This window comes from Vibrio sp. PNB23_22_6, from assembly GCF_052877535.1.
On record NZ_JBNFXP010000001.1, the window covers coordinates 173,015 to 230,685 of the forward strand.

The following is a 57,671-nucleotide window of genomic DNA, read 5'->3' on the forward strand; positions in this document are numbered from 1 at the left end:
CAATCGAAGCGGCGAAAGCTGTCGTTAAATTTGCCCGCGATGGAATGAATATAGAAAACCTTGTTGCTATCACCAAAAATGACAATATTCGTAGTATCAGTTTGCTTAAAAAGCTCGGCTTTCAGTATCAGCGTGTGGAACAGCAGTACGATAATGGACGGACGTTACAACTTTACTCGATGAAACTGTGAATCTAGGTTAGTTAATGAGCGAGATTTTATTAGGCAAACTTGCCACAGAATTGAAAACGGTAAAAGCCATGATTGAGGTGTATTGCCACGATCATCATGGCACAAAAGGCGAGCTGTGCTCAGCGTGTCGTAAATTGTTGGATTATGCAGAGGTTCGCTTAGATCGCTGTCCTTATGGTGAAGATAAGCCTGCGTGCAATAAATGTCCGATTCATTGTTACAAGCCGGAGCCGAAAGAGCTGATGCGTTTGGTGATGCGTTACTCCGGACCGCGGATGCTAATACACCATCCCATTTTAGCGATTAGGCATTTGGTGCATGAAAAGCGGAGCGTTCCTGAAAAACCTATTGCCAATGCATCGAATCGCCACAGAAGAGCAGCACAAAAAAAACGAGAGCATTGAGCCCTCGTTTTTCGTTTGAATTAAGATTATAGGCCTGCAGCCATTTGATGTTTTGATTTCGTCGCTGCCAATAACATGTAGATACAGGTCGCAAGCAGAGCAGCGAATAGGTAACCCAATAAGCCGTGCATTTGCCCCATAAATTTATCTGCAACCACAGGGCCAGCGACAGAACCAACGCTGTAGCTAAATAACATCACCTGAGCGGCTGATACGATAAAGCGCTCATCCAAACCCTCACAACCTAAGTTAATCGCAATCGGGTAAAGTGCAAATGTTGCCATACCCAATAAGAATAGTGATGCCGCAAGCACTACCGCTGACGATGAGATGAATGTCAGGCCGATAGAGAAAATACCAAGAATACAGAAAAACGCCATTAGCACGGTACGGCTCATGTATTTGTTTAACGCTGTCACCATAGGTTGAACTAACATGCCGCCTAGGATCACGAGCGCCATCAAAGTGCCAATGTCTTGGTGGCTAATTTTACGGTTTGCAAGCTCTACAGGCATTAGGCCATAAATAGCACCAAGTGTTAGGCCGGAAACCACACAACCAATGATCGCCGCATGGTTTAGTTTAGAGATTTGCTTAAGTGATAGCGCTGTTGATTCTTGGCTATTTGGTTGTTCACAATCGATGAACATCAATACCAAGATTGCCATTAGGATCAGTGTGATGATCGCAATAAAAGGCACACCGCCGCTAACGCCAAGAATCCCAATGCCAAACTGACCTAGTGCTGAGCCTCCGTACAGTGACAGCATGTATAGGCTTAATCGTTTTGCACGTGATGATTCATCACCGGCCATCAACCAAGATTCAACAATAACAAATACACCAGCGACGGCAATACCAGCAACAAAACGTGCAAAAAGCCAAACTACACCGTTAGGTACAATAGGCAATACAACGATAGTTAGTGAGAATGCCGCTAAGCAACCTACAAACGCTTTGCGGTGACCAACACTGTGCACGATGCGTTCAAAGAACATTGCACCGATCAGTAGACCGCCATAAAACACACTCGCCAACCAACTCGCATAATCAGCAGAGATGTTGTATTCACCAAGCATAAGAGGGATCAAGCTCATCAAATAGCCTGACGCCACTGCATAAAGAGACAGTGCTACGACAGGAACTGTGACTCGTGGCGATGCAGCAGGAATGGCTGTGTTTTCCAATGTTTTGCGCCTATAAGTTAAGTAAAATTTAGGGGTTAATTGGCGCGAATATGAGTCTAATTAATAGGCAAGTAAAACGATAATTTTCTTTCGTGTCGACAAAAGAAATTTATCGATATTCTATAAAGAATTACTGTATAAAAACGCCAGCCCGTAAACAGACTGGCGAATGGGGTTATTTACTAAGTGCTTGATTTAACCACTGTTCAAATTGAGATTTTGGCAATGCGCCATTGATCATATCGACGCGTTGACCATTTTTATAAACCATAATTGTTGGGATACTACGAATGCCAAATTGTGCAGCGAGTTGTTGCTCTGATTCTGTATCAATCTTGACAAAACGGACGTTTCCGGCTCGATCTTGAGCGACATCAGAGAAAACAGGGGCAAAGCCGACGCATGGATTACACCAAGGGGCCCAAAAATCGACCACGACTGGTGTGCGACTTTGTAACAGCGCAGAAAAGTTTTCGAGCGTTCCCTCAATTGGCGCGCCATCGAACAGCGCAGCCTTACACTTACCGCAGTTTGCTGACTCTGCGACTCGCTCATTGGGAACACGATTTAAACCGCCACAAGACGGACAACGAGTTTTAAACGATGACATGACTTCTTCCTTTATGACAACTTGATGAAAACATGACTTATCAGCCAGCCTCATTATTTGTATACTTATTATGTTATATCCGAATTACTGAGAAATTGTGCTCAGAAAAGCGACTTAGTTCGACGCCCTTGGGTATAGTTTGCCGAAAAATGGAACGGCAAGTTTGTATTGGGACCTGATTAGGTTCTAAGAAATTTCATTTAAATACAACAATAAATAGGTCTGTGATGACAAATTACTATGCTGAAATCACTGGTTGGGGAAAGTGTCTCCCACCAGCCACGCTCTCTAACGATGACCTCAGTACTTTTCTCGATACATCAGATGAATGGATTCGTACCCGCACTGGCATTGAAAATCGTCGCATTAGCCATGTAAATACGTCGGATATGGCCACCGTGGCAGCACAGCATGCAATGGCCTGTGCAGGTGTAGAGGCGAGCGATATTGACTTGATCATTGTTGCGACATGCTCACCCGATTCTCTTATTCCAAATATTGCTTCTAAAGTGCAGCAAAACCTAGGCATTCGTTCAGCTGCCGCATTTGATTTAAACGCAGCGTGCACTGGGTTTGTATACGGTCTTGAAACGGGCACGCGTCTGATTCAATCAGGTAACTACCGTAATGCCATCATCATTGGTGCAGAGCGTCTTTCTTTCTATATCGACTGGGCAATGCGTGATACCGCAGTATTGTTCGGGGATGGTGCTGGCGCTGTGGTTCTAACGCGCACTGAGCAAGAAGTAGGTCTACTGCAATCGCAAATTGGCTGTGATGCAAAAGGTCGTGACATTCTCTCTGTACCTAAGTTTGGTACTTGTATGGATCGTTTCGCAGAAGATAATGGTTACTGGGATTTTAACTTTGTTGGACAAGAGATATTTAAGCGCGCAGTGAAAGGTATGGGCTTAGCGGCGAAAACTGTATTGAAAGCATCGCAGCTAACCACTGATCAAATTGATGTGGTTATTCCTCATCAAGCGAATATTCGTATTATTCAAACATTGTGTGATTTATCTGGCATTCCGCAAGACAAAGCGTTTGTGAATATTCAAAACTATGGCAACACTTCTGCTGCGACCGTGCCAATTGCGTTGTGTGAGGCTGTAGAGCAAGGCAGGGTGAAACCGGGCGACAACATGTTACTCGCGGCGTTCGGCGCTGGTTTAACATGGGGTGCTACGGTACTGAAGTGGGGAGACAGCGTAACGCCTGTCGCGGAAAGTGATGCCGCTCTGCCAGAATGCGATAAATCTGCACTGGAGCTTTTAGAGCGTGCAATCAAGTTATGTAATGAGCGTCCTCGTGGCGATGAAGCATAATCAATACTGTGGGTAATCAAAAGGGAGCATAACGCTCCCTTTTTTGTTCGTTGATTCACGGATTATTTTCTTGCTAGTTTATGGTGAGCTCGTGAGAAGTGATCCGCACAGAATGCACCAACGATAGAGAGTTCTCCCGCTAAACAAAGCGCAGCAGCCACTTCCGCTAAGGCTTTGGCTTTACCGTTTCCATGTAACCCCAAAATATCAAGACATGCTTTTTGTGTAGGTAGTCCCGTCCCGCCACCTACGGTGCCGACCATGATGTTGGGCAATGTTACCGATGCATACAGGTCACCTTGTTGGTCTATGTCCATGCGAGTAATTCCGATGGCAGACTCAGCCACGCATGCGGCATCTTGGCCACAAGCGATATAAAGGGCAGTTAGGGCATTTGCATAGTGCGCATTGATTCCGATGGTACCACTAAGCAATCCTCCAACCATGCTCATTTTTCCAAACTTAACCATGTTTTCTGGCGTGGTGTGGAGATACTTTTTCACTAATTCCGCAGGGATAGTCACTTCTGCAGAGACTTTTTTCCCCCGAACCGAGCGCAGCGTATGCGCATTCGCTTTTTTATCACCAGATAAGTTACCGTCTAAGAATGCATCGACGGGGGCGATAGGGCAGTGTTGCAAAATATAGTGAAATACTTTGTGCGTTGCGATGGTCACCATATTTTGGCCAGAGGCATCACCTGTTACATATTCAAACACGAGGTAAACATGGTTACCTTCTATGTTGACATTAATGTCTTTGAGTTTGCCGTGCGTCGTCGTAGATTCCGCTTCTTTGCGCAATATGTCGTATTGTGTCACGACCCAACTGACAAATTGAGCCGCTTCCGCTATTGACACAAAGGCGAAGACCGGAGTTCGAGTCACTCCCTCGCTGATCAACAGTGTACTCGCGCCGCCAGCAGCGGTAATGAGATTGGCACCACGGTTGTAAGATGCCACCAACGCCGCTTCTGTTGTCGCTAACGGAACCAAGTAGTCGTCATTGGCAAACAATCCGTTAATACGAAGAGGGCCTGCAACTCCGACAGGAACGTTCACGGTACCGATAAAGTGCTCAATATTATTTGCATAGTCGTCGTAATGAGATTGTGTGAAAGGATCGAGCAGGAGATCTTTGTCCGTTATGGACGCCAGAACGTTCCAGCGACGGTTAACCAGTTTGTCAGACAGTCCAGCACTCAAGCACAGTTTTCTTATTACTTTATGGTATTTCGGTTCTAATGCCGATTGTACTTTTTCGCAGGTTTCAATATTAGAGAGTGTGGAATGACTCCTTTTACTGTCTAAATTCAATTTCGGCATATCAGTATTCCATTCTTTGTTTGGCTTGGAATAATAGTGATACAACACTATGTATTCGTCATGCAACCAAAGGGCTTTAGGGACTTGAGGCGTTGTGCTTAAACTTGACTAAAATATTACAATTGTTGCTGAAATTGGAAAGCAATAAGCGGTCAGAAATCTGGTCATAACTTATTGACCCGGTGTGAAAGTCGCACGATTTTCTATTTGGTTTCAATTCTTACAAGGTCAGTTATGAAAGCAAGCTTCAGATAATGTAAAAGTTGTGCAAATTACTTTCGTTGCATTCATTCAGCCCACAAATTTATGAGTTGAACCCTGATAAGGACGGTATATTCTTAAGTTGTTCTATCTACTTTATGACAAGGGGATGATATGTCCGAGAACGAACAAGAAAAACAGCCAATGGAAGTCGCGGCGAACCAGAATAAAAATAAGAAAGATAAAGTGAAAATGGTGACTAATTGTTTCCTCTTGTTTATCGTTGCGATGCTCATGTTTAGCATTGTTTCTGACCGTATTATCCCTATCACCGATAACGCGCGTGTGAAAGGGTATATCGTGCCTATCAAACCTCAAGTCTCTGGAAATGTATTAGATATTAGAGTGAGACCAAATCAATTGGTAGAAGAGGGGGATGAGCTTGCAATACTTGATAAATCAGATTACGAGATTGCGGTCAAACAAGCGGAAGAGAATTTAGAAATCGCAGGTCAAAATGTAGGAGCCCAAACCGCTTCTATTGCTTCGGCTCAAGCGCGACTCACCTCTGCAATCGTCGAGCGCCAAAATACGGAAGCGCAGGCAAATCGTATTTTGGCGATGGCCGAGAAAGGGGTCGTTTCAAAAGCTGATGCAGACAAAGCGAGAGCAGCATTGGCAACAGCACGTGCAAATGTGGTGAATGCAGAAGCGGATCTTGAAAAATCGAAACAGCAATTGGGCGCGGAAGGAGAAGAGAATAGTCAAGTGAAAGCGGCATTGCTCGCCCTTGAACAAGCACAACTGAATTTAGAACGTACAGTCATTCGTGCACCAACACAAGGCGGGGTATCGAATTTTAGTTTAACCGAAGGCTTCTACGCATCGGCAGGTCAACCGATAATGACGTTTGTTTCTACAGAGGATATTTGGATCGAAGCCTATTTTCGTGAGAATAGCTTAGGCAACGTAAGTATCGGTGATGAGGTTGAGATCGCCTTAGATTTCGCTCCGGGTAAGGTCTTCAAGGGAAAAGTGAGTAGCATCGATTGGGGGGTTGATTGGGGGCAAAACCAGCAAGCCGGCAAACTCGCTCAAGCGAACCAACAAACTGGTTGGCTCCGTCAAACACAAATGTTACCCATTGCGATAGAGTTCGATAGAGAAGAAGTACAAGGTATGCTTCGGGTTGGTGGTCAAGCCGATGTCATCGTCTATAGTGGAGATAATGTCGTATTCAATACGATAGGCAAGTTATGGATTCGACTGCTAAGTGTGCTTTCTTATGTCCGATAATTTGCGCTTAGATACCGCGATACAACGCCGGATTTTACGCTTTACCGTTGGTGTTGGTTTAGCGGTGTTTCTCGCCGCTTGGCTTAACTGGGCTCTGGCGTTTGTCGCGCCGGTGTTTACCGCAAAGTTTCTGATAGATAAGCCAAATCTTCATAAAGAAACCGTGTATGAGCTATTGTTGGCTTTAATTGCCACGATGGGATTAGGTTTGCTCTTATCAGGGGGGATCACACACTACCCCATCGTGTTGCTAATGGCGGTCGGATGGATGATGCTGTGGGGATATTACTTGTTTACAAACCCCAAATGGAATTTGTTTGCGACCATACTCATGATAGCGGTATTAATGTTGCCATTTATGGCGATAAATAATCCTGCGGTTTCAGTTTTTCTTGCTGGGGGCTTGGCAACATCAGGTGCAGTATCGGTGCTTATTTTTGCTCTGGTGCATATTTATTTACCGGAGCCGAGCAGTGAATTCGCGGGCTATGCAGAGCCACCAATGTCTAAACAACAACGCTGGTATGCGGCATTTCGAGCGATGCTGATTTCATTTCCTTTGGTGTGCTTTTTCTTTATCTTTCAAATATCAGAAGCGTTGCTAACAATGATGTTTGTTGCGCTGCTGTCACTGATGATTACATCAGAAAAATCCGTAAAATTAAGTGTATTCTTGGTTATCAGCAATGGGATAGGTGGTCTATTGGCGATACTGGCATTTACGATACTCGCCATCGTTCCAAACCTATTTTTTTACACCGCTTTTATTGCTTTATTGGCGGTGTTAATTGGAACCAAAATTTACACTGTCCCGGAAAAGGCACCAATCTTTGCCACCGCATTCAGCACGTTATTGGTATTGATCGGTAGCACGTTGATGAGCTCTGGTGATATCGACAGCAATACATTTGTCCGAATCTTTCAACTTGTGGTGGTCAGCTGCTATATGATTTTTGCCTCTCTGTTGTTAGAAACTCGGCAGTGGAAATTTTTGCAAACATAGTACTTACCCAAATTGGTATAACGCTTAATTTCCTAGTAAAGCGATAAATGCTCTAACTACAGCCGCGATAAATGACACTTACACTTGTAAATTTTCTACGTGATGAGGATGTTCGCACGCATGCCTAATACTGATATCCCATTAGTTCATTCGGAAGAAGTAAAACTGTTTGCTATCATGCTTAAAGAAATTGATGGCGACATTCACGCTTTGCTTGAGTCCGCGCGAATGCCGCAAGATATTCTTATCAATAAGGCACTAAATGCATTTGTTCCTGAAAGCGCATTGAAATCTGTTTTTCAAACATTAGGGGAAAACGCGCCTCCCGAGAAGTTCGCTTTGCTGATGTGGACGTTGTGTCATGATATCTATGTGCCTCGATTTGCAAATCGAGTGACTCAAGTACATTCGCTAAAAGCGGCATTACAAGAGATTGCTGAATTATTGGCTCAGGTTTCAGACAGTGTAAAGCTGACTACCCAAGAAAGAGCAGGCCGGTGGTGGTTAGTGAGAGAAAAAGAGCAGGCTGATCGAGAATGGTTTCGTTATGCAGAAATGTTCTCAGTAATGTTCATGAATGAGCTTTTGAAAAAATTGACAGGGTCGAATTGGCGGCTGACAGATGTCGGCATTCAAGATGAAGATGCAACACCGTTTCATCAATTACCGGGTATGAAGTGCGCTCAGTTCTATACGGAAAGACCAGTTACCGCAATCCACATTTCAGCTTCTATAATCGATCAGCCTATTGCTTTTACCCCTTTCAAAACGGGCGTTAGCACTGATTCCATAGAGCAAGCTGATAAGTTTAGCCTCGCGCTTGCTCGTGCACTTACGCCTTATTTATCGATGGGCAAAATTTCTATTCAGTTTGCTGGAGAACTTATAGACATGAATGTAAGAACGATTCAAAGGCGGTTAGCAAATGAGAACACGACTTACAGAGAAGTTATCGAAAGCTTAGTGTTAAAGCAAACGCTGGAGTTACTCGCAGATAGAGAACTGAGCATCACACATATTGCGCTTAAAACGGGGTATTCGGACTCGGCACACTTTACTCGTGCTTTTAAACGAATGATGAATACCACCCCGAAAGCTTATCGCCAATCCTTGTCATAATTCAAAGTCTCTGTTTTCGTAGAGGCTTTCACTGTCTACATTTAAAAGCTGATTCAACACGTTGTCGCCTAAAGGCAATTTGGCTGCTTGAAGTTTTTTATTATTACTTCTACGTTTTGATTATGAGCCTGCTATTTCATATGCGTTTGGTATTTTGTGTTGAATGGGTTGGCTTCATAACACCTCATTTCTTTTCAAGGAAGTTATGGGAAATGGACTTCACAAATCATAAGTACGTAGGTGTAATAATGAAAGTCTCTATGACGAAGATCTGTTTAGTTGCGTTATCGTGTTCGGTTGCGTTAAACGTGAATGCAGCATCAACACTGTTTACAAATGTTAATGTTTTCAATGGTACGGATGACAAGATTCATAAGAATCAGAATGTGCTTGTCGTTGACAACCTTATCAAAGAAATATCAGCAAAACCGATTAAAACGGACAAACAAACCATAACGATCAATGGAGAGGGAATGACAATGATTCCCGGCCTGATCGATATGCACTCTCATATGTGTATTCAAGAGGGGATGTTAGTTGGCCGCGATAGCTATGATCAAATGGCAATGGGTGCGCGTGCGCACGTATCAATGATGCAGTATCTCGATCAAGGTTTTACTACTGCCCGAGATGCAGGGTGTAACATCCTGGGGATGGCAAAAGCGATCAACAATGGTTTGATTGATGGGCCACGATTATTCCCTGCTGGTGGTTTTTTAAGTCAAACTGGTGGTCATGCTGATACCGGTAGCTTTAACGATGTACCAGGGCGTGTTGATGATCTAGAGCGTCATGGATTTGGTTACATCGTTGATGGCGTTACAGAGGCACGTCGTGCGGCTCGCCAAAATCTTCGATCTGGTGCTACACAAATTAAAATCATGGCAGGTGGTGGTGTCGCAAGTGAATTTGATCCGATCCACATGACTCAGTTCTCGAAAGAAGAGATGGAAGCCATCGTGGGGGTTGCAGAAGATTATGGCACTTACGTAATGGCCCATGCCTATCATGATCGTTCCGTAAACCGAGCGATTGATGCAGGCGTTAAAGTGATTGAGCATAATTTCTTGGTTTCTGAAGATACGATCAAACGAATGAAAGAAGAGGGCGTTGCGCTTTCTGCTCAAGCGGTAATGTCTTTAGAAGCGTTTGCTGAACCAGAAAAAATTACGTTCTTTAGCCCTGATCAAAAATCCAAAGCAGCTAAGGTTAATGCGGGCGCTAAACAGATGTTTGAATGGGCTCGTAAGCATGATGTACTTATTGTAACGGGCGGAGATATGTTTGGTCCGGCGTACAATACGCGCCAAGCAGACAACATGGTTTGGATGGAAAAAGTGGGCTTTACCCCATATCAAATTATGAAAATGGGTACGTCAAATGCGGCGGAGGTATTAAGTTGGTCTGGCGATATGAATCCATACAAATACGGTAAACTCGGCGTTGTAGAACCAGGGGCTTATGCCGATGTAGTGCTCGTGGATGGCAATCCTCTGGAAGATATCACTATTCTTAATGATTACGAAGATAAGTTCAAAGTCATCATGAAAGACGGCAAGATTCATAAAAATACCCTGTAATAAATAATGGGGGGCCAAAAAGCTCTCCCAACTTTTAAATTTTCATTGTTTAGTATTTGGGTAAAGTATGAAGAAGTATGTATTAGCAGGTCTGTTATTCGCGGCCTCATCGACTGCAGTGGCAGAGCAAATCAGCTGGGAACAATTACGCCCAGCGATCCCACCAATTGAAGACCCGTTTCTTGCGTTAAGTGATGAGCAATTATTTGAGTTAGGTACACTCGCCAAGTATCGTCAATCCAAAGCGTTGAATGAATCGCAGCTTCAAACGAAAAAAGAGATTGAAGCAAAACTTCGTGAAGAAGGGGTTGATGTTGATTGGCTGTTTTCGAAAAGGCAAGAGATCACCGATTATCGCCGCAAGATTGCGACACAACCTAATACCGATCTCACTGCCGAAAGTTATGAAATTCCTGGCTTTATTACGCCCGTAGAATTTAATGGTGACATTGTCACAAAATTCTTTCTTGTCCCTACCTCCGGGGCTTGTGTCCATACGCCACCGCCACCTGCCAATCAAATAGTGTTAGTCAGCTACCCGAAAGGCTTGAAGCTCACGTCTCTATATGAGCCTGTTTGGGTGAAAGGCGAATTTGAAATTGAAAAAGTGAAAGCCGACGTTACCTACGTCGACGGGGCTATGGATGTTGAGACGGTATACCAAATGGATGCCGATTCTATTCGAGCTTATCAGTAATCCGCTTAATCAATTCATGACAGTTAAAATGATAGAAATGTGCAATTGTTGCTTAATGGCAATTATCAGCTTCGTGAATCGTTAAGATTGTTACCTATCAACTTAATGAGGCCATTTAATGAACGCATCAATCCCTAGGCTTAGTTTACTTGCGCTGTCCGTTGTCGCATCGTCTTCTTTGTATGCAGCCAATTTTGGTAGTCCCAATACGGTTGGTAATACTCTGGCAGAGACAAAACACGAAAATGAAAGCTGGCGAGAGGCATTGGAAGAAGAGCATAACCTTACTTTTGGCCTCGATTATCAAGCATTAGGTCTATCTGCTACAGATCCTGTGACAGGGGGAGACGACACCGCAAGTTCTGGCGTCGCTCGATTTTACGGTACTTGGAACTTGGTCGGTTTAGAGTCGGGCAATGTAGGGGGATTAGTTTGGAAAGTTGAACATCGTCATTCATACAGCGATTTGGCCCCAAAAGAGTTTGCTTTTATTGGTGATGGCTTAGGTTATGTGGGAATGATTGGTTCAGCGTACAGTGATCAAGGGATGCGTTTAACTAACTTGTATTGGAAGCAGAGCCTCAACGGTGGTAAGACATCATTTATTGCAGGTTTTTTAGATACGTCGGATTATGTGGATGCGTATGCACTAGCAAGCCCTTGGACGGGGTTTACAAATTTGGTATTCAGTACGGGTGGTGGAGCCATTGGTTTGCCGGATGATGGTATTTTAGGATTGGCTGTTGGCCATATGCTAACGGACAACATCTACATGATTGCGGGTGTCGCCGATGGTAAGGGACGCTCTGATAAGCCATTTGATGGTTTTGATACTTTGTTTAATGATCATAATCTATTTACTTCTTTTGAGCTTGGTTGGGCGGCATCACAGGAACAGATTTATACCGACAATGTGCATATTACCGCATGGCACCTTGACGGTGGAACTCAACACAACTTAACCAACCAAGAAAGCGGACAAGGGATTAATTTCTCAGCAAGTTATTTTGCGACAGAGCAATTGATGCCATTCGTACGTGGTGGTTTCTCAGAAGGTGATGTGGCACTTTATGATCGTTCTCTAACGGTTGGCGTTGGTTACTTTGGATTGGGGAAACCGACCAATAACCTAGGTTTTGCGGTGAACTGGAGTCATGTAAACGACAACCTAGAACAAGCCTATGGCGTTGGGGACTCTGAACAGTTTACAGCTGAACTTTATTACATCATGCAGTTGAATGACTATATTCAGATCACTCCGGATATTCAGTACATTAAAGACCCGGCATTCTCCAATAAAGGCAGTACTTGGGTATTAGGGCTTCGCGCACGAATATTCATCTAGATGATTATGTTTATTTGCCTTACCAATAATGCCTGTATATTAATACAGTGCTTGTGTTTTTGGTTAATTTTACAACAAGTAAGATAATGAACATTGAGTTGAAAAACAAAATCATCAAGGAGTGTAGGAAGAAGATTGAACAGAAAGGCGAGAATATAGGCGTATCATTTTACTTTTTCTTCGCCAACAAGAATGATAACCCGGCGCTATTGATGGACGCGGCGACTTGGTGGATTAAAACTCATTAACTCGACTACTTTGAAAAAGCAAACAAGATTATTGCTTTGGTTGAATCTGAGGAATAAAAGAAAAGGGGCATTGAATACCCCTTTGTTATTCTTAACTTTAGCAATTACGCTTTTGCAAACTTGTAAGTTCGATAACCTCCAAGCAAATTACGTGCTTTAAAGCCAGAGTTAACCAGTTGGCGATATGCCACGTTACCGCGTAACCCAACCTGGCAGTAAATGACAATCTCTTTGTCTTTAGGCAATTCATCCATACGTTGACGGAGTTGATCGACAGGAATGTTGAGCGCGCCTTCAATAAAGCCTACCGATTCCAGCTCACCCGGATTACGCACATCAAGTAGCACCTGATCGCTTGTTAGGCTATCAATTTCATCAAAATGAATCGCGGTAGCGTCGCCTTTGATGATGTTGTTTGCGACAAAGGCTGCTTGGTTAATTACGTCTTTAGCACTGCCATACGGTGGCGCATAAGTCAGTTCAAGGTGCTGAAGTTGCTCTACTGTCATTCCTGCACGTTGAGCCACCGCCATTATGTCAATACGTTTGTCGACACCATCTTTACCAACGGCTTGTGCACCAAGGATTTTGCCCGTTGTTGGGTCAAACAGCATTTTGAATGAAACAATTTCTGCACCAGGGTAGTAGCTCGCGTGGCTTGCAGTGTGTACATAGACTTTTTCATAAATGATGTTGTCACGTTTTAATTGTTTCTCATTTTTACCTGTCGATGCTACGGCTAAATCAAAGATCTTACAGATAGCTGTACCTTGCGTACCTTGGTAAGTTTCTTGACGACCTAGCATGTTGTCTGCCGCCATGCGACCTTGACGGTTAGCAGGACCTGCTAATGGAACAAGTGTTTGTTCGCCTGTAACAAAGTCTTTTTCCTCAACAGCATCACCAACAGCGTAAATATATGGATCGCTGGTTTGCATGTATTCGTTGGTGAAAATCCCGCCGAGAGCACCAATTTTAAGACCTGCCGCTTGCGCTAATTTGGTTTCAGGGCGGACACCAATCGCCATGATCAAGATATCCGTTGTTAGCTCTTTGCCATTATTAAGCTTGAGTTTTAATTTCCCATCAATATGCTGGTGGGCTTCACTTTCACCTGCTTCAACGTTTGCCACGTGTTTGTTCGGGATAAATTCAACCGCTTCGAGAGCGACACCAAGTTGCAGGTCAATGCCTTTTTGACGAATTTCGGCATGCGCGAAACCTGCCATTTCACGGTCGACAGGTGTCATCACCTGATCGGCCATTTCGACAAGTGTGGTTTTGATGCCAAGCTGGTGGAACGCTTCCATCATCTCTAGGCCGATAAAACCACCACCAACGACAGTCGCACGCTCCACTTTGTTCATCTGAACAGTTTGGATGATGCGATCCATATCAGGAATATTGCGCAAAGAGTGGGTTAATGGGTTATCAATGCCAGGAATCGGAGGAACAATGGGGCCCGCACCTGGACTCAGTAGAAGAAAATCGTAAGCTTCTTCGTACTCAGAACCGTCGAGTAGGTTTTTAACCGTTACAGTTTTGTCATGACGGTTAATGGATACAACTTCATTCATGACTCGAACATCGACATTAAAACGAGCTAAAAAGCTTTCTGGTGTTTGAAGAAGTAGCTTGCTTCGCTCTTTAATATCGCCACCAATATGGTAAGGCAAACCACAGTTAGCAAATGAAACAAATGGACCGCGCTCAAACATAATGATTTCAGCGTCTTCGCTTAAGCGGCGAGCACGTGCAGCAGCGGATGCACCACCAGCGACACCACCAATGATTAAGATCTTAGTCATTTTATTCTCCACATTCGAGATGTTGACCCTATTGGCGCCGTTAGCTAGCCGAATAGGTCAATTTCCTTGTTTATTTAAAACCAAATTTCTTTAAAAAATAAGCGGCAGGGCAAATACCAGTGTACGCACTTTGAATGAGATTGATGCCAATGAAGACCGTAAACCAAATGAAGTTGCTATGGACGAACACGGTTAATAAGACCGAAAGCAAAATCATGATACCTGCAAATACTCTTACTGCATTGTCTAATGTCATAACTGTTCTCCTTGGTACGCTTTGAGTGAGCACCTTACTCTCGTATGTTCACCACTATAACTACTAATATTAGATGTGTCTAATGTTTATTTGTCTAAATTCGCCATCCCTAAATTAGGGTTGACTAAATATGTTGATTTAGTAATATCTAATGTAGCTTTTAATGTTGAGGTGAATCATGAGCTATACAGAAACAGACGTAGCGAAAATGAAAGGCAGCGCGATAGAAGCAGCGGATCTTCTTAAAGTGATGGCACACCCAGAGCGATTGATGGTGCTGTGTCAGCTTACTCAAGGTGAAGTCGGCGTAGGCGAGCTACAAAAAAGTTCTTGCTTGAGTCAGTCAGCCTTTTCACAGCATCTGAGCGTACTGAGAAAGCACAACTTAATCAGTGCGCGTAAATCATCACAACAGGTCTTTTACTCATTGTCTGAACCGAGAGTTGAGTCATTAATCAAAGCGCTACACAGTGTATTTTGTAACTAGGAAGTATTGAGGTTAATAATGTTAGACGTTATTCCATGGGAATCTTTTTTTGGTGGCATTTTATTGGGTATCTCCGCCACTATATTGTTGTTGATGAACGGAAAAATTGCCGGCATTAGTGGAATCATGAGTGGCATTATGACACCGAAGAAAGGGGATTACTCGTGGCGATTACTGTTTGTCGCGGGCATGATCGGTGGTGGTTTGGTGAGCGTGTTACTTCTTGGTGTCGTTGTCCCAAGTACCACCACAATATCGACAGGCCTCATTATCGCAGCTGGACTGTTAGTGGGATTCGGCACTAAGTTGGGTAATGGGTGCACCAGTGGCCATGGTATTTGTGGTATTGGTCGTTTATCTAAACGTTCAATTGTTGCGACATGTGTTTTTATGTTGGTGGCTGGACTCACCGTCTTTGTACGACTACACCTGGTTTAAGAGAGAACCCATGAACAAGATTATTTTTCGTTTATCCGCGCTCTTCAGTGGTGTGCTATTTGGTATTGGCATGGCGATTTCTGGCATGATCGATCCCAATAAAGTCATTGGATTTCTAGATATTGCAGGCACATGGGATCCGAGTTTAGCTTTTGTGATGGGCGGCGCACTTGCTGTGTTTATGCCAAGCTATTTTTTGATCATCAAACCGAGAAAACAGGCGGTTACTGGTGAAGCGTTTTGTACGCCTACCAATATTAGTATTGATGCAAGGTTGATTTCCGGTGCCGCGATATTTGGTATCGGTTGGGGATTGGTCGGCATATGTCCGGGCCCAGCGGTGGCGAGCCTCGCTATGGGCAATATCGGTATTGTGATTTTTGTCGCCGCCATGTTAATCGGTTCAATGTGTGCAACATTTGCTCTCGATAAGTTAAACAGTAATAAGCTGAAAGACGTGCAAATATAAACGAAGAGAGCACAAATTGGAGGGAAAAGGATGCCCAAAACAGTAAAGCGAAGTTTTGTTCGCTCAGTGATGAACAGCTATTTCCCTCCGATTATGATTTTGTTAGCGCTCTCCATTGGTGTTGCCTCATTGTGGTTAACACCAAAAGAAGAAGACCCTCAGATTGTCGTCCCTATGGCCGATGTTCTGATTTCGGCTCCTGGGCTTAGTGCTTCTCAAATTGAGAACCAAATTACCGAACCTTTAGAAAAGCTAGTTAGCCAAATAGACGGCGTGGAATATGTTTATTCTTCTTCAATGGAGGGATTTGCTCAGGTTATCGTGCGCTTTTATGTTGGAGAGAACCGAGAAGACGCACTCGTAAAACTCTACAACAAACTCTATTCCAACCAAGATAAAGTTCCTCCAACAGTGGCAAGTTGGGTAGTCAAACCCGTTGAAATTGATGATGTACCTATCGTCGTTGCCGCGATTTATTCAACCGATCCTTCTATTCTCAATCGGCATCAACTCAGACGAATTGCGGACCAAGCAACCTTAGGGATTAAATCTCTTGATGCCACCAACAAAGTCGAGGTTATTGGCGGAGAACCGAGAAAGGTTCAAATCGAGCTAGACTCCGTCGCAATGGCGAACTTCAATGTCACTATAGATGATCTTGAACAAGCCATCCGGTTGAGTAACAGCAAAGTTCAAGGCAAAAACCTTCAAATCGATGGAAGTAACTACACGCTGGAATCGGGGCAGTTTTTAAAAAATGCTCAAGAGGTCGGTGATTTGGTGATTGCTGTGTTGAATGGCAAACCAGTGTATCTGAAGGATGTGGCAAATATCTATGATGGTGCGAGTGAAGCCACTTCGGACACTTGGTATCGAAGCAAGAGTGATAACAAGGCTTATCCTGCCGTATTCCTATCGGTCGCCAAGCAGAAAGGGTCTAATGCGGTCAATGTGGCTCAATCGGTACGAGACAGCCTGAAGCAACTTAAAGCGGACCAATTTCCTCCTCAAGTACAAGTTGAAATTATCCGTGATTATGGTGAAACAGCAAACGAAAAAGTGACCAATTTAGTATCAAGCCTCGGCATCGCAATTTTAACCGTTGTGGTTTTTGTTGGTTTGTTCTTGAACTGGAGAAGTGCGCTGGTCGTTGGTATTGCAATTCCTATCAGTTACGGTGCGGCGCTGGGGATGGATTTGCTGTTTGGTTATTCAATCAACCGCGTAACGCTGTTTGCACTGATTTTGGCATTAGGCTTAATCGTCGATGATCCGATCGCCAGTATCGACAATATTGAGCGATTCTTACGGCGAAAAAATATCACTCGAAATGACGCAATTGTTCAGGCGATGACAGAGATTCGCAGTGCGTTACTGATGTCGACCGTCGCAATTGTTATTGTGTTCACACCGATGTTTTTCATTACTGGGATGATGGGGCCATACATGGCACCGCTTGCCTTTAACGTGCCAATCAGTGTTGTGTTCAGTACGGTCGTCGCGTTTATGATCACGCCTTGGTTGGCTAAAAAGATCTTGTCGAGGCAGCAAGAAAGCGAAAGTAACCAGCTTTACTCTTCACCTATATATCGACTTTATCGTTCACTAGTGACCCCGCTGTTGCAAAGCCGTAGAAAAGCGTGGGTATTTCTTGCTGTAGTCGCATTTTTGTTTGTCGTCGCCGCGATGCTGCCAATGTTGCGTTTGGTTCCCCTTAAACTCTTACCCTATGACAACAAGAATGAGTTTCAACTGGTGTTAAACATGCCCGAAACATCAAGTTTTGTTGATACGTCAAATGCATTGACCACCTTCACCGATTACTTGATGACAGTACCAGAAGTCACCAGTGTTTCCGGGTTTGCTGGTATCGCGTCACCAATGGATTTTAATGGCATGGTACGTCATTACTTTATGCGCAGTGAACCTTATCAAGGCGAGCTACGAATCGTATTGGCGGATAAAAATCGTCGTTCGATGCAATCACATGAAATCGTGACCCGATTAAGAACAGGCTTAGAGGAAATGGCTGAACGCTATCAGGCGGATATCCAATTGGTCGAAGTTCCGCCGGGTCCCCCAGTGATCGCGACGATTACCGCTGAGGTTTATGGTGATGATGCAACGACCTACGAGCAATTGATGCGACAAGCCGAAAAGGTAGCAGAGCGCTTAAGCAAAGAACCGTTTGTGACCGAAGTGGACACGAGTATTCAAGGGAACCTAGAAACCTGGCAGTTTATTGTAGACCAAGAAAAGGCGGCGCTGTCTGGCATTTCAGTTGCAGACATCAACAAGACACTGATCTCTGCGGCGAATGCAAAAGTGCTTGGCTACATTGCGGCTCCGCGTGAAGTCGACCCGCTTCCTATTGAAGTTCAGCTACTCAGGGAGGATAGGGACAATCTCAATAAATTAGAGCAGCTTTACGTACGGGGTAGACCCGGCATTGCAAAAACTGAGCACAATGGCGCGGTGGTTGATGCGCCTCAGCCAACGGTTCAATTATCAGAGCTGGGCCAATTTGTTAAACGACCCGCAGACAAACCGATTCTCCATAAAAACCTCAACCCTGTCGTTTATGTCTATGCAGAAGTCGTGGGCCGCGTTCCCGGTGAGATTATTGCCGATGTGATCGCAGACAAAAATGGCCACCAGTCAAATGAAGCACAACAACCTTGGGAGGAGCGTACATACTTAAATAATGGCGCAGGTTTGGCTTGGCATGTTCCAGACAATATAGACGTGGTGTGGAGCGGCGAAGGTGAATGGAAAATTACCGTCGATGTGTTTCGAGATTTAGGCGTCGCCTATGGAGCGGCACTTTTAGGGGTATTTGTCGTGATGCTAATTCAGACCGGTTTACCGGTGGTATCAGGTATTATCATGCTGGCTATTCCACTTACCGTGATCGGTATTATGCCTGGCTTCTGGCTATTGAACACGTTAAGCAGCGACATTGGCACTTACCCAAATCCGGTTCTTTTTACCGCGACTGCGATGATTGGCATGATTGCGCTAGCAGGTATTGTGGTACGTAATTCCTTGGTTTTGATCGAGTTCATTCAACAATCTTTGGCAGCAGGCATGGGATTGCAAGATGCGTTGATTGAATCTGGCGTGGTTCGTATGCGACCGATCCTTCTGACGGCGGGAACAACATTACTAGGGAACATTGTCATCACTCTTGATCCTATTTTTAATGGTCTGGCCTGGGCGATTATTTTTGGTATATCGGCATCAACAGTATTCACGCTGCTTGTTGTGCCGGTGGTGTATAACCTCGCATACCAAAATACCAAAGGGCATGGACTGCCAGAGTTGGAGGTTGAACAATGAAATTAGATAACAAATGGATAGGCACGCTTTTATTTCTGCTGCTGATCCTTCTTTTTCTCTACATGGCGGGATTTTTTAGCGAGAAACTACCAACAGAGCGTACGGCGACTGAGAGAAAATGGAATGCAGACATGGTAGAAACACACCAGTTGATGCTTACGAGTGAGCCTGTGATTCGAGAGTTTCCTGGCGTTGTTGTAGCAGAGCAAAGAGCAGATATTGCTGCGCGCTTAACGGCCTCTGTCGTTGAAGTCCTCGTCAATGTTGGCGATCAGGTAAAGCAAGGCGATGTACTTGCACGGTTGGAAAGCGATGATCTTGATGCGCGAGTCCGACAAAGTGAACAGGCGCTGTCTTCTGCTCAAGCACAACTCAATGCGGCAAGAAAAGAATTTGCACGGGTTAAAACACTATTGAATAAAAAGCTGATACCTCAGTCCCAGTTTGATCAGGCAGAGAGCACATTACGAACGGCTCAAGCGAATTTTAATCAAGCGCAGGCGGCGGTAGCAGAAGCGGAAACCACGTTTGGTTACAGTATCATTACCGCGCCTTTTGATGGGCTGATTACACAAAAGCCGATGAACAAAGGTGATACTGCCACGCCAGGGGCATTATTATTGTCGATGTATAATCCAGAGTTACTTGAAATTGAAGTTAATTTCTCTGAATCCGTCATGCCCTACGTCAGTTACGACAAGCAAGTCGAGGTTAGCTTTCCCTCTTACAATATTGCGACGTTAGCAAGCGTCAAACAAGTTACGCCTTCTGCCGATGCCAATTCGCGCAGTTACTTGGTTAAACTGCAGTTCACACCACAAAAGTTGGTGTTTCCTGGTTCATTCGCCAAAGTTTTCTTAACGTTGACTGAAGATGTGGTTCTGCGTGTTCCACAGGATGCTGTGTATCAAGTAGGTCAATTGGATTACGTCAAAGTGATGAAACAAGACGGGGAGGTGGAAACTCGGCTGATACAGCTAGGTGAATCCGGCCGAGTTCGCACTGGGTTAATGCAGGGAGAGGTGGTGATATTGAACCCAGGCCTCTTGTAAGTCCCTAAGTCTTAGTAGGATACCGTCGTACTTACGGGACAATGGTCACTTAATTTGAAATCCAACACGTCTTGCGTGTTGAAGACGGTTTGAACGCCAGCAGTGGCCTCTAGTTGGCCACTTACAATAATATGATCAATTACCGAGCGGAATTGGTGTGTTTTATTCGAATTGCGATTAGAACGCACTTTACATTCCGCTTTGGTGTTTTTGGTTACAAGCTCTGCATCGTTATTCTTCGATATTACTTCCCACAACCAGTCACCTCGATAAGCGAGGTTATGATTAAAGTCACCTAGCACGACATAGCGTTGATTCTTAGTTTCGCGTTCCTTCATCCATTTCGCTAATGCTTGGCCTTGTTGTTTAACGATCTTGCAATCGCGGTTGTTGCGATAGGCGCCACTGCACCCGGCTTTTAAATGCACAGAGAGTAGGTGGGTTTCATTCGTTTGGTTTGGGTTTAATACGATGTAACTGGCAAAACGCAGCTTACTGTTGCCACGTGTTATGGAAAAGTCTGGCTTATCGGAGATGTTCAAACCTTTGCGAACCGCAAATCCAGTGTATTGGTTCGTATCGTTGAATTGAAGATCACGGTTGGAGCGATGGGCGCGGTCGGATAGATAAATGGTGTAGTCATTTCCAACCGCTTTTTGAATCGCCGCTTTGCTATCGACTTCCTGAAACGCGAGAATGTCGGCATCCGCTTTATCCACATACTTGCCGAGCTTTTTAAAATCTTGTGAGGTTCGTGATACCTTTCCGTCATCTATAGATAGCCATTCCACATTCCAGCTAGTTAAATTGACGGAATCCTGAGCAAACGAAAAAGAACTAAATAGTAATATTACCGTAACAAAAAGTGATCGCATAGCGGTCCATTGCACTCCTTTATTTAGGTGAATTCCTTTGCAACCTTTATCCTATAAGACCTCTCTAAAAAGCAAGAGAATTAAGCTCCATTTTTGCAATTTTCACAGTTTTATTTTCAACTGAGATCAGCAGCAATAAGATCGATTTGTTCTTATCCTCTAGCTATGTTTTGTTGATCAAGATCAATGTTTTCAAATGGTGCTTCTCGTTAAATACGCCACAATATATTGTGTCAGCAGAATAATAAATCGCCCTATATAGTGTATTTGTGGATAACTCTGTGAGTATTCTTGGGTAAGGAGAAAAAGTGAAACCAATCGTAATCAAACGTGACGGCTCAAGGGCTCCGTTTAATAGGGATCGAATCCAAGCAGCAGTGGAAGCCGCAGCGGAAAACAATGATAAAGATGTCGCCATTTATGCATTAAATGTCGCGCTTGCTGTTGAGTTGCAACTACAAGATCACGATGAAGTTCACATCCACGAAATTCAGGACTTGGTTGAGAACGAACTCATGCAAGGTCCTTTCAAGTCGTTGGCACGTTCTTACATTGAATACCGTCATGACCGTGATATTGCACGTGAAAAGCAGAGCGCATTAACACGTGAAATCGAAGGCCTGATTGAAGAAAGCAACCTAGATCTAATTAACGAGAACGCGAACAAAGACGGTAAAGTTATTCCGACACAACGTGACTTGTTAGCGGGTATTGTGGCTAAACACTATGCGAAAACACACATCCTTCCACGTGATGTGGTTCAAGCACACGAAGTGGGTGACATTCACTACCACGATCTAGACTACGCACCATTCTTCCCGATGTTTAACTGTATGCTGATCGATTTAAAAGGCATGCTGACACACGGCTTTAAAATGGGTAATGCGGAAATTGACACGCCAAAGTCAATTTCAACTGCGACTGCAGTAACGGCACAAATTATTGCTCAGGTTGCGAGTCACATCTACGGCGGCACAACCATCAACCGTATTGATGAAGTACTAGAGCCATATGTAATCACAAGTTATGAGAAGCATTTAGAAATTGCGAAAGAGTGGGACATTGCAGAGCCTGAAGCGTTTGCAAAAGCACGCACCGAGAAAGAGTGTTATGACGCATTTCAATCGCTAGAATACGAAGTAAACACGCTGCACACTGCGAACGGCCAAACGCCATTCGTTACTTTCGGTTTTGGCCTTGGTACAAGTTGGGCATCTCGTCTGATCCAACAGTCGATTCTGAAGAACCGTATTGCAGGTCTAGGTAAGAACCGTAAAACAGCGGTATTCCCTAAATTGGTATTTGGTATTAAAGATGGTTTGAACCATAAAACGGAAGACCCAAACTACGACATTAAGAAGCTCGCATTAGAGTGTGCTTCTAAACGTATGTACCCAGATATTCTTAATTACGATAAAGTCGTAGAAATTACCGGCTCATTCAAAACACCGATGGGCTGTCGTAGCTTCCTTGGTACGTACGAAGAAAATGGCGAGCTGATTCACGAAGGTCGTAACAACCTTGGCGTAGTAAGTTTGAACTTACCTCGTATTGCCATTCGTGCGAAGGGCAGTGAATCGAAGTTCTATGAACTGCTGGATGACCGCCTACGTCTTGCTCGTAAGGCACTAGAAACGCGTATTTCACGCCTAGAAAATGTGAAAGCACGCGTAGCCCCAATTTTATACATGGAAGGGGCGTGTGGCGTCCGTCTGAAAGCTGACGACTCAATTGCAGATATTTTTAAGAACGGCCGTGCTTCGATCTCGCTTGGTTACATCGGTGTACACGAGACAATCAACGCGCTATTCGGCACAGAAGCGCACGTATACGATGACGCAGTACTACGTGAAAAAGCGATTGCCATCATCAAGTACATGAAAGATGCAGTGAACAAATGGACGGACGAAACGGGTTATGGTTTCAGCCTATACGGCACACCAAGTGAAAACCTGTGTAGCCGTTTCTGCCGCATTGATGCGAAAGAATTTGGTGTGATTAAAGGCGTAACAGACAAAGGTTACTATACCAACAGTTTCCACCTAGACGTGGAAAAAACGGTAAACCCATACGATAAAATCGACTTTGAGATGCCATATCCAGAAATTTCAAGTGGTGGTTTCATCTGTTACGGTGAGTTCCCGAATATGCAACGCAACATTGAAGCACTAGAAAACGTGTGGGATTACAGTTACACCCGCGTTCCTTACTACGGTACGAATACGCCAATCGATGAGTGCTATGAGTGTGGTTACAACGGTGAATTTGACTGTACAAGTAAAGGCTTTACTTGCCCAAGTTGCGGCAACCATGACTCGACAAAAGTATCCGTAACACGTCGAGTGTGTGGCTACTTAGGCAGTCCAGATGCACGTCCGTTTAACTTCGGTAAGCAAGAAGAAGTTAAACGTCGAGTGAAGCACCTATAAGGTTAAAGCCTGCTCGAATCAATATCTTGAAAATCAACCTGTAACGGGTTGATTTTCATTTTTGGCGAAGAATAAAGAGATGCGACTATGAATTACCACCAATACTATCCAATCGACGTTGTAAACGGCCCAGGTACGCGCTGCACACTGTTTGTTGCTGGCTGTGTTCATCAGTGTCGCGGTTGTTACAATCAGTCTACGCAACGATTGGATTCTGGTGTGTTGTTCACGCAAGAAGCGGAAGACAAAATCATTGCCGATCTAAACGACAACCGCATTAAGCGCCGTGGTTTGTCTCTGTCTGGCGGTGATCCGCTTCATCCAGCGAATGTGCCAGATATTCTGAAGCTAGTGAAACGTGTAAAAGCGGAGTGTCCAGGAAAGGACATTTGGGTTTGGACTGGTTACACCCTTGATGAGTTGGATGATGCACAGCGTGAGGTCATCGAATACATCGATGTACTGATTGATGGTAAATTCGAGCAAGACAAGAAAGATCTTAATTTAGAATGGCGTGGCAGCTCTAACCAAATTATTCATCGCTTCACGGATATTTAATCGTTCAGCGGAACGCGTTGTTATAAAACATGAAAAAGGCACATCCGATAATACGGCTGTGCCCTTTTGGTGTGAACTCCTAAATCATCGTAGAGTTTTATTTTTACGCCGTCACCCTGAAGTCGTCTTCTACCATGTTGTTGATCCATTTTTTTGATTGAATTCGTCGCGTGGTTAATACTCCTTTAACCAGCTCCTCGGCCAATAGGGACATCAAGACCCAATGCAGTGGCAGTCCTAATACGATGCCAGTGTAATAAGTTAAAGGGATCCCAACCGCCCATTGACCAAATGTATCGATAAAGATGCTATAGCGAATATCCGCTCCGCTTTTCAACACACCTCCAATTCCGACCATATTGAACACGCGCAGTATCATTCCTAGCGCCATGACCAAACACACATTGAGTGCCATTTGTTTATCACTTAGAGGCGTGAACTCCATTAAGCTCAAAATCAGCGGTGAGCAAATCCAAACAAGAACAAATAATCCAATCGCCAATAGGGTGCTGGTTAATACATACCACCAGGCGGTTTTTTCGACGCGGTCATAGTGTTGCCTACCAATATCATTACCTAACATCACTGATGCGGCGACCGCAAAGCCCATAAAGGTTGAAATCAAGACGCCTTCAATGGGAGAGAGAAAAGAGATTGTTGCCAACGCCGTGACACCAAGTTGACCGTAGATGACGTTATAGATCAGTAAGCCACCAGTCCATAATGCATCATGAATCAACATGGGGAACGAGACGTTGAAATACCGCTTGCGATAGGCTGATTTTGCACCGTCTAACCAGTCAGATTTGGTTGGTAACATATGCCGATAGCGACGCACAAAGAAATGACCAAGCAGCCAAGTTTGAACAATACGTGATAATAGGGTGCCCATGGCAGCACCGAACACTCCCCATTGTGGGAAACCAAACAGACCAAAGATAAAAACAGCATTTAAAAACACGTTAACGATGATCGCCACGATGCTGACATGTGTTGCGAGCCTTGTTTCGCCAACTGCGCGTAAGACAGATTCAATGGGTACGACCAACGCAGTACAAATTAAACTGATGCCAGTGACAACCAAATAATCCCTAGCGTATTCGACATACTGTGGCCCAGTTGAAATATAAGAGACGATCTCACGATCAAACGCCGAATACAGCACAATGAAAGGAAGCGTTACCGCAACAGACAAAAACCATGATTGGGCAAGGATTCTTCGAATACCGGATGTGTTTTCCGCACCGTAATATTGCGAGGCTAAGACCGTAACCGCCCCACACAGGCCAAAAACAATCGCCAAGTTAAAGAAAAAGATACGGTTACCCACCCCGACCGCGGCCGTTGCAGATTCCCCCAACTGGCTGACCATAAAAATATCAACGACACCCAGTAATGAAAACAACATTGCTTGCAATGATACTGGCAGTCCTATGGTGACCATCTTGTGCCAGAATGCTTTATCAACATATTGACGTGTTAACAGCATCGCATTTCTCCTTCGTGAATAACGAGGCTAGTTTATCCAAGTAGCTTGACGCTGTATTTTTCTAAGGAATCCAAAACCTTTGTCAAACTCTCGACATTTCTCAAAGACAATCGATCAATGTTAGGCGGTAGCCATTAGATGGAAGAAAAACAAGAACGGTATGTGATATCAGAACAGACTCGCCAAGAGTTTATCGATCAAACGCACGTGTTACCGTTAGAAGAGCGGGGTATTGTTCAATGTGGCATTGCAACGTGCAGTGAGTTTTTTTCTGTGTACAGAAAGAATCAGAAACAACATATGTTGCTCTATACCGTCAGAGGAAAAGGTTGGCTCGAAAGTGGTGTTTGTCGCTATGAATTAGAACCAGGCTCTGTCGTCATTGTGCCTGCGGGTGTTGAGAATGGCTTTGGTATGCAGGATGAAACATGGCAAATTGCGTGGGTGTTTTTATCTCATCAAAAAAAATGGAATGTGATCCCGGATGAAATTAGCTATCAACTTTCTCCCGCCACTGAAGTCATGTATTCCTGCATTCAAACCTTGCTCAGGAGTCGGAATCTACCTCTTGATGATGGTGCCGTAATTGCAGAGCATAGTGTTATGCAGCTCGAACATTTATTGAACATGCCCGAATCAGAGTTACTCTCACGTAATCAAGTAAAGTTAAAGCGTGTCTTTGATGTGGTACAACGTCAACTCCACAAGGATTGGACTGTTGAGCAGTTAGCAAAGCTGTTTCCTTGTTCCGAACCGCATTTGCATCGGTTGAGCCAAGAATATTTTGGGCGCAGCCCGATTGCGCATCTCACTCGTTTAAGGATGGAATATGCGAGTCGGTTATTACGCTCGACAGAGTGGTCAATTCAACATGTGGGAGAAATCGTAGGCTATCCTATGAGCGCGAACTTTAGTACTCGGTTTAAGGCGTGGGCAGGGTGCTCGCCTCGTGAATTTAGAAAACAGTCTCGAGAGAGGGATAGTGGTGAACTTTAAATCGGAAGTTGAGCGGTTTTTCACCGCACCATCACTTAAGCGCGGCAAAAACTTGGCGGTTTCTACTAATATTTGCCGATCGTGTGAAAAATCGTTTCGCCATCGTTAACAAAAATGTTAACGTGAGGTTCGATACTTGAATTTCAAAGGGTTATGACTTTCATGTTTTCTAATCTACCAACACCAGTATTAGATCCTATTTTATCTCTTTCCGTTGCATGCCGTAACGATCCTCGCCCGAACAAGGTTGACCTTGGTATTGGGGTTTATAAAAACAGCAAAGGCGAAACGCCGATCATGACAGCGATAAAAATGGCGCAAGATGTCGTGATTGAAAATCAAAAAACCAAATCTTACGTAGGGCTCGCCGGCTGCGAAGAGTTCAACCAAAGTATGATTGAACTTGTACTAGCGGGCACATCAGTCATGGACCGCGTTACGGCAGTTCAAACACCAGGTGCCAGTGGCGCATTACGTATGTTGGGTGACTTGATGAAAGTGGCGCAACCAGATACCACGGTTTGGATCTCAAACCCTAGTTATGTAAACCATAAACCGGTAATGGAAGCCGCTGGTCTGAAAGTTAAGTTCTACCATTACTTTTCACCAGAGACTAAGCAAGTTGATATCGCAAGAATGCTTGAGGATTTATCAACAGCAGGTCCTTCAGATGTTGTTCTTCTGCATGGCTGCTGCCACAATCCAACAGGAGCGGATATCGACTTCGCAGCCTGGCAGTTGATTACAGAACTGTCACAGAAAAATGGTTTCACACCATTTGTTGATATCGCCTACCAAGGTTTTGGTGATGGTCTAGAAGAAGACGCCAAAGGCCTTCGCTATATGGCTGACAACGTTGATGAGATGTTAATTACCACATCATGTTCGAAGAACTTTGGCTTATATCGTGAACGCACGGGCGCAGCAATCGTTGTGGGTAAAAATGCACAAGAAGCGGCGAATGCGAAAGGTAAAATCCTGACTCTTGCTCGTGCAACTTACACTATGCCACCGGATCATGGTGCTGCTTTGATTAAAACTATTCTTCAGGATGCGCATTTAACCAGTGTGTGGAAACGCGAGCTAAATGAAATGCAACAACGCCTCGTTTCTCTACGTCAGGTTTTATGTAACGAATTGAGAAACAACCATAATACGGATCAATTTGATTTCATTGAAAGTCACAAAGGCATGTTTACTGTGCTAGGCTTTAGTGAAAACCAAATGACTCAACTACGTGAAGATTATGCAATTTATGGTGTGGGAGATGGTCGAATCAACATTGCAGGCCTAACGGAAACGCACATTCCTTATGTAGCTGATGCGATTCAAAAAGTTTCTCAACGTTAAATCAGGAGAGTGGATGAAAAACTGGAAATTGCTTCTACCAGTTATTATGAGTGGTAGTTTGATTGCTTGTACATCTACGCCAACGACTGAACCTGTAGAGCCTGAAGTGCCTGAAGTGCCTGAAGTGCCAAAGGTGGAAGAGCCGATTAAAGTCGAGCCAGAAGTAAAGCCAGAGGTTGAAACCAAACCTGAAATCGAGCCGGAGAAAAAGCCAACACCTAAACCAGAGAAGGAAACGAAGCCGAAACCCGTAAAGGTACAAAAGACACCTGACGGCATGCTTATCTTGGGGTCAGAAGAGTGGGTGTATGTACCGGCCATCGACCAGACATACAAAGCGCGTATAGATACTGGGGCGACAACATCTTCAATCAGTGCGACCAACATCGTTCCATTCGAACGTGATGGTAAAGATTGGGTTCAGTTCAACGTCGATATCGATGGCAAAGCAAGCAAAGAGTTCAAACTGCCGGTTGAGCGCTGGGCTAAAGTGCGCCAGTCATCATCTGAAGAAGTAGATAAGCGTCCAGTGGTGATGGCTTATATACAAGTAGGTGATTTAAAAGAGCAGACGGAATTTACTCTGACTGAACGTGATCATATGAAGTTTCCAATCTTATTAGGCCGTAGCTTCTTCCGTGATATCGCGGTGGTGGATGCTTCTAAGAAGTATATCCAGAATCAGCCAAGCAAAACGAAAAAGAAATAGAAAGTAGATATACAAAATAGAAATAACAAAAAGCCTCTCGAACGAGAGGCTTTATTCATGTTACGAAAGGCATTCTCGCTTTAAAATGCGAAGCGTGCTGACATCACAAATTGTTGACCGTATACGCCATTGTTCTTAAGGTCTGCCCCCAAAGACAATTGTTGTGTTGAATGGAATCGTGCGCCTAAGTTGTAGACCGTTTTCGAATCATCGTTATCGATCAACTGACCAATACGCCCGTGTAGCTCAACGTTCTGCATGAACCACACTCTAGTGCCAATATTGACTTCAGTTTTCCACTCATCACCGACTTTGTCACTGCCATTCTTCTTAATATTGTGAATCAGCATCTGACCATAAATATCAGAAAGTTGTCCAGCTGGGCCGTTGAAACCGATGCCGCCGGCGATGTCCCAGTCACCACTAAATTTGCTATCAGCACGACCGATAAAGTGGGTGTTCTGAGTAAAGTATGTTGTCACTTCACCACCAAACGTGCCAGGGCTGGTACCCATGCGGAATTCCATCATGTTGTAGTTGAAATTGTTTGCGTGTGCAGAAAGTGGCAAAACAGCGCACAAACCAAAGGCCGCGACCTTTAGAGCTTTACCTAGCATGGGTGTCTCCGGGTAAGAAAAAAATACGAACGAAAAAAGGTCTGCAAAATGCAGACCAAGATTCACAAAGTATCATTTTTGGTGTTTCCCGTCACCTACAGCACTAGGACAAAGTGCGTATGATCATTATTTGGGGAGCAACATTTCCCCAAACACTGTGATTACAAAACAACGAGATGTTCAACTTCAATTTCTGGCTTACTACCGCCTTCGAACTCGCCAAAGAGACGAACTTTAGTCGTTTGATCAATTGGCGTCGTTAGGTGGAGATCATCTTCGAGTTCAACCAACACTTCGGCTGAGCCATCACTGAAGATGAATTGGTCTGCGCGGACTTGACGAAGAAAGTTACCCTCTACTATGACGTCTTTCTCAGTGAACATAGTTGAACCAGCAATAAGGGCGTCGACTTTTTCTACTGTAACAGGACCGTTAAACTGAACGGTTGATTGTCCTTGGTTGTGAGCCTTAGCAAAAGTAACGGTAGGGGCAATAGTAAGTGCAGCAATAGTCGCGATAACGGTGTTTTTCATTCTGTATGTTTCCAATGTAGGTGTTTGTTTTTGATGACGCTATTAAAACAAACCTTATTTGAACCAATACTGATGTAAACGTTCATATTCGATTCATTTTCTTGAGTGAGATACCTACATAACGTTATGATTGCACTCTTTGTTTTCTCTCTAAAAAACAGTCATGAAAGTAGTCATCCCATCGTTAATGGTACAGGGCACCACTTCGGATGCCGGAAAAAGTGTTCTTGTGGCAGGTTTATGCCGTGTGTTAGCGCGAAAAGGGATAAAGGTTGCCCCATTTAAACCACAAAATATGGCACTCAATAGCGCAGTAACCAAAGATGGTGGTGAAATTGGGCGCGCTCAAGCGGTTCAAGCCCAAGCATGCAATATTGAGCCAACCGTTCATATGAACCCTGTACTAATCAAACCGAACAGTGACACTGGCGCGCAGATCATTTTACAAGGCAAAGCGATCTCCAATATGGATGCGGTGGGGTTTCACGACTATAAAAAGATAGCGATGACGACAGTGTTAGATTCTTTCGCTCATTTAACGCGAGAGTTTGAGTCGGTCATGATAGAAGGTGCGGGTAGTCCGGCTGAAATTAACTTGAGAGACAATGACATTGCCAACATGGGCTTTGCCGAGGAGGCCGATGTCCCGGTGATCATCGTGGCGGATATTGATCGAGGTGGTGTTTTTGCTCACTTGTACGGCACATTGGCGCTGCTTTCTAAATCAGAACAAGACCGAGTAAAAGGTTTCGTCATTAACCGATTTCGAGGTGACGTCAGCTTGCTGCAATCGGGATTGGATTGGTTGGAAGAGAAAACCGGTAAGCCAGTGTTAGGCGTATTACCATACTTGCATGGCCTTAATTTAGAAGCAGAAGATGCCATAACCGACCGGCAAACATTGACTAACGACGTAAAACTTAATGTAGTTGTGCCGGTGTTCCCACGTATAAGCAACCATACTGATTTTGATGCGCTTCGCCTCAATCCTGATATTAATCTGCGCTACATTGGAAAAGGTGAAGCTTTGGGTAGATCTGATTTGATTGTCCTACCGGGTTCTAAATCTGTGAGAGATGATCTGGATTACCTAAGAAGCCAAGGTTGGGACAAAGATATCCAACGCCACATTCGGCTTGGCGGTAAAGTTATCGGCATTTGTGGCGGGTATCAGATGTTAGGCAAGTTTATTAAAGACCCTCTTGGTGTGGAAGGGGCTCCGGGTACAAGTCAAGGCCTGGGGTTACTCGATATTGAAACCGTGCTTACCGACAGTAAGCGATTAACTCATACCGAAGGTGAGTTACACCTAAATAATCATTGCGTTAAAGTGAAAGGTTACGAGATCCATGTGGGGCAAAGCGAAGTGAAAGGCACTCAACCGCTTAAGTTAGCATCCGGTGAACTCGAAGGGGCGATAAGTCACTGTGGACATATAATGGGTACATACCTACATGGGCTTTTCGATGAAATCGAGGTACTCACGGCAGTCACACAATGGGTGAATGGTGCTCAAATCAAACAACAAGACTTTGCTGCACTCAAAGAGCAGGGCCTTAATCGTATCGCGGACGCGATAGAGCAACATATAAATCTTGACTTTATGTTCAAATGAAACCAGTTTTTAACGGTTTAAAAGTAAGTAGAGATTCTGATCTACTGCCTAATTTTTCCCCGTCTCGTACCGGAGTGATTTTATGAAAGCATGGAAGCGTTATGCTTGCCTTGCAGCAATATTGAGCGTTTCATCAACAGTGAACGCCGCGATGGATCTTAAAGTGTATGCCGCCTCGTCGTTGACGAACGTGATTGACACAATTGCACAAGATTTTGAGAGCCAATACGATATATCGGTAACACCAGTCTATGGCGGTTCTTCATCGATTGCTCGGCAAGTTCTAAGTGGCGCTCCGGCTGATATTGTAATTCTTGCGAATGCTAAGTGGATGAATTACTTAGTGAAGTCCGAAGTTGTTAAAGGTGACAATGTCACTGATTTGGTGCGTAATAGTTTAGTTGTGATTACGCCAAACACCTCAAAGGTAGAGACTTTCGATTTATCAGATGTCAGCGCCTGGGAAAATATACTGAATGGTCACCGTTTAGCAATTGGCAATCCCGCCACAGTGCCAGCAGGTATGTATGCAAAAGAATCTCTCAGTAATCTAGGTGTATGGAAAAGTGTGGAGCGACAAGTTGCACCAGCAAAAAATGTTCGTTTAGCGTTAACATTCGTAGAAAGAGATGAGACACCACTTGGCATTGTATATAAAACGGATGCACAACTGTCTGACAAAGTGAAAATCGTAGGTGAGATTGCCGATGATACTCACGCAGACATTGTTTACCCTGCTGCACTGGTAAAAAATTCGACTCAATCTGCGCGCTTTTTTCAATACCTAAAGTCTGATGACGCCAAACGCGTGTTTGCGCAGTATGGTTTTCAATAATAAGGGGACAGTGTGACAGAACTTGAATACCAAGCCCTAATGTTAAGCCTTAAAGTTGGCGGTTATGCCGTACTTTGGTTGATTCCTGTCGGCATTTTTCTCGCTTGGTTACTTTCTCGAAAAGAGTTCTTTGGAAAATCTCTTCTCGATAGTTTAATTCACCTTCCATTAGTATTACCGCCTGTCGTCATCGGTTACCTGCTGTTGATCTCAATAGGAAGGCAGGGGTTACTTGGCCGTTGGTTATATGATCACTTTGGCTTAGTGTTCAGCTTTAATTGGAAGGGGGCGGTTGTTGCTTGTATCGTCGTAGCATTGCCTTTGATGGTGCGATCTGTCCGTTTGAGCCTAGACAACGTTGACCCCAAATTAGAACATGCGGCATCAACTCTGGGGGCTTCTCCTTTAAGAGTGTTTCTTACCATCACGCTACCGTTAACCATTCCGGGTATTATTACAGGGACGATGCTCTCTTTTGCGCGTAGCCTTGGGGAATTTGGCGCAACCATCAGTTTTGTGTCTAATATTCCCGGGGAAACACAAACCATCCCATTGGCAATGTACAACTTCATAGAGACGCCAGGTGCCGAGATGGAAGCGGCACGCCTCTGTATCATTTCTATTGCGTTGGCACTGTCTACTTTGATGATTTCTGATTGGTTGAATCGTAAGTCAGCTAAGCGTTTAGGAACCAAGCGATGAACATAGAAATACAATTTAAACAATCACTTGGTGAAACGAACTTTGATATAGACTTATTGTTACCGGGTAACGGAATAAGTGCATTATTTGGTCGCTCTGGTGCAGGAAAAACCACACTTATCAATGTCATCAGCGGTCTTGTCACACCAACACATGGTAAAGTCGTCGTTGGCGAACATGTGTTATTTGATAGCGACAAAGGCATCAACTTACCCACACATAAGCGCAAGATTGGTTATGTATTTCAGGACTCTCGGTTGTTTCCGCATTATTCAGTTAACGGAAATTTACTTTATGGCGTGACAAGCAAAGATGACATCTACTTTGATAAAGTGACAGAGTTATTGGCGATCAAGCCTCTGTTAAAACGTTTTCCGGTCTCTTTGTCAGGCGGAGAGAAGCAACGTGTTGCTATCGCGCGAGCATTGCTGTCGAAACCGAGCCTGCTTTTAATGGATGAACCGCTTGCATCCTTGGATATGCCCCGTAAACGGGAAGTGATGCCTTTTCTAGAAGAACTCTCTGAGCAGGTAAATATCCCTATCATCTACGTCACGCACAGCTTACAAGAGATTTTACGCCTTGCTCAACATTTGTCGATCCTAGATGAAGGGCGAATCATGACGTCCGGAAAGTTAGAAGAAGTGTGGGCATCTCACTCTATGCGTCCTTGGCAGTCTTTTTCAGACCACAGCAGCTTATTTGAAGGTAAGATTGAAGGACACCATAGCAAATACGCGCTTACGTGCGTCAAACTCGCTCCTAAGGCTTGTTTGTGGGTACAAAAGATCGATGGTGATCCGGGAACGCCCATTCGCTTACAAGTACGTTCAAATGATGTGTCTATTACGCTAGAAAAACCCGTCGCCACCTCAATTCGTAATGTGCTATCCGCAACCGTCGCTTCGATAGAGGCGTTTAATCCCGGTGAAGACAAACAGAGTATCACCGTTTCATTGCGTCTTGATGATGACTGCTTATTATGGGCAACCATTACGCCTTGGGCATTAGATGATCTAAACCTAAAAATTGGCGATGAGGTATATGCGCAGGTAAAAGGGGTCAGTGTCACACAACGAGATATCGCGTTTTCTCCTCACTGATACCAATCGTAGATACACAAAAGGCCGCATTTGCGGCCTTTATTATTAGCGTATTACAGAGAGTGTGGGAATTACTTCGCGAATACTTCTTTGAATTCACGTTTAAGAAGTGGGTCACGACGTGCTTTCTTCATTTGCTTAACCATGTCTTTCACACAATTGTGAAGAACATTATCAAGCAACTGAGCACGGTACTCTTCTTTGTCTTCATCTGTCATATTTTCAGGCAGATTTAGCGTTGGGAACTCTTCCATTACGTTTAGACCAGCAAAAGCTTGGCCTACTGATACTAGAGCGTGGAATTGCTCAAAGTTGTCCAAAATGTTTTGTGCGCTTGCAGGCATATCATCCCAAGATGCGCGTACAGCTTCTTCAGAAACTTCATGGATAGAGGTAACCATTTCGAACATTTGCTCTGGAACTTCGTCAAATTCGATAACTTTACGTAGTTCAGGCGAAATGGTTGCTAGATCAATTTTTTTGCTTTCGTTGTTAGTTGCTTCTGACATGCTGTGTCTCTCGTTACAAAAGGCGGGAATATTAATACCAAATGCATCAAATAGCTACTATAAGAACTATTTGAATACGTGACCATTCAACAAAAAAATATAGCACTTATCTGGATATTTGATGCATATACTGCCGAAAATAAGCGCGGACATGTTACAGTGTCACCAATGTAAACAAGGTATTTGTGACGATAACCCTTTTTACAGTTCACCATCAACAACGAGGTTAAGCATGGTTGTACTTCACACAGTTTCGACCTGCTTTTTTCGCTTTATACAATGCTTCGTCAGCGAGTTTAATCACATCGGCAGGGTTACGCTCACTTCGACTGTCAGCCACACCAAAGCTTGCGGTCACCGACACCGTGTTTCTTTGTGCATTTGCGCTACCGCGCTTTTTTCGGCCTTGTTTGTTATCTTCCGGGCGAGAGTCTTGATCACGTAGAATCATTTCGTATTGCGCGACCTGTTTGCGAATTTCTTCTAAATGCAGTTTGCACTCGTCAGCATATTTACCTTTAAAAACAATGGTGAATTCTTCACCACCAAAACGGTAAACGTTTGCACCGCCTTGGGTCTTCAATAAGCGAGAGGCCACCATTTTTAGCACGTCATCGCCAGTGTCATGGCCGTAAGTGTCGTTAAACTTTTTAAAATGGTCGACATCAAGCATCGCAATCGTGAATTTTCTACCCATGTGTTTTAGATCTAAATCTAAAGCTCGTCGGCTAGGAATTAAAGTTAGGCTATCAGTAAAGGCGAGTTGATGGCTTGCAGAAGTTGAGTAGAGAATAATGACGAGGCCAGCAATGGTGAACATGGTGCTAGAGATATACTGAATATCAAAAAAGATGAATGTCGCAGACGCTAACACCATTGCTGAATATGCCATCGCATGAATGATTTTGTTCTTTCTCAATACAAGAATACCAAGAAAACAAACAATACCAGCGCAATACAACACCAAAACTAATGGTAAGTGAGAGACGTTAAGCACGATAAATAGTATGCCACTCGTCCACTCTTCAAATCCCCCCTCAATGTAGTACGTCAAGGTCACGTATGACCAAAACACAAACATGAGCAGTAATAAAATGTAAGTTAAAGTCGATTTAGAATCAAAGCCATCTTTATTAAAAAGAAAAACGGCAAGAAATGAGACAGGAAGGAGAGTCGCTAAAATGGCCAGTTCAAGAAGGGTTGTCCCGGTTCTCAGCGGAACTTGAAGCCGATTTTGTATTACGAAGTATGCAAGCAACAATGCGATGCATAGCATTGATTCACGACCTTGCTTAAATGAATAGCACATGATTAATGCACAAATTAGCAAAATATATGGCATATTTGCAGCAATGCCCCAGTTAGATTGAGTCATCAATATGATGCTTTCCATACTAAGGCAGACCACTCCAAGCAATAACAGCGGGAATAGAAATCTAAAGCCTGATGATGTCATTAAAGATGATGCCATCTACTATATTTTACCTAGAAGTCGTGTATGTCTGTATTTTCAAATCATCATTATATCAACTGACACTATGAAAATTAACAACAATACGTGTGTTTGTTCATTTTCCAAGTAATTTGAGGCCTACCACGGGTAAATAAACATAAAGTTGATTAAATTAAGAGCAATCAACAAGTTGTCTCGAGGACCCAGTGCTATACTTAGTTTGTTGAACCATGGAGGACCGTCGATGCAAATCAGTTCTGATGTACACAATTATATGGAAACCTTGGTTGGTCAAGTGCTCAGTTCGAATAAATATGCGGAACATTATGACAATGAACAGTTAGCTGATATTGCCTGTCTCGCATTAATTCAACTAAAACCCGTATATATCCGACACGACATTGATTTTTTATCAGCATTGCCAGAGGTTAAACTTGTGCAGTTCAAGACAAGCGTCGATGTCGCTGTAGAGAATGCCGTTGTGATGATTCAACAAGATAGACGAATGAATCGTAACAATAATAAGCCTGTAATTTTCTCGCATACCCGTTATGATGAGGACAAAGAACTGGATTGGTTCGAAAAACCGATCCTCAACGTCAATATAAAATAATCAATGCTTGTTCCTTGTGAAGTCAAGGATAAGTATTCCCAAGGAGGAGTCGTGGGATTTTTTTCGCGCTTGTTTGGTCGCAACGAGAAGGCGGCAGTAGTTAACGAGGTTGATCCAGTCGAATACAAAGGCTTTTTGATTTACCAGCAAAGCATCGCAGAGGGCGGCCAATATCGCATCGCTGGTCGCATTGAAAAGGACATTGAAGGTGAGGTGAAAACTCATCGTTTTATTCGGTCCGATGTTCTGGGTTCAGAGCAAGATGCAAACGAATTAATGCTAAAAAAGGCCCAGATGTTTATTGACCAAATGGGTGAAAAAATATTCGATTAAGAACTCACTTCAACTTGATTCGAATCATCTAAAAGAGAGCCATTAGTGTATATGCTAATGGCTCTTTTTCTTTTTAAGCTTTAAGCGGTTGTAAAATATGTATTTAACTCCAGCCTGGTTGGACCTCTAACTAGTCCGTTTGGTTGTGGTTATTTTTCAAAAGCAAATGGAATATTATTGATTACGAGTCGTTATATGTAATGAAATTTTGAATTTTTGTTACAAAATGCTTGAAGTCGTATTGGACGTTAGATACAACAGAATGACAACAGGGCCATTAACCAAGTCATTGCTGTTCAACTTGGTGTTTAGATGTATTTGTTTACCTATATTATTGGCGTGGTAACAATACAGAATTAAAAAGAATAAGTAAGGCTCTGTTTATAGGATTTATTTATAAATATGTATACAAGGAGTATGCGTTTTGCAAATCGGTGTACCTAGAGAAATACTCGCGGGTGAATCGCGAGTAGCTGCATCACCTAAATCGGTTGAGCAGTTAATTAAGCTGGGGTTCGATGTCGTAATCGAGTCTCGTGCAGGGGTGCTAGCAAGTTTCGATGATGCCGCTTATGAAGCTGCAGGGGCGAAAGTTGTATCTAGTGAAGAAGTATGGAAATCAGATTTGATCCTAAAGGTAAATGCGCCAATCGTAGATGAAGAAAAAGGCATCGACGAAATCGCTTTACTGCCAGATGGCGCGACATTGGTCAGCTTTATCTGGCCAGCTCAAAATTCAGAGTTAATGGAACAACTGTCAAGTAAAAACATCAATGTTCTCGCAATGGACGCGGTTCCTCGTATCTCTCGTGCGCAAGCATTAGACGCACTTTCTTCTATGGCAAACATTGCCGGTTACCGCGCAGTGGTTGAAGCCGCTCATGAATTCGGTCGATTCTTCACAGGTCAAATTACCGCGGCAGGTAAAGTGCCGCCAGCGAAAGTACTGGTTGCGGGTGCAGGTGTAGCAGGTCTTGCTGCAATCGGCGCGGCAGGTAGTCTTGGTGCGATCGTTCGTTCTTTCGATGTACGTCCAGAAGTAAAAGAGCAAGTGGAATCGATGGGCGCAGAGTTCCTAACCGTAGACTTTAAAGAAGACTCAGGTTCAGGTGACGGCTACGCGAAAGAGATGTCTGATGAATTTAACAAGAAAGCGGCTGAGCTATACGCTGAACAAGCGAAAGATGTTGATATCATCATTACGACGGCGTTGATTCCTGGTCGTCCGGCACCGACGTTAATCACCAAAGAGATGGTCGATAGTATGAAAGCGGGCAGCGTGATCGTTGACCTTGCTGCTGCAAACGGTGGTAACTGTGAATACACAGTAAAAGACCAAGTCATCACAACGGAAAATGGCGTAAAAATCGTTGGCTATACCGATATGGTCGGCCGCCTGCCAACACAATCTTCTCAGCTATATGCGACCAACCTTGTAAACCTTCTCAAACTGCTGTGTAAAGAGAAAGATGGCAACATCAATATTGATTTTGAAGATGTTGTACTACGCGGTGTAACTGTCGTTAAAGAAGGCGAAATTACATGGCCTGCACCACCTATTCAGGTCTCAGCGCAGCCTCAAGCAAAACCACAAGACCCAGTTAAACCACAACCAAAAGTTGAAGAACCAACGTCACCAGTGAAGAAATTAGGTGCATTAGCCGTTGGTGTTGGTGCATTTGCATGGGTTGCTTCTGTTGCTCCGGCGGCGTTTCTATCTCACTTCACCGTATTTGTATTGGCATGTGTGGTGGGTTACTACGTGGTTTGGAATGTAACACACGCACTGCACACGCCTTTAATGTCGGTAACCAATGCAATTTCTGGGATTATCGTAGTAGGCGCACTGCTGCAAATTGGTCAAGGCAATGGTGTTGTTACCTTCCTATCAGTCATTGCTGTTCTTATTGCAAGCATAAACATCTTTGGTGGCTTTACCGTGACCAAACGTATGCTTGAAATGTTCCGCAAAGATAAATAATAGGAGTAACCAATGTCTGCAGGATTAGTACAAGCAGCTTATATAATTGCTGCGCTATTTTTCATCTTAAGTCTCGCGGGACTTTCAAAACAAGAATCGGCAAGAAACGGTAACTACTACGGTATTGCGGGTATGGCGATTGCGCTTATTGCGACAATCTTTAGCCCAAATGCGGAAGGGTTCGTGTGGGTCATCATTGCGATGGTTATTGGTGGTAGCATCGGTATCCACTACGCGAAGAAAGTAGAAATGACACAAATGCCAGAACTGGTTGCAATCTTACACAGTTTTGTAGGTATGGCTGCGGTATTGGTAGGTTACAACAGCTACCTAGAGCCACCAGTCGCGGTATCAACTGACCTTGCTGGTATGCACGCTGAGCATGTGATCCACCTTGTGGAAGTATTTCTTGGTGTGTTCATTGGTGCGGTAACCTTCACTGGTTCAGTGGTTGCGTTTGGCAAACTACGCGGCACCATTTCTTCTTCGCCACTGAACTTACCTCATAAACACAAAATGAACCTAGCGGCCATCGTCGTTTCTACGCTTCTTATGATTTACTTCGTAAAAGCGGACGGCAGCATGTTCGCTCTTATCTTAATGACGCTGATAGCTTTTGCATTCGGTTACCACTTGGTCGCGTCCATCGGTGGTGCAGATATGCCAGTTGTAGTTTCAATGCTGAACTCATACTCAGGTTGGGCAGCAGCGGCGGCGGGCTTCATGCTTGCAAACGATCTATTGATCGTAACAGGTGCACTCGTTGGTTCTTCAGGTGCGATCCTTTCTTACATCATGTGTAAAGCAATGAACCGTTCATTCATCAGCGTTATTGCTGGCGGGTTCGGACAAGAAGTTGTGATTTCAAGTGATGAGGAGCACGGCGATTACACTGAGATAAGTACGGAAGAAGTGGCTGAGATTCTGAAGAATTCAAAGTCAGTGATCATCACTCCAGGATACGGTATGGCAGTAGCGCAAGCTCAGTACCCAGTACAGAAAATTACCGAGATACTGCGTTCACAAGGCATTGATGTACGCTTTGGCATTCACCCAGTTGCGGGGCGTCTACCTGGCCACATGAACGTGCTATTGGCAGAGGCGAAAGTACCGTACGATATCGTGCTAGAAATGGACGAGATCAATGACGATTTTCCTCAAACCGATACTGTACTGGTCATTGGTGCAAACGACACAGTAAACCCAGCAGCGCTGGAAGATCCAAACAGCCCAATCGCAGGCATGCCAGTACTGGAAGTTTGGAACGCACAAAACGTTATCGTATTCAAGCGTTCAATGAATACGGGTTACGCAGGGGTTCAGAACCCATTGTTCTTTAAAGAAAACACCTCAATGTTGTTTGGTGATGCAAAAGAAAGTGTTGAAGCTATTTTTAAAGCACTATAAACCAACCGTATAGACCAACCAGGGTCAGCAATCGCTGGCCCTTCTTTGTTCAGCTCATTGTTATAGTATTGCAAATCCTTAGCCCACCTCATGTCTTTTACATATAGATTAATGTATAGTTCCCACTAATTTAAAAAGTAACGGTAACAGTTTGATTAAACAGTTTTTGCTTCGTTCTGTGTTAATGCTGCCACTTATTTCGGCTCCCGCTTTTGCAGATTCATTACCAGAACGGATTGATACATTTACAGAGCTATTTGATTATCAAACGGCCATTAAATCGTATGACATACGCATACTGCAGTCTAATTATCCAACAAAGTTACTTTCTCCAGATTCTATGCTACCGCAGACGGCTGACTACCCACTAAAAGACGTTCAGGAATTATATCGTTTAGCGAATACATGCCGTGGAAAGCTGCCTTTAAGCCCATTAATTACTGAACCTTTAGTGTTTACACGTGCCTTATGTAAAGGGACACAACTTACACCTAGATGGTTTTCCCGCAGTGGACTGATCCACCCGGGAGGCGGTAGTTATGCGGCGCGTTATGTAAACAAATATCCTGAGCTTCATTCCGAGCTTGCGCAGTACATGCACATAAAAGAACGAGAAAATAAAGAAGGGGACGAGTTACTAGCAAGCCTAAAACATATGAACGATGAAGCCATCAACGCACTCATCGCCGGCGCAAGTATGTTTATCGAAGATAAAGAGCTATGGTTACGTCGTGGTGATCATTATTTTGTGTTTTCCCAAGATATATGGCAGGAAAACGTCGAGAAAGCGGGTCTCGCATATAGGTTAGCGTCTGAAAGTCGCAGTTGCTTTGTAAAACGCGGAAACATATGTTGGGATGTGGAAGATCAATCGCAATTGCTTCAGATCAGTATGATCGTTCTTGTCATTGCCAATATTTTGCTGGTGATTGGTTGGACAGTATATCGATGGAATAGCAAGCGAGAAGAGCTCCGTAGCCGAATGCTTGTGCTTCAGATCTTGACCCATGAGTTGAGAACCCCAATTGCATCGCTGTCATTGACTGTGGAAGGCTTTCGTCGAGAATTTGAACATCTTCCCGAGAGCGTTTACGATGAATTCCGTCGATTGTGCGAAGATACACGTCGATTACGTCAGCTAGCAGAGGCCAGTAAAGATTATTTGCAATCAGATAATCAAATGCTTGCAACAGACTGGGTGCCGTCTGTCGCTGAATGGTTAGAATATAAGATAGAAGAAGAATTTGATAACGCTGTACAGTTCAATCTAAATGAAGACGTTGCAGCAAAACTTAACGTATATTGGCTCGGAACCTGTATCGATAACTTGTTGCGCAATGCGCTCAAATATGGTGTTGCACCAGTTGAACTGAATGTCGTTACCAGTGCAGAAAAAATCGTAATTCAAGTCCAAGATGCCGGCAATTTAACTGCCAAAGACTGGGCAAACCTAAGAAAGCCGTTTGTGAGTAAGAGCGGGTTAGGACTTGGCTTAACAATTGTTGAATCTATGGTAGGCCGCATGGGCGGAAAAATGTCCTTAATAGGCCCCCCTACAACCTTTATATTGGAGATACCTTGTGAAACAGACACTGCTTCTCGTTGAGGATGATAAAAACTTAGCTGATGGCCTGTTAGTGAGCCTAGAACAAGCAGGATACGAGTGTTTACATGTGGAACGTATTTCAGACGTTGAACCACAATGGAAAAAGGCGGATCTCGTCATTTTGGATCGCCAACTTCCAGATGGTGACTCAGTGCAGCATCTTCCTGAATGGAAGAAAACCAAAGATATCCCAGTTATTTTATTAACAGCGCTAGTGACCGTTAAAGATAAAGTGGCAGGGCTGGACTCTGGTGCAAACGACTATTTAACGAAACCTTTTGCTGAAGCGGAACTGTTTGCGCGAATTCGTGCTCAACTACGTGCTCCAGATGCGACAGACCAAGCGAACGAAGATAAAGTGATGGCAAAAGATCTTGAAATTGATCGTGCGACCCGTGAAGTTGTTTTTAGAGGGGAGATGATCACACTCACTCGTACTGAATTTGATTTGCTGCTTTTTTTAGCGTCAAACCTTGGCCGAGTGTTTACTCGAGATGAATTGCTTGATCATGTTTGGGGTTACAACCACTTCCCAACAACGCGTACGGTAGACACGCACGTACTTCAATTGCGTCAGAAATTACCTGGGTTAGAAATCGAAACATTACGTGGCGTTGGCTACAAAATGAAAGCATAAGTTAGTAATGAAATCACTACTTCCTGTAGTTCTATCATTGATGATTACGAAACCAGTTCTTGCTATGGACTGGTTTCAATCAAACACACCGTTAACTCAGGCTCACCAGCATCTACTCGAAGATGATCTTGGTGGACTGTTTAACTCCCTTGTCGAACTTTGGCAAAGTGAGCCTAATAAACAAATTATTCCACACCTTAACGATTTATTAGGGCAGTCTTTAGCTAAAGATTGTGGTAAGTCGTTAACAAGTGTCACTCTCCCTGAATGGATTAGTGGTGTTAACGTCATTCGTCAGACTATTCAGAGCCCTGGACGTGATACCTATCGGTTAGTGGTCAAGCTTAGAGCGACCACCGATATTGAAGATATATCATTTCGACGCTGGGTTGATACCTCGATTTCCGGAGACAGCTCTTTCAGTTATGAAGCGCAGAGCCAAGGCATTGAAATTGCGAACGAGCGAAACTACCTTAAGCGCTATAACTTAACCGGTAAAATGGACGCTGGACTGTATCATCTAACAGTACATGCTAAAGATAAGCGCACCTATCGTAGCTGGGTTATTTTGGGGGATTCCGGTTCTTCACAGTATGTACGCTGGACATCAAAAGAGAATTGGAAGGTAGAAAAGAGCGCGTTAAGAAACCCGCATTGCCCCTTACCACAACTGGAAGTTGGCCTATATGATTACGTTGATGGGCAATATAATCAGGTGTGGAACAAAACTTACGAATCAAACTACCCAAATGCGTTAGAGTTAAGTGGCGTTCCTAATGATCGATATGTGTTAGCGGTAAGCATTGATAGTCGTCGTTGGCAGGGCGAAATAATTGTTGAACAAGCGCAAACTATCAGCAGAACCTATGATGTTTCCCTCGAATAATCATTAAAGAAATAACACTTGTGCCGATATAAGATCAGGAAGAACTAAACCACAAGTGTAGTATGAAAACACAATTCAAAATTTTGGCCACGACGGTTCCCGCAGCACTATTTTCAAACGTGGCCTCAGCCGCGACCTATGCAATAGAAGCACGCAGTGACGCTATGGGTGGCGTTGGCACCGTTTCTGCCTCCTACCTTACCGCGCCATTTTTCAACCCAGCGCTTACCGCGATTTACCGCCGCAATGATGATGCAGGTATGATCGTACCAAGCTTTGGTATCAACTATAACGATCAAAACGGGATCATTGATTCTATTGGTCGAATCGGAAAAATGGCACCAACTGACCCAAATTTAATATCAGAACTTGACGCTTTGAACAACAAAACGATGGACTTTGATATTGGTGGCGTTGTCGCTGTTGGTATACCAAACCAGTTTTTGTCTGCAACGGCTTACGGTAAGCTATACACAGAATCCTTTGTTCAGCCTGTTGTTGATACCAACGATCCAGTGAACGCATTAAACAACAGTTATGTAAAAGGCGTCTCGATAGGGGTTGCTGAAGCGGGCATTTCCCTTGCTAAGTACACTAATTTCATGAATCAACACATGTCGTTCGGTATTACGCCTAAGCTACAGCGCATTTACACTTATTCTTATGCAACGAGCTTTGCGGCATTCGACACCAAAGATCTGCGTGAGAACGAAACGGCCGACACCATATTCAACTTAGACGCTGGTGCACTTTGGTTCTTTGGCCCGTATCGCTTAGGCATCTCGGCAAAAAACCTAATGGGCAGCGACATTCACACTAAAGCGTTTACGTACAATGGTACAACGCCAATTGCATCAGAAAAATACAGTATGCGTCCGGTCTACACGGTAGGGGCAGGCTTTGTTGCAGACTATTTTTCTGCAAGTATCGATTATGACTTGAATGAAGAGAAAAAGTTTTCAACGTTTGATGACAACACGCAAATGCTCCGTTCTGGTTTTGAAATTGATGTGCTTCGTCAACTTGCGTTACGTGGTGGTTACATGAAGAATTTAGCACGAACAAACGATGAAGGGACAATCACCGCTGGTATTGGTTTATCTCCATTGAATCTCATCGAGCTTGATATCGCCGCGCAATACACCAACAAAGACGCAATGGGTGCATCGATTAATTTCCTTGCGACATACTAAGCGAATCGTTATAGTCAGCTCCTCAATATGAGGAGCTTTTTTTATGTTTGACGATTTACCACCTCTGTCACATCAAGAACAACAACAAGCTGTAGAACGCATTCAAGAGTTAATGACAAAAGGTACCAGTACCGCAGAAGCCATTAAAATTGTTGCTCAGCAAATTCGAGCTGATTACGCAGCAAAACAACAAGACGAAGCAAATTAAAAAGAGCAGGGCACAGACCCTGCTTTTTCATACCTATCACACTTCTACTGGCGACACCAACCATACTCCGCTTCAATTACTGTTACCGCGTCACCTCAGTTCTGATAAAAAAAACACTGTCACTTGCTGCTGGTTGTTAGTAAAATTTTACTAACTTAAGTTAACCACCACTACATTAACGATAATCAATGCGGGGTACAATGCCACGCATTATAGGTAATTTCTCAAATTACAAAGACTTAGCGAAGAGCTTTCGTCTAAGGTAATCGCTTTGCCAGTCTAGAGTTGTAATTTTATTACGGTGGTGGTCTTCTGCTTTTATTAGCCAGCGTTTTATCCTGTAAAAATCAAAATTCGACGTTGTCACTTATTAATTTTCCTCAATCAGGTAATGATGTATGGCGTGATAAAGACAGTGAGCGCTTGCAGACGCCTACAGATATGGAAACAATTATTCAGCAGCTTTAGGTTAATGAGTGTATCGGCGGCATATATGGCATGAGATTATTTGCCCAAGATAGGCGAGCAATGATCAATAATTTTCACTTCTCGCTCGTTAGTGCGTAGGTTTATGTTTACCTAATTCGTGACCACGTAACGTGATTAAGGGATGTTGTTTATCTGTCGATTGGCCCCGACAGGTTTGGCGAAATTACTTCGTATTCTTTATGAGTATTTTGTTTGTTTATCCATGTTACCCCAAACCTTAAAAGCCGAAACTTAGCGATGGTTTCGGCTTTTTATACCCGTCCTCTCAACTGATTACTTATCTAAGCAGCTATGTTTTTTTACAACGCTATACTGTAGAAGCTATGTTACTTTTACAAAAGGGGGAGTTATGATCACACACGGTATTACGATTGGCCTTGAACGAACCGACAATGAAGTGTTTGTTTCTATCAAAGCAATAGGAAAACTCACGCACGATGATTACAAGCGACTCGTACCAATGCTCGATTCAGTGCTAGAAAAAGTGGAAGATCCAAAAGTAAGAGTATTGTTTGATGCGACGGATTTCCAGGGCTGGGAACTTCGAGCTGCGTGGGATGATTTAAAAATTGGAATCAGTCATGGCTCAGTGTTTGATAAGGTTGCGCTTCTGGGCTCACACAAATGGCAAGACGTTGCGGCAAAAGTATCGAATTGGTTTATGAATGGCGAAGTGCGCTCTTTTCACGAGCAGGATGAAGCGCTTAAATGGCTGTTGTCTTAAAGCCCAACTTAAAACGAATAAACGCAAAATACCGCCGCTTGACGGCGGTAATTCAGATTAAGCACAGCATTTTTTGTACTTTTTACCACTGCCGCAGCTACATGGGTCATTACGATTTGGTTTTTTATCAAATACCGTTGTCGTTGGTTTGTTTAGCAGCGTATCTAGCTCGATTGTATTTTCGTCTTTCATTGGATCAACGACAATATTGGCAACGATAGCATGCTTTTCAACAATCATCTCAAGTTCTAATTTTCGTTCTTGCGACATTACCGTGATTGAAATTGGTGCTTCGTCCGTGCCAGCTTTAACTTCGCGGTTAACGTTATACCCTGAAAGTACGTGGTTTTGCCTTGTTTCGATTCTGCCTTTGAAAAACAATTTTGACATTTTATGACTCTTAAGTGATTTGTATGAAGCTACAAGAAGAGCGGATTATACTCGTCATTATGAAATGATAAAGAACAATTCACAGCCCTACGTGAGAAACGTTTTGGTGCTTAGAACTCTCTGGCAAAACGGTGTCGATTTGCGCAGTACCTTAAATCATTCTCAGTATTACGAACATAAAGCTCATTTAAAGCTCGTATCAACCAAATAGATACGAATTAAGATAGGTAAAAACGGGACATTTTAGTTTTGCACAAATGAGACATTCTAACTTTGGACTATCACTTAAAGTGCGCATTATGCATATTATGTTAAATTCCCTGCTAGCAAAATAATGTACACGTAAATATTACCTATTCATAAAAATCAATAAGTTACGAATATCTCCATATATCTTGACAAAGCAAAATCTCCATACCTATTCTTGTACATATAAGAAATACCTACGAATGGAAATCTGTACATGTATAAGGTTGAAAATTGTAACGGTAAGTTTTATTGCTTACTTGATATCGTGACAACCTTGCCGCCTCTGTTGGCATTTCGCTGGGCCGAGCAAGAACTCATGGAGAAATCACTGGCGACGCAAAAGAGCTATCTCACCTCTCTGAAGTTGTTTTATGACTTTTGGCTGGCTAAGCATGGCATCACCCTTGACTACGCATTGCATATGAGCGACTACCGAGACATTGATGCTTTGACCCATGAGTTGATGCCGTTCTGGGATTATCTCCTTGCGGACAAGCAGATTTCTAATGTGATCATGCTGCCATCATCCAATAGCAGTCAGAAAGAGATGACTAAGAAAAAGCGCACGGCCTCCAAACATTGCCAGGTGATCTGCAATTTCATTCAATTCTTGTCGGGGTTGTATCTAACAACGGCCTACCTTGATGAAGATCCTCATCAGTTGCGCCGCCTGCGCAGCGAAATCAAACTGCGACTGAAAGACGCGAAACGCAAGTTCGCGAAGTGGAAGAAATCCAATAAAGAAGTGCTCGCCCACAGCACCCTACGCAGTATGACCAGCGAGCAATTTGAGGACTTTTTTCGTGTTCTGACGCCGGATGTGATGAAGCCGATGTCGGTAAAATTGCCAGACGGCAGTGTGCAAGCCAGCTTTATACTCATTAAGGAAAACCTACTTAATCCCATTGTCAGTTACGATGTACAGATGCGTAATTACCTGCTCACTACTCTGCTCGTCCGCTATGGGCTGCGCATTGGGGAGTCATTGTTGCTGCGCAAGCAATCCTTCCTGCCCTTAAAGAGCGACCCGAGCAAAGTCATCATGCGAGTACGAAATCTGGAGGATGACGACTTAAGCGATACAATCATGGACGATGCGCGTCATAATAAGCCGCAAATCAAGACCGTAGACAGCATTCGTGATGTGGAGATCACCGCCGAGGATCACAAAAAGATTCAAGTCTACTTCGAGTACATCCGTCCGCAAGAGTGTGATCACGACTTCATCTTCGCTTCCTCTTTGAAGCCCTACAAGCCTGTGTCCTACACCACCATTCAGACACAATTTAAACAAGTAGTGAAAGCGTTTAAGGAGCATTTCCCAGAACATTTTGACCCGCAATATGCCGAGTTTATTAGTGAAACTATCACTCCTCACTGGCTGCGCCACACTTGGGCCTACGCGATGTTATCAGCCATTTATGAGAAGGAAAAGCGTCGGTACATTGACTTCGGCGTGGTCAATATTAAGGGCATCATGGAGGAAGCGCAGGATCAATTAAGGGTGACGGGTGGATGGGCTAAAAAATCTGTTATGCCCGCAAAATATGCCAAGCGATTTATTCAAGAGCATGTCAATCAAACGCTCATGGAGGTGTATCGCAATCATTTCAACTCAAACAGTGACACTGATTTCAATAAGGATGAATGGGATGCTGCATTCAGGTAAAAAAGTCCATCGCACAGGTGATGGCGCTTACTTTACACCAGAACAGGTTGGGTTTATCAATAGTATGACACTACCGAGCGTGATGGAAATTACCCAAGCCTCTGAGTTTGATACCCCTTACGTCCAGACGAAAAGTGACCGTTGGGAGTATATCCGTTTGGGGCGCACCCATGTTGAAGAATTTAACTTGGATGAGCACAGCAACAAACTGCTGAAATGGTTATCTTCGATGCATACAGAATCTCATATGGCTCCTCTTGGTTCTGTGCGGTTCTACTTATTAAAAAAGCTATTACGAGAGTCAGATAGTGTTGCGTTTTCAGCCTTTAAACAACGACTCGAAGTGATGGCTAAATCTAAAAATGCGGATGAGTATTACTTACTCAAGTCGGTCACTCATACACTGATTCGTCATGACTTCCCAGGTTTCGACATTGATGATGAAGAAACGTTGCTGCGTGTAGCTACCCCGAATGTCACTGACCCCTTTCTTCGTTATCAAGAAGTTGAAGACACCATGCCTACCCATTTTAAGAATCTTATCGCCAATCGCTTGGTGGAGTTTGGCACGGAGGAAGGCCTTCGGTCATTGGCAGATAACGACTTAAAAAATCTCTGTGTGCTGGGCTTGTCGTTTGCTAATGGTCCCCGCCCACAGCAATTTGCCATGCTAAAAGGCGGCTCAGTGAAGCTCATCGCAGCCAATCACAAGACCGCCCTAAAGCTCTACGAAGTGGCCGTGCCTTTAGCTAAGCAGAACACGACACCGATGGGTGGGCCAAAGATCACTTTGAGCCAAGAAATTGGTTTGTTGATAGATGAATATAAACATCGATTTGGCATTGGGGATGACGACGCATTATTTCCATATGATGGGGATGTTGTGAACACATCATCTCTTCAGATCCATAAGGCGTTAAATGAGGCGTTGCTCTTCATTCAACCGGATAAAATCAAAGAAAAAATCAAACGTAACGAGATGCATCACCCTATTTATAACACCTATGATTTTCGCCACAACATTGGCCATTCGATGGCAATGTCCGGGGCAAGTGCCGAAGAAATTGCTATGGTGCTTGGCCACACCACCACGGTCGCGGCGCAGTATTACATCATGTCGACCCCAGAGATGGCGCTACTGAAACACAAGGTGCTTGGGCACAACCCAGTCTGGAAAGACATGATGGGACTGCTGCTTACGGGTTACCTTACCAATGAGTCTGAATGGTCAGGGAAAACGGTGTCAGGCATGCTCAAGGGCAAACTCCTCCACTGTATCGGCGGCTGTAACCGATTACAGGATAAGTGCCATCTTACGCAGGTTCGCTCTTGCTATGGTTGCTTCTACTTCCGCCCGTTTAAAAACTTGAACAAGCATGAAACCGTCCTTGAACTTATCACTCGCGAGCTTTTCGAGTTAGTTAAAACGTCACATGATGCAGGCCAGCGTAACAACCCGCTGATAGATGCGGCCACCCAAACTAAGAATGAAGTTGAAATGGTCATTAACCGCCTCAAGGGGGGCTTACGATGAAAGACAACTATGAAACCTTCGAACAATTTATCACGGCGCAAAAGACCTTTTTTGAGACGGCCTTACTGCCCGAGGTGAACGCCGGCATCACTAACCCCGACGCGCTCTATTCATGGATGACCAATGTTTGGAAATACAGCTCGGCCTCTCAGGGTTTTCTAGCTAAGGCTTTGACGAATATTAACTTTCATGAAATCAACTCCCGCCGATTGGGTGGACTATTCAAACCGGACGAGGAACCATTCAAGACTCTAGATATCAATGAGACTTATGTCGACTTCATGAAAGCCTACTGCGTCTCGCTCTATAAGGGCAACAACCCGTCCGGCATTGTGGTCTATGCCCAACAGATGCTATTGAAGCGTGTTTATGTCCGCATGGTGATGTCGGGAGTTGACCCACACCCAGTCAACATCACATCCGAGTTTCTGCAACAGGCCACCGACATGCTGGCGCAGTCGCGTACTGGCGACAGTGCTTACACCAACGCCGCCAAGGACTACGATGATGCCAATGTGATCGCCAAGAACCTCAATTACCTAGGTTTCACGTTAACACCCATTGAAATCAAGAAGAAACAAAAAGGCGTGGCTACACGCTCAACCAAAGCGGGTAAAAAAGCTAAAAAGGCAGAGTTCGGCGAAGATCTCGATCAGGACGAACACGAGAAGAACCTCTCCATTCAGACCTTTTTGAACGTGGTGGCACTGCGTGGCATGGTTCAACAAGATGGCGAACGGATCGTGTTGAACCTCGTATTACTGCTGATGGTCACCGGATTTCGCCACATGGAGGCCGCGGCACTGCGCTACAACAGCTTTAAAGTCGTGGAAATCGAAGATAAGGCCACTAAAGCGCTGATGGAACAACGTGGTCTACCTACGTTCTATGTCGGCATCGTTTACCTGGGTGAAAAAGGTGCCGGTCACCGGACTCACTGGCTTGAGCCGTTCGCCGTGGAGATTGTCGAGGAGCTTTGGGTTGATACCATCGTGTTAACCGAGAAACTTCGCACGCAGATTGAGTACGTACGAGAGACTGGCTTTGAGTCTTACCTGCCGAAAGCGTGGCGCACACGCGAAGACAACGTGGGCGAAATGAGTGAGCGGTTAGTCGACCTCGATGCCATTGTGGATGAGGTCTATGAATCCACCTCTGTTTCTTCTACGGCCCAAGGTCGTGGTCGGTCTTCTTTAAGGGATTACACTACTAAGAAAATCCAAAACAGCGGTCTGGACATAAAGCCGCATTCGGTCGTTGAAATGAGCGGCCGACGTAAAAACATTCGCTATACACAGGCGGACATTGAACGCTTTATCCGCAATGCCGTCGAAAGTGATAGCGGTATATCGAATGACTTCATTTATCGCGATACAGACGCCAAAACCAAAGCCGTCAGTGAGATACCGTATGAGGCGTTGCTGTTCTTTATTCCTGAAGGCAGCGGGGCCACCAAACGCACGGGCGCGATGAAAGTAGTGCCTCAAGTGATCGACAAATTCGTGCTGATCCCCTTCTTAGGTTACGGTGTTAAGGCCAATCGTCAACGCAGCATCTTTGCCAAATACGGCCTCACTGACGAAGATGGCGAGTTCACCATGATGTACAGTCACACCCCGCGTCATGGCATCAATACTTTCGTTGCCATTGCGGGGGTCTCTGACCACCTTCAAGCGATGTTCATGGGGCGCCAAGACTTAACCCAAAATGAACATTATCATCACCTTGCCATTACCGAGAGAGCAGTCTCAACGGAACTGGTAACCGTGGGCAACCTAGATTCGTATTTTAAACAAGAGACAGCACTTGAGCGTATTAAAACGCAAGGCAAGATCGGTTTGAACCCCAAACTTAGCTCTGGAAATGCACTGGCTCAGGCGATGAATACCTACACGACTACGCAAGATAAAGCTGCGTTCGTCGTTGATGTTGTCAGTAATTCAAGCAGTGATGCTTTTAGTGAATTCAATGAAATGTTTGGCATCCTGTCTGACAAGGAAAAGCAAGAAACCGCCGCACGCCACATTGACCTGAACCCCATGGATATTGGCAGTTGTCGTCGCAAACTGGCCACATTCCAATGCCCTTATAACATGAAGTGTCAAGATGGTAGCCCATGCCCGTATTTCACCCTTACGGGACGTGACGATGAACTTCAGAAAGTGGAACAATTGGCAGCGGGTATTGTGTCTGAAATTGCGCTCATCAATCAAATGGAAATGACGGGCCACATGGAGGTGGCTGAGGCCGACGAAATCCTAGCGAACCTCAGCCTTCGCAAGGAGCACATCCAATATCATCTCGGTCAGTCTCAGGCGTTTGAAGACGAGAAAATCCAAATCAACCTGTTGGAATTGGACAACATGAAGAAACCTATAATGCTGTCCAGCTTGTTCGCGCTTGAGCAGCGTAAACGGGAAAAAGCTAAGCCGTCCAGGAGCCAGAAATGAGTGACAAACTTAAAGGAAACGAATTAGATATAGCCATTGAGAAGGAGTTAATCCGGATGTGTGATGAGGGCTTCGAACAGTCCCCAATTACACAGGCCAATCTATTTAGGCGATTAAACGCCAAGGGAGTGATCAAGACCCGCTCAACCTTGACCAGTCGAAAGAGTCTCATTGAGGCTTTTGCCAAACAGCAGAAAGAGGCTGTGTCAGGCACTTTAGGTAAAACCTTAAAAGACACCGCATCTATGACGCGAGCAGATTTAGAGAAGGCCAATGCGCGCCTCCTAGAGCAAGTAGAAACCGCGCGTAAGATGCTACAGGACAACACTGAATGCATCATTAGCATAGCAAAAACCATCAGGCTGCAAACCCAAGTCCGCAATATTGAACGTTGTTTGTCCCCATACCTCATTCGCGAATTACACCAACACGAGGACCAAGATGATGACTGAGAAGATGTCTAACCTTGATAAGTTCAATGCCTGGGCAGCGGCTGTGACCGAAGAAGACTTGAAGCAGACAGTGTATAACGGGCGCTTAAACAAAGCTGAGATTGCCCAACAAGCAGGATTCAGTTACAGCGCTTGGAAAGCACCGGAAAAGAACCCGGCCGCCAAGGCCTTACATGAAGCCCTGAATGAATTTGAGGCGACGTTGGAGTGGCTTAAACTCTTACCCGAGAAGACTGAGAATCCGATCCAAGGCGAAGTCAAGAGCATCAATGATGACCCGCTGTTGAATGAGAATCGTATGCTTAAGAAACAGAACAGCGCCCTCAAGGATGAGGTCATTCGTTTAAAGGCTCAGCTCGATAAGCTGTCTGAGATGAAAGAAACCGTGATGAAGTTGGGGTTAATGCATGTTAAATAAGATCACGACTCACGTCCGGGTGACCAAGGTTTACAGTGACAACGAAGGCATGCTGCATTTTAGGGGCCAGAATATACGTAAAGCCTTGGCATACGCCGACAAATCCCATATTTACTTCATCGAAGTGAAAGTACCTGCGGTGCAGTGTAACACCATCCCCGCAAAAGGACAGGTTTGGGAAATTACCGGGTCGCCAGTGCGTGAAGACGTGGTTGAAGGTGGGTATAAAAAGCAGCGTTACACCTTCATTGAGCCGACTAAGGCTCAAATGACCCTCTCCTTAAGCGGCGAAGAAATTAAGCATTTTATTGGCAAAAACAAAGACTTTAAAGGTATCGGCCAAGCCACAGCAACCAAGCTTTTTAACGAGTTCGGTGAGTCGCTGTTTGGCATGCTTAATAGTAACGATTTAACGCCCATTGAGCAGCACCGTGAGTTTTCGAAACACGTGCCAGCGCTCATCAATGGTTGGGCTCGTTATGAAAACTTAAAGTATGCGTCTTTCTTTATGAAGCTTCAAATCCCTCATGCCGTTCAGCAAGCACTGTTTGAAGCGCATTCCGGCTTTGTGGTAGAGCGCATCAAGGAAAACCCTTATCTACTTCAGACCTTTGGCATGGAATTCGATGTCGTGGATAAGATTGCCTTAGAGAAATTCCAAATGGCCCTCGATGATCCAAGGCGTTCGCTGGCCCTTGTAGAAGGTGCGGTCAAGCACTTCACCAAGTACGGACACACTTATGTCACGCTTGAACAAATATATGACCATCTAGGTGGGGACGAAACGGCCATGGACGCACTGACCACGGGGGTTAAGGGCCTTGGTATCTACTATTGTATCGAGACCGACACTGTTCATTCTGTGCCGCACTACATCATGGAGGAAACCGTTGCCCGACGCATTTTGACCCTGACAAACACGCACATTCCCTTATCCGGTAAAGAGGATTACTTGTTAAAGCATGAGCTTGCTCAACTTCCTTTTCAACTGGAAGAACAGCAACTCACGGCGGTTATAAAGTCGCTCTCGAATGCGTACAGTTGTATTGTGGGCGGGGCAGGCACGGGCAAGACCACGGTACTTCGACTCATCACCAGTGTTCATCTATCGCTAGGCTATCAGGTGTTTGGCATGGCGCTCTCTGGCCGTGCAGCCATGAAGTTACAAGAGTCCATCAATTATCCGACCAAAACCATTGCTGGCTTTCTCAACAACTTAGATTTAATAGATGAGCAGGAGCCCATGCTCATTGTCATTGATGAGGCGTCGATGGTCGATATTGGCCAGTTATATCAAATCGTTACTTCGGTACCGACCACAGCCAAGCTGCTCATCGTGGGCGATGATGGTCAAATACCTCCTATTGGGGCGGGCCTTGTGCTCGGTGAGCTCATCGAAGTACTGCCGTATTACACCACTACATTAGATGTGGTCAAACGACAGGATGAAACAACGGGCATTCCGGAGTACAGTCAAGCCATTCGAGCCAAACAACTACCAGACTCGCTGTCATACAAGGCGATTAGCTTCCAGACGGTCAGCAAAAACGATATGCCGTTGTTCTGCCTAAAGGCGATGGGTAATGACGTGCAGGTGATATGCGCCACGCGCAAAATGGCGCAGATGATCAATGTCACTGTGCAGGAGGGGGTTAACCCGAACCCGTTCCTGATGTGGCAAAAGAAGAAAACACACTTCAAAATTGATGATCCGGTGATATTTACAAAAAATGACAGTGATTTAGGCGTCCAGAATGGGTTGCTTGGCCGCATTGTCGGCTTCGACGGGGAAAGCGAATGCGTCTATGTTCGTAAGGATACCCATAGCAGTGAAGACAATAATAGCGTAGTAGCATTAGAGCATTTCTACGATTTAGAACTGGCGTATGCCATAACGCTGCACAAGGCGCAGGGGTCTCAGTTCCATACAGTCATTGTGGCGGTAGAGAACAACTCAATGCTGGTTGATAATAGCTGGATTTACACGGCGACTACACGAGCGGTAGAAAAACTCATTATAATTGGTACAGAAAAGGCGTTTAGAGAGGCCATTGTCCGGCCGTCTTCAGCAGAGAAAAGGCAGGTCTACCTCTCAGAATTGATAGAAAGATTGAGTGAGGCTGAGGCCAATATTGATTAACACTAGGCCCCTACCCACTCTGATTTTTACGAATACTATAACAATTGACCGCAGAAATTTTTAAGAACTTCAAAAAGGTAAGATCCGTACATTTTTGACACTGGATGCTTACAGTTACAAGAATTATCGCATCGTAAAACGTTACGCCAACTTCAGAGCTGAATCAAACACTAATTCATTGAACATAATCAATTTACCATAAAATACCTAATATCTATCTTTATAATCTACGATTCTTAAGATAGATATTAGGGTTACTTAAATAAAATTTACCAGAACCACCCGCCCCGATTACTTAAGTCTTCGCAATTCAAACAATTCTTTCTTTGTATCAATGTCATGTTCAGCATAAGGAAGAGATATTTCACTAACCGGAAAGCTATCGCCTCGCAGCTGGTCTCTAGCTCCAGACTCCCTTTAAGTTGTATTAGTTGGTTAAAACAACAGGATGGAAAGAGCGCTGGAACCCCTCTTTTCCTCTTATAATAAGAACATACAATGTGTCCAGGCGGTGATGAAGAAATAAGCTGGTTGAAGTCTTCACTGCGCAGTGTAATTTGGTCAGCAAGCGTGATACAAATTGCATCATAATCAGCAGCCAGTGTTCTAACTCCGTGGGCAATGGAACTTCCCAATTCCAAAGACCATTCAGGATTATAAATCAAAGGGACTTCAGCTAACCTTCCGTTCTCATTGTGCCAACGGCCAATGACAACAAACACCGAAGTGCTCTTACATCCCAACGCTTGCTCAACAGCATGAGATAACAAGCTATGGTCGCTATCAAGTTCATTCAGTAGCCTGTATCCTCCAAAGCGGTTGCTCTCTCCTGCAGCTATGATCATCACCGAGACTTTTATTTTGTTACGCTGTAACTAATTACAATAATCGACTGTTAGTATGTTACTTAGTGGTCGTGCAGTTTTTCTAGCAATTGCAGCTAGGCACTCTGCCAGAATCGATAATGCGATGGTTTCTGGTAGCTCCGCGCATAAGTCTACCAGCGGGCCCTGATAACGGAACCGAGAAGTTGTAATATTTACACATTAAGGAATAACCAACCAATAACCCCTGTAATTGGCCCCAATCTTGCCGTGCTTCCGATATTGAATATATGCCTTATGCGCCCAACTTCCCAAACCCATCTTTTGGGCTTGGGACCACACCCGGTTTACTGCGCAAGTACCACGATGAGGCTGCTGGGTACTACTCTGCCTCCAACTCAGATAGCTCGAACTAGGCAAATGAGATAAAGACGTCCGTTGGGAAGCCTCCTGAGGATATTTGAGATTGTCCTTTCACAATAATATTTGCGTGTTCTTCATCATAAAGATTATGCGGTAAATGATTTTCAGACAAACGCTTGTCTGCATACCAATAACCAAAACCTTGGTCGAGCCACAATGTCACCTGACGTCCATTATCAAACGATAAAACTAACGTTCTTGAATGTGGTAGCTTGTACTTCGGAGCCGTTTTAAAACTGATATTTGCCGCCGTTCTCTCTAGCGCTAAACTAACAACCTTATCTCGTGAATAATCGTCGTAAAAGTTATCTTGTACCGTTGCTGGTCTGTAACCTCTCGCCAATTCACCAGTGTTGATTTCTATCTGGCAACTTTTGTAATGCTCTCCTATAAACTTCAGGGCATTAAAGCAGAGCGAGAATGGTAAGGTAGCCGCAAGGTAACGATCTGAGTACGTTACAGATTCAATAACCTGATTTTCCATTAGTGCCATCAATGCTGGGGAACATTTAAATACGTGGGACCAGAACTTAAATCCGAAGTCAGAAGCTTTTCCATCCAGATCACTATCTATGACTATTTTCTCTACATCAGAACTTTGATGCAGACGTGTAATATCGAAGTCAGCTAACTTCCCTAAAGAACCAACGCCAGTAACGAGTGTTTCATGATCATCTTCACGAATGCCCCATTGGTAGCAACATGACTTATTAGTTACAGATGCAAGCACAATGTGTTCGGACTGGCCATTCAAGGATTTACTCAATAGCTTCACATTAGGGTGGTTTTGATACCAAGATAGCGTCACTTTTTGCTCTAGTGACAACTCTTTAACTTTAGCCTCTGCAAGTATCAGGTTTACCTTACGTTCAGCAACCCAACGGCTGAATGC

General features: G+C 44.2%; 54 protein-coding genes (2 of these 54 running past the window's edge). 40 read left to right on the forward strand and 14 right to left on the reverse strand.

Going from position 1 to position 57,671, the window contains the following annotated elements; translation table 11 throughout:
• Positions 1–191: the 3' portion of a GNAT family N-acetyltransferase gene (locus ACVA54_RS00800; RefSeq protein WP_099077799.1), read on the forward strand. 319 nt of this gene lie to the left of the window's left edge; 191 of the gene's 510 nt are visible here — the last part of the coding sequence; the start codon falls outside the window, past its left edge; it ends in the stop codon at positions 189–191.
• A 14-nt stretch (positions 192–205) separates the two neighbouring features.
• A complete protein-coding gene (locus tag ACVA54_RS00805) occupies positions 206–595 on the forward strand; it encodes a nitrous oxide-stimulated promoter family protein (RefSeq protein ID WP_099077798.1) in 390 nt (129 codons plus the stop codon).
• A 26-nt stretch (positions 596–621) separates the two neighbouring features.
• Here ACVA54_RS00805 and ACVA54_RS00810 read toward each other — a convergent pair whose 3' ends face one another.
• The gene (locus tag ACVA54_RS00810; protein ID WP_099077797.1) at positions 622–1,782 is read right to left on the reverse strand and encodes an MFS transporter; all 1,161 of its coding nucleotides are present in this window, start codon (positions 1,780–1,782) and stop codon (positions 622–624) included.
• A 175-nt stretch (positions 1,783–1,957) separates the two neighbouring features.
• Positions 1,958–2,392 carry a thioredoxin TrxC gene (gene trxC / locus ACVA54_RS00815; protein WP_446579637.1) on the reverse strand — a complete coding sequence of 145 codons (435 nt, stop codon included), beginning with the start codon at positions 2,390–2,392 and terminating at the stop codon, positions 1,958–1,960.
• Between the two features lie 227 nt (positions 2,393–2,619).
• Between trxC and ACVA54_RS00820 the strand changes: the two genes are divergently transcribed.
• Complete coding sequence (locus tag ACVA54_RS00820; protein WP_099077796.1) at positions 2,620–3,717, forward strand: ketoacyl-ACP synthase III; 1,098 nt, start codon at positions 2,620–2,622, stop codon at positions 3,715–3,717.
• Positions 3,718–3,779: 62 nt separating this feature from the next.
• Here the strand turns inward: ACVA54_RS00820 and ACVA54_RS00825 are convergent, their stop codons facing one another.
• Positions 3,780–5,042: a hydroxymethylglutaryl-CoA reductase gene (locus tag ACVA54_RS00825; RefSeq protein ID WP_446619766.1), complete on the reverse strand. Its 1,263-nt coding sequence runs from the start codon at positions 5,040–5,042 to the stop codon at positions 3,780–3,782.
• Positions 5,043–5,417: 375 nt separating this feature from the next.
• Between ACVA54_RS00825 and ACVA54_RS00830 the strand changes: the two genes are divergently transcribed.
• The 7 genes from ACVA54_RS00830 (at position 5,418) to ACVA54_RS00860 (ending at position 12,531) form a co-directional block, all read left to right on the forward strand.
• A complete protein-coding gene (locus tag ACVA54_RS00830; RefSeq protein WP_446617087.1) occupies positions 5,418–6,539 on the forward strand; it encodes an HlyD family secretion protein in 1,122 nt (373 codons plus the stop codon).
• Positions 6,529–7,542 carry a DUF2955 domain-containing protein gene (locus ACVA54_RS00835; RefSeq protein ID WP_099077793.1) on the forward strand — a complete coding sequence of 338 codons (1,014 nt, stop codon included), beginning with the start codon at positions 6,529–6,531 and terminating at the stop codon, positions 7,540–7,542. The genes ACVA54_RS00830 and ACVA54_RS00835 overlap by 11 nt, the downstream gene beginning before the upstream one ends.
• 120 nt (positions 7,543–7,662) lie before the next feature.
• Positions 7,663–8,661 (forward strand): helix-turn-helix transcriptional regulator, encoded by a 999-nt coding sequence (locus ACVA54_RS00840; protein WP_446618974.1) that lies wholly within the window; start codon positions 7,663–7,665, stop codon positions 8,659–8,661.
• Between the two features lie 212 nt (positions 8,662–8,873).
• On the forward strand, positions 8,874–10,241 hold the full coding sequence (locus ACVA54_RS00845) for a metal-dependent hydrolase family protein (protein ID WP_253252636.1): 1,368 nt from the start codon (positions 8,874–8,876) through the stop codon (positions 10,239–10,241).
• Between the two features lie 67 nt (positions 10,242–10,308).
• Positions 10,309–10,938 carry a DUF3299 domain-containing protein gene (locus tag ACVA54_RS00850; RefSeq protein WP_099077791.1) on the forward strand — a complete coding sequence of 210 codons (630 nt, stop codon included), beginning with the start codon at positions 10,309–10,311 and terminating at the stop codon, positions 10,936–10,938.
• Positions 10,939–11,056: 118 nt separating this feature from the next.
• Positions 11,057–12,283, forward strand: a complete 1,227-nt coding sequence (locus ACVA54_RS00855; RefSeq protein WP_446649314.1) for a carbohydrate porin — start codon at positions 11,057–11,059, stop codon at positions 12,281–12,283.
• A gap of 86 nt (positions 12,284–12,369) precedes the next feature.
• Complete coding sequence (locus ACVA54_RS00860; protein ID WP_446579630.1) at positions 12,370–12,531, forward strand: DUF6500 family protein; 162 nt, start codon at positions 12,370–12,372, stop codon at positions 12,529–12,531.
• Between the two features lie 104 nt (positions 12,532–12,635).
• On the opposite strand, the gene ACVA54_RS00865 is transcribed toward ACVA54_RS00860, so the two are convergent.
• Both ACVA54_RS00865 and ACVA54_RS00870 read right to left on the reverse strand, forming a co-directional pair.
• Complete coding sequence (locus ACVA54_RS00865) at positions 12,636–14,339, reverse strand: FAD-dependent oxidoreductase (RefSeq protein WP_099077788.1); 1,704 nt, start codon at positions 14,337–14,339, stop codon at positions 12,636–12,638.
• Positions 14,340–14,409: 70 nt separating this feature from the next.
• The gene (locus ACVA54_RS00870) at positions 14,410–14,595 is read right to left on the reverse strand and encodes a YgaP family membrane protein (RefSeq protein ID WP_099077787.1); all 186 of its coding nucleotides are present in this window, start codon (positions 14,593–14,595) and stop codon (positions 14,410–14,412) included.
• A 178-nt stretch (positions 14,596–14,773) separates the two neighbouring features.
• Here ACVA54_RS00870 and ACVA54_RS00875 point away from each other — a divergent pair, with 178 nt between their 5' ends.
• From ACVA54_RS00875 to ACVA54_RS00895, 5 genes are read left to right on the forward strand one after another with little or no spacing between them, the layout of a single operon-like run.
• Positions 14,774–15,082, forward strand: a complete 309-nt coding sequence (locus ACVA54_RS00875; RefSeq protein WP_099077786.1) for an ArsR/SmtB family transcription factor — start codon at positions 14,774–14,776, stop codon at positions 15,080–15,082.
• Positions 15,083–15,100: 18 nt separating this feature from the next.
• Entirely contained in the window at positions 15,101–15,520 is a 420-nt protein-coding gene (locus tag ACVA54_RS00880; RefSeq protein ID WP_099077785.1) for a YeeE/YedE family protein, read from the forward strand.
• A gap of 10 nt (positions 15,521–15,530) precedes the next feature.
• Entirely contained in the window at positions 15,531–15,989 is a 459-nt protein-coding gene (locus tag ACVA54_RS00885) for a YeeE/YedE family protein (protein ID WP_099077784.1), read from the forward strand.
• A gap of 30 nt (positions 15,990–16,019) precedes the next feature.
• Complete coding sequence (locus ACVA54_RS00890; protein ID WP_446649315.1) at positions 16,020–19,328, forward strand: efflux RND transporter permease subunit; 3,309 nt, start codon at positions 16,020–16,022, stop codon at positions 19,326–19,328.
• Positions 19,325–20,380 (forward strand): efflux RND transporter periplasmic adaptor subunit, encoded by a 1,056-nt coding sequence (locus tag ACVA54_RS00895; protein WP_446649316.1) that lies wholly within the window; start codon positions 19,325–19,327, stop codon positions 20,378–20,380. The genes ACVA54_RS00890 and ACVA54_RS00895 overlap by 4 nt, the downstream gene beginning before the upstream one ends.
• Before the next feature lie 11 nt (positions 20,381–20,391).
• Here ACVA54_RS00895 and ACVA54_RS00900 read toward each other — a convergent pair whose 3' ends face one another.
• Positions 20,392–21,255 (reverse strand): endonuclease/exonuclease/phosphatase family protein, encoded by an 864-nt coding sequence (locus tag ACVA54_RS00900; protein ID WP_099077781.1) that lies wholly within the window; start codon positions 21,253–21,255, stop codon positions 20,392–20,394.
• Positions 21,256–21,563: 308 nt separating this feature from the next.
• Between ACVA54_RS00900 and nrdD the strand changes: the two genes are divergently transcribed.
• Both nrdD and nrdG read left to right on the forward strand, forming a co-directional pair.
• Entirely contained in the window at positions 21,564–23,684 is a 2,121-nt protein-coding gene (gene nrdD, locus ACVA54_RS00905; protein WP_099077780.1) for an anaerobic ribonucleoside-triphosphate reductase, read from the forward strand.
• An 87-nt stretch (positions 23,685–23,771) separates the two neighbouring features.
• Positions 23,772–24,242: an anaerobic ribonucleoside-triphosphate reductase-activating protein gene (nrdG, locus tag ACVA54_RS00910; RefSeq protein WP_099077779.1), complete on the forward strand. Its 471-nt coding sequence runs from the start codon at positions 23,772–23,774 to the stop codon at positions 24,240–24,242.
• Positions 24,243–24,345: 103 nt separating this feature from the next.
• Here the strand turns inward: nrdG and ACVA54_RS00915 are convergent, their stop codons facing one another.
• Positions 24,346–25,731, reverse strand: a complete 1,386-nt coding sequence (locus ACVA54_RS00915; protein ID WP_446617091.1) for an MATE family efflux transporter — start codon at positions 25,729–25,731, stop codon at positions 24,346–24,348.
• Between the two features lie 138 nt (positions 25,732–25,869).
• Between ACVA54_RS00915 and ACVA54_RS00920 the strand changes: the two genes are divergently transcribed.
• The 3 genes from ACVA54_RS00920 (at position 25,870) to ACVA54_RS00930 (ending at position 28,786) form a co-directional block, all read left to right on the forward strand.
• Positions 25,870–26,727 (forward strand): AraC family transcriptional regulator, encoded by an 858-nt coding sequence (locus ACVA54_RS00920; protein WP_099077777.1) that lies wholly within the window; start codon positions 25,870–25,872, stop codon positions 26,725–26,727.
• Between the two features lie 162 nt (positions 26,728–26,889).
• A complete protein-coding gene (locus ACVA54_RS00925; protein ID WP_446649317.1) occupies positions 26,890–28,077 on the forward strand; it encodes an amino acid aminotransferase in 1,188 nt (395 codons plus the stop codon).
• Positions 28,078–28,090: 13 nt separating this feature from the next.
• Positions 28,091–28,786, forward strand: coding sequence for a putative ATP-dependent zinc protease (locus tag ACVA54_RS00930; protein WP_119463864.1), 696 nt, complete (start codon positions 28,091–28,093; stop codon positions 28,784–28,786).
• Between the two features lie 80 nt (positions 28,787–28,866).
• Here ACVA54_RS00930 and ACVA54_RS00935 read toward each other — a convergent pair whose 3' ends face one another.
• Both ACVA54_RS00935 and ACVA54_RS00940 read right to left on the reverse strand, forming a co-directional pair.
• Entirely contained in the window at positions 28,867–29,403 is a 537-nt protein-coding gene (locus ACVA54_RS00935; protein ID WP_446649318.1) for a hypothetical protein, read from the reverse strand.
• A gap of 161 nt (positions 29,404–29,564) precedes the next feature.
• Positions 29,565–29,936, reverse strand: a complete 372-nt coding sequence (locus ACVA54_RS00940; protein WP_099077773.1) for a YgiW/YdeI family stress tolerance OB fold protein — start codon at positions 29,934–29,936, stop codon at positions 29,565–29,567.
• A 163-nt stretch (positions 29,937–30,099) separates the two neighbouring features.
• Between ACVA54_RS00940 and ACVA54_RS00945 the strand changes: the two genes are divergently transcribed.
• From ACVA54_RS00945 to modC, 4 genes are all read left to right on the forward strand, one after another.
• A complete protein-coding gene (locus ACVA54_RS00945) occupies positions 30,100–31,551 on the forward strand; it encodes a cobyric acid synthase (RefSeq protein WP_446642443.1) in 1,452 nt (483 codons plus the stop codon).
• An 82-nt stretch (positions 31,552–31,633) separates the two neighbouring features.
• On the forward strand, positions 31,634–32,386 hold the full coding sequence (modA, locus tag ACVA54_RS00950) for a molybdate ABC transporter substrate-binding protein (RefSeq protein WP_446596360.1): 753 nt from the start codon (positions 31,634–31,636) through the stop codon (positions 32,384–32,386).
• A 12-nt stretch (positions 32,387–32,398) separates the two neighbouring features.
• Complete coding sequence (gene modB / locus ACVA54_RS00955; RefSeq protein ID WP_099077770.1) at positions 32,399–33,088, forward strand: molybdate ABC transporter permease subunit; 690 nt, start codon at positions 32,399–32,401, stop codon at positions 33,086–33,088.
• On the forward strand, positions 33,085–34,191 hold the full coding sequence (gene modC / locus ACVA54_RS00960; RefSeq protein ID WP_446608472.1) for a molybdenum ABC transporter ATP-binding protein ModC: 1,107 nt from the start codon (positions 33,085–33,087) through the stop codon (positions 34,189–34,191). Before modB ends, modC begins: the two co-directional genes overlap by 4 nt.
• 71 nt (positions 34,192–34,262) lie before the next feature.
• Here the strand turns inward: modC and ACVA54_RS00965 are convergent, their stop codons facing one another.
• On the reverse strand, positions 34,263–34,700 hold the full coding sequence (locus ACVA54_RS00965; protein ID WP_099077768.1) for a DUF3069 domain-containing protein: 438 nt from the start codon (positions 34,698–34,700) through the stop codon (positions 34,263–34,265).
• A 226-nt stretch (positions 34,701–34,926) separates the two neighbouring features.
• On the reverse strand, positions 34,927–36,171 hold the full coding sequence (locus tag ACVA54_RS00970) for a GGDEF domain-containing protein (RefSeq protein ID WP_446617094.1): 1,245 nt from the start codon (positions 36,169–36,171) through the stop codon (positions 34,927–34,929).
• A 226-nt stretch (positions 36,172–36,397) separates the two neighbouring features.
• Between ACVA54_RS00970 and ACVA54_RS00975 the strand changes: the two genes are divergently transcribed.
• The 10 genes from ACVA54_RS00975 (at position 36,398) to ACVA54_RS01020 (ending at position 46,230) form a co-directional block, all read left to right on the forward strand.
• The gene (locus ACVA54_RS00975; protein WP_446608474.1) at positions 36,398–36,766 is read left to right on the forward strand and encodes a late competence development ComFB family protein; all 369 of its coding nucleotides are present in this window, start codon (positions 36,398–36,400) and stop codon (positions 36,764–36,766) included.
• Positions 36,767–36,817: 51 nt separating this feature from the next.
• Positions 36,818–37,099, forward strand: a complete 282-nt coding sequence (locus ACVA54_RS00980) for an HlyU family transcriptional regulator (protein WP_119463868.1) — start codon at positions 36,818–36,820, stop codon at positions 37,097–37,099.
• Positions 37,100–37,523: 424 nt separating this feature from the next.
• A complete protein-coding gene (locus tag ACVA54_RS00985; protein WP_446644178.1) occupies positions 37,524–39,080 on the forward strand; it encodes a Re/Si-specific NAD(P)(+) transhydrogenase subunit alpha in 1,557 nt (518 codons plus the stop codon).
• Between the two features lie 12 nt (positions 39,081–39,092).
• Positions 39,093–40,487, forward strand: a complete 1,395-nt coding sequence (pntB, locus tag ACVA54_RS00990) for a Re/Si-specific NAD(P)(+) transhydrogenase subunit beta (protein WP_099077763.1) — start codon at positions 39,093–39,095, stop codon at positions 40,485–40,487.
• Between the two features lie 184 nt (positions 40,488–40,671).
• Positions 40,672–42,093, forward strand: coding sequence for a sensor histidine kinase VxrA (gene vxrA, locus ACVA54_RS00995; RefSeq protein ID WP_301182215.1), 1,422 nt, complete (start codon positions 40,672–40,674; stop codon positions 42,091–42,093).
• On the forward strand, positions 42,068–42,730 hold the full coding sequence (gene vxrB / locus ACVA54_RS01000) for a response regulator transcription factor VxrB (RefSeq protein ID WP_099077761.1): 663 nt from the start codon (positions 42,068–42,070) through the stop codon (positions 42,728–42,730). The genes vxrA and vxrB overlap by 26 nt, the downstream gene beginning before the upstream one ends.
• Positions 42,731–42,737: 7 nt before the next feature.
• Entirely contained in the window at positions 42,738–43,616 is an 879-nt protein-coding gene (locus ACVA54_RS01005) for a DUF2861 family protein (RefSeq protein ID WP_446649319.1), read from the forward strand.
• A 62-nt stretch (positions 43,617–43,678) separates the two neighbouring features.
• The gene (locus tag ACVA54_RS01010) at positions 43,679–44,809 is read left to right on the forward strand and encodes a conjugal transfer protein TraF (protein WP_446649320.1); all 1,131 of its coding nucleotides are present in this window, start codon (positions 43,679–43,681) and stop codon (positions 44,807–44,809) included.
• Positions 44,810–44,852: 43 nt separating this feature from the next.
• Positions 44,853–45,017 (forward strand): YoaH family protein, encoded by a 165-nt coding sequence (locus tag ACVA54_RS01015; protein ID WP_099077758.1) that lies wholly within the window; start codon positions 44,853–44,855, stop codon positions 45,015–45,017.
• Positions 45,018–45,855: 838 nt separating this feature from the next.
• The gene (locus tag ACVA54_RS01020) at positions 45,856–46,230 is read left to right on the forward strand and encodes an STAS/SEC14 domain-containing protein (RefSeq protein WP_099077757.1); all 375 of its coding nucleotides are present in this window, start codon (positions 45,856–45,858) and stop codon (positions 46,228–46,230) included.
• A gap of 57 nt (positions 46,231–46,287) precedes the next feature.
• On the opposite strand, the gene ACVA54_RS01025 is transcribed toward ACVA54_RS01020, so the two are convergent.
• Complete coding sequence (locus ACVA54_RS01025; RefSeq protein ID WP_099077756.1) at positions 46,288–46,620, reverse strand: PBPRA1643 family SWIM/SEC-C metal-binding motif protein; 333 nt, start codon at positions 46,618–46,620, stop codon at positions 46,288–46,290.
• Positions 46,621–47,083: 463 nt separating this feature from the next.
• Here ACVA54_RS01025 and ACVA54_RS01030 point away from each other — a divergent pair, with 463 nt between their 5' ends.
• Genes ACVA54_RS01030 through ACVA54_RS01055 form a run of 6 tightly spaced genes read left to right on the forward strand, consistent with a single transcriptional unit; the run spans position 47,084 to position 55,532 of the window.
• Entirely contained in the window at positions 47,084–48,538 is a 1,455-nt protein-coding gene (locus ACVA54_RS01030) for a tyrosine-type recombinase/integrase (RefSeq protein WP_446649321.1), read from the forward strand.
• Positions 48,522–50,072: a hypothetical protein gene (locus ACVA54_RS01035; RefSeq protein WP_446649322.1), complete on the forward strand. Its 1,551-nt coding sequence runs from the start codon at positions 48,522–48,524 to the stop codon at positions 50,070–50,072. The genes ACVA54_RS01030 and ACVA54_RS01035 overlap by 17 nt, the downstream gene beginning before the upstream one ends.
• Positions 50,069–52,522 (forward strand): hypothetical protein, encoded by a 2,454-nt coding sequence (locus tag ACVA54_RS01040; protein WP_446649323.1) that lies wholly within the window; start codon positions 50,069–50,071, stop codon positions 52,520–52,522. The genes ACVA54_RS01035 and ACVA54_RS01040 overlap by 4 nt, the downstream gene beginning before the upstream one ends.
• A complete protein-coding gene (locus ACVA54_RS01045) occupies positions 52,519–52,974 on the forward strand; it encodes a hypothetical protein (protein ID WP_446649324.1) in 456 nt (151 codons plus the stop codon). Before ACVA54_RS01040 ends, ACVA54_RS01045 begins: the two co-directional genes overlap by 4 nt.
• Complete coding sequence (locus tag ACVA54_RS01050; protein ID WP_446649325.1) at positions 52,964–53,392, forward strand: hypothetical protein; 429 nt, start codon at positions 52,964–52,966, stop codon at positions 53,390–53,392. The genes ACVA54_RS01045 and ACVA54_RS01050 overlap by 11 nt, the downstream gene beginning before the upstream one ends.
• A complete protein-coding gene (locus tag ACVA54_RS01055; protein ID WP_446649326.1) occupies positions 53,382–55,532 on the forward strand; it encodes an AAA family ATPase in 2,151 nt (716 codons plus the stop codon). The genes ACVA54_RS01050 and ACVA54_RS01055 overlap by 11 nt, the downstream gene beginning before the upstream one ends.
• Before the next feature lie 269 nt (positions 55,533–55,801).
• Here ACVA54_RS01055 and ACVA54_RS01060 read toward each other — a convergent pair whose 3' ends face one another.
• Both ACVA54_RS01060 and ACVA54_RS01065 read right to left on the reverse strand, forming a co-directional pair.
• On the reverse strand, positions 55,802–56,377 hold the full coding sequence (locus ACVA54_RS01060; protein ID WP_446649359.1) for a nucleotidyltransferase family protein: 576 nt from the start codon (positions 56,375–56,377) through the stop codon (positions 55,802–55,804).
• A gap of 391 nt (positions 56,378–56,768) precedes the next feature.
• On the reverse strand, positions 56,769–57,671 hold the 3' portion of the coding sequence (locus ACVA54_RS01065; RefSeq protein WP_446649327.1) for a DEAD/DEAH box helicase. Its footprint extends 5,298 nt past the window's final position; the window shows 903 of its 6,201 coding nt (coding positions 5,299–6,201); its start codon lies off the right edge, out of view; its stop codon occupies positions 56,769–56,771.

Coding starts and splice junctions, on each gene's coding strand:
- nrdG (WP_099077779.1), top strand. CDS start 23,772: ATGAATTACCACCAATACTATCCAATCGACGTTGTAAACGGCCCAGGT.
- ACVA54_RS00885 (WP_099077784.1), top strand. CDS start 15,531: ATGAACAAGATTATTTTTCGTTTATCCGCGCTCTTCAGTGGTGTGCTA.
- ACVA54_RS00930 (WP_119463864.1), top strand. CDS start 28,091: ATGAAAAACTGGAAATTGCTTCTACCAGTTATTATGAGTGGTAGTTTG.
- ACVA54_RS00920 (WP_099077777.1), top strand. CDS start 25,870: ATGGAAGAAAAACAAGAACGGTATGTGATATCAGAACAGACTCGCCAA.
- ACVA54_RS01020 (WP_099077757.1), top strand. CDS start 45,856: ATGATCACACACGGTATTACGATTGGCCTTGAACGAACCGACAATGAA.
- ACVA54_RS00975 (WP_446608474.1), top strand. CDS start 36,398: ATGCAAATCAGTTCTGATGTACACAATTATATGGAAACCTTGGTTGGT.
- ACVA54_RS00855 (WP_446649314.1), top strand. CDS start 11,057: ATGAACGCATCAATCCCTAGGCTTAGTTTACTTGCGCTGTCCGTTGTC.
- ACVA54_RS00940 (WP_099077773.1), bottom strand. CDS start 29,936: ATGAAAAACACCGTTATCGCGACTATTGCTGCACTTACTATTGCCCCT.
- ACVA54_RS00805 (WP_099077798.1), top strand. CDS start 206: ATGAGCGAGATTTTATTAGGCAAACTTGCCACAGAATTGAAAACGGTA.
- ACVA54_RS00890 (WP_446649315.1), top strand. CDS start 16,020: ATGCCCAAAACAGTAAAGCGAAGTTTTGTTCGCTCAGTGATGAACAGC.
- ACVA54_RS00870 (WP_099077787.1), bottom strand. CDS start 14,595: ATGACATTAGACAATGCAGTAAGAGTATTTGCAGGTATCATGATTTTG.
- ACVA54_RS00820 (WP_099077796.1), top strand. CDS start 2,620: ATGACAAATTACTATGCTGAAATCACTGGTTGGGGAAAGTGTCTCCCA.
- ACVA54_RS00835 (WP_099077793.1), top strand. CDS start 6,529: ATGTCCGATAATTTGCGCTTAGATACCGCGATACAACGCCGGATTTTA.
- ACVA54_RS00915 (WP_446617091.1), bottom strand. CDS start 25,731: ATGCTGTTAACACGTCAATATGTTGATAAAGCATTCTGGCACAAGATG.
- ACVA54_RS01040 (WP_446649323.1), top strand. CDS start 50,069: ATGAAAGACAACTATGAAACCTTCGAACAATTTATCACGGCGCAAAAG.
- ACVA54_RS00840 (WP_446618974.1), top strand. CDS start 7,663: ATGCCTAATACTGATATCCCATTAGTTCATTCGGAAGAAGTAAAACTG.
- ACVA54_RS00850 (WP_099077791.1), top strand. CDS start 10,309: ATGAAGAAGTATGTATTAGCAGGTCTGTTATTCGCGGCCTCATCGACT.
- ACVA54_RS01045 (WP_446649324.1), top strand. CDS start 52,519: ATGAGTGACAAACTTAAAGGAAACGAATTAGATATAGCCATTGAGAAG.
- ACVA54_RS01005 (WP_446649319.1), top strand. CDS start 42,738: ATGAAATCACTACTTCCTGTAGTTCTATCATTGATGATTACGAAACCA.
- ACVA54_RS01015 (WP_099077758.1), top strand. CDS start 44,853: ATGTTTGACGATTTACCACCTCTGTCACATCAAGAACAACAACAAGCT.
- ACVA54_RS00845 (WP_253252636.1), top strand. CDS start 8,874: ATGGACTTCACAAATCATAAGTACGTAGGTGTAATAATGAAAGTCTCT.
- ACVA54_RS01035 (WP_446649322.1), top strand. CDS start 48,522: ATGCTGCATTCAGGTAAAAAAGTCCATCGCACAGGTGATGGCGCTTAC.
- ACVA54_RS00880 (WP_099077785.1), top strand. CDS start 15,101: ATGTTAGACGTTATTCCATGGGAATCTTTTTTTGGTGGCATTTTATTG.
- vxrA (WP_301182215.1), top strand. CDS start 40,672: ATGCTGCCACTTATTTCGGCTCCCGCTTTTGCAGATTCATTACCAGAA.
- ACVA54_RS00825 (WP_446619766.1), bottom strand. CDS start 5,042: ATGCCGAAATTGAATTTAGACAGTAAAAGGAGTCATTCCACACTCTCT.
- trxC (WP_446579637.1), bottom strand. CDS start 2,392: ATGTCATCGTTTAAAACTCGTTGTCCGTCTTGTGGCGGTTTAAATCGT.
- ACVA54_RS01025 (WP_099077756.1), bottom strand. CDS start 46,620: ATGTCAAAATTGTTTTTCAAAGGCAGAATCGAAACAAGGCAAAACCAC.
- ACVA54_RS00830 (WP_446617087.1), top strand. CDS start 5,418: ATGTCCGAGAACGAACAAGAAAAACAGCCAATGGAAGTCGCGGCGAAC.
- ACVA54_RS01050 (WP_446649325.1), top strand. CDS start 52,964: ATGATGACTGAGAAGATGTCTAACCTTGATAAGTTCAATGCCTGGGCA.
- pntB (WP_099077763.1), top strand. CDS start 39,093: ATGTCTGCAGGATTAGTACAAGCAGCTTATATAATTGCTGCGCTATTT.
- ACVA54_RS00875 (WP_099077786.1), top strand. CDS start 14,774: ATGAGCTATACAGAAACAGACGTAGCGAAAATGAAAGGCAGCGCGATA.
- ACVA54_RS00965 (WP_099077768.1), bottom strand. CDS start 34,700: ATGTCAGAAGCAACTAACAACGAAAGCAAAAAAATTGATCTAGCAACC.
- ACVA54_RS01060 (WP_446649359.1), bottom strand. CDS start 56,377: ATGATCATAGCTGCAGGAGAGAGCAACCGCTTTGGAGGATACAGGCTA.
- ACVA54_RS00925 (WP_446649317.1), top strand. CDS start 26,890: ATGTTTTCTAATCTACCAACACCAGTATTAGATCCTATTTTATCTCTT.
- ACVA54_RS01055 (WP_446649326.1), top strand. CDS start 53,382: ATGTTAAATAAGATCACGACTCACGTCCGGGTGACCAAGGTTTACAGT.
- ACVA54_RS00895 (WP_446649316.1), top strand. CDS start 19,325: ATGAAATTAGATAACAAATGGATAGGCACGCTTTTATTTCTGCTGCTG.
- ACVA54_RS01010 (WP_446649320.1), top strand. CDS start 43,679: ATGAAAACACAATTCAAAATTTTGGCCACGACGGTTCCCGCAGCACTA.
- ACVA54_RS00865 (WP_099077788.1), bottom strand. CDS start 14,339: ATGACTAAGATCTTAATCATTGGTGGTGTCGCTGGTGGTGCATCCGCT.
- ACVA54_RS01030 (WP_446649321.1), top strand. CDS start 47,084: ATGTATAAGGTTGAAAATTGTAACGGTAAGTTTTATTGCTTACTTGAT.
- modA (WP_446596360.1), top strand. CDS start 31,634: ATGAAAGCATGGAAGCGTTATGCTTGCCTTGCAGCAATATTGAGCGTT.
- ACVA54_RS00945 (WP_446642443.1), top strand. CDS start 30,100: ATGAAAGTAGTCATCCCATCGTTAATGGTACAGGGCACCACTTCGGAT.
- ACVA54_RS00900 (WP_099077781.1), bottom strand. CDS start 21,255: ATGCGATCACTTTTTGTTACGGTAATATTACTATTTAGTTCTTTTTCG.
- ACVA54_RS00970 (WP_446617094.1), bottom strand. CDS start 36,171: ATGGCATCATCTTTAATGACATCATCAGGCTTTAGATTTCTATTCCCG.
- ACVA54_RS00860 (WP_446579630.1), top strand. CDS start 12,370: ATGAACATTGAGTTGAAAAACAAAATCATCAAGGAGTGTAGGAAGAAG.
- ACVA54_RS00935 (WP_446649318.1), bottom strand. CDS start 29,403: ATGCTAGGTAAAGCTCTAAAGGTCGCGGCCTTTGGTTTGTGCGCTGTT.
- modC (WP_446608472.1), top strand. CDS start 33,085: ATGAACATAGAAATACAATTTAAACAATCACTTGGTGAAACGAACTTT.